This is a genomic window from Limosilactobacillus portuensis (genome assembly GCF_014838735.1).
In the GTDB taxonomy this organism is placed as follows: Bacteria; Bacillota; Bacilli; order Lactobacillales; family Lactobacillaceae; genus Limosilactobacillus; species Limosilactobacillus portuensis.
Map to the genome: position 1 here is coordinate 1 of NZ_JABUXQ010000020.1, position 44,252 is coordinate 44,252.

Annotated in this window: 40 protein-coding genes, 6 tRNA genes, 1 rRNA gene, 1 pseudogene and 1 other annotated feature; of the genes and pseudogenes, 7 read left to right on the forward strand and 41 right to left on the reverse strand. The window is 40.4% G+C overall.

All coding sequences use genetic code 11. The annotated features are described in order from the left end of the window. Positions 1–95 precede the first annotated feature (95 nt). Entirely contained in the window at positions 96–491 is a 396-nt protein-coding gene (locus HUK49_RS07395) for a TetR/AcrR family transcriptional regulator (protein WP_191913236.1), read from the reverse strand. Positions 492–669: 178 nt separating this feature from the next. Here HUK49_RS07395 and HUK49_RS07400 point away from each other — a divergent pair, with 178 nt between their 5' ends. Then, complete coding sequence (locus HUK49_RS07400) at positions 670–918, forward strand: hypothetical protein (RefSeq protein WP_102168610.1); 249 nt, start codon at positions 670–672, stop codon at positions 916–918. 6 nt (positions 919–924) lie between these two features. Continuing rightward, complete coding sequence (locus HUK49_RS07405) at positions 925–1,629, forward strand: sortase (protein WP_191913237.1); 705 nt, start codon at positions 925–927, stop codon at positions 1,627–1,629. Positions 1,630–1,674: 45 nt separating this feature from the next. Here HUK49_RS07405 and rlmB read toward each other — a convergent pair whose 3' ends face one another. The 7 genes from rlmB to HUK49_RS07440 form a co-directional block, all read right to left on the reverse strand. Next, on the reverse strand, positions 1,675–2,421 hold the full coding sequence (gene rlmB / locus HUK49_RS07410; RefSeq protein WP_191913238.1) for a 23S rRNA (guanosine(2251)-2'-O)-methyltransferase RlmB: 747 nt from the start codon (positions 2,419–2,421) through the stop codon (positions 1,675–1,677). Continuing rightward, positions 2,411–2,824 (reverse strand): Mini-ribonuclease 3, encoded by a 414-nt coding sequence (locus HUK49_RS07415; RefSeq protein WP_003717520.1) that lies wholly within the window; start codon positions 2,822–2,824, stop codon positions 2,411–2,413. Before HUK49_RS07415 ends, rlmB begins: the two co-directional genes overlap by 11 nt. Before the next feature lie 15 nt (positions 2,825–2,839). Next, positions 2,840–4,258: a cysteine--tRNA ligase gene (cysS, locus tag HUK49_RS07420; RefSeq protein WP_191913239.1), complete on the reverse strand. Its 1,419-nt coding sequence runs from the start codon at positions 4,256–4,258 to the stop codon at positions 2,840–2,842. Positions 4,259–4,854: 596 nt separating this feature from the next. Next, on the reverse strand, positions 4,855–6,513 hold the full coding sequence (locus HUK49_RS07425; protein ID WP_191913240.1) for a formate--tetrahydrofolate ligase: 1,659 nt from the start codon (positions 6,511–6,513) through the stop codon (positions 4,855–4,857). A gap of 111 nt (positions 6,514–6,624) precedes the next feature. Next, positions 6,625–7,785, reverse strand: a complete 1,161-nt coding sequence (locus HUK49_RS07430) for a PIN/TRAM domain-containing protein (RefSeq protein ID WP_191913241.1) — start codon at positions 7,783–7,785, stop codon at positions 6,625–6,627. 21 nt (positions 7,786–7,806) lie between these two features. Then, positions 7,807–9,186, reverse strand: a complete 1,380-nt coding sequence (radA, locus tag HUK49_RS07435; RefSeq protein WP_191913242.1) for a DNA repair protein RadA — start codon at positions 9,184–9,186, stop codon at positions 7,807–7,809. A gap of 172 nt (positions 9,187–9,358) precedes the next feature. Continuing rightward, positions 9,359–9,895, reverse strand: a complete 537-nt coding sequence (locus HUK49_RS07440; RefSeq protein WP_102168603.1) for a dCTP deaminase/dUTPase family protein — start codon at positions 9,893–9,895, stop codon at positions 9,359–9,361. Between the two features lie 104 nt (positions 9,896–9,999). On the opposite strand from HUK49_RS07440, the gene HUK49_RS07445 reads away from it, so the two are divergent. Both HUK49_RS07445 and rpiA read left to right on the forward strand, forming a co-directional pair. Further along, positions 10,000–10,293, forward strand: coding sequence for a GNAT family N-acetyltransferase (locus HUK49_RS07445; RefSeq protein WP_191913243.1), 294 nt, complete (start codon positions 10,000–10,002; stop codon positions 10,291–10,293). A gap of 11 nt (positions 10,294–10,304) precedes the next feature. After that, a complete protein-coding gene (rpiA, locus tag HUK49_RS07450) occupies positions 10,305–10,997 on the forward strand; it encodes a ribose-5-phosphate isomerase RpiA (RefSeq protein ID WP_191913244.1) in 693 nt (230 codons plus the stop codon). Between the two features lie 157 nt (positions 10,998–11,154). On the opposite strand, the gene HUK49_RS07455 is transcribed toward rpiA, so the two are convergent. Next, on the reverse strand, positions 11,155–12,045 hold the full coding sequence (locus HUK49_RS07455) for a LysR family transcriptional regulator (protein WP_191913245.1): 891 nt from the start codon (positions 12,043–12,045) through the stop codon (positions 11,155–11,157). A 131-nt stretch (positions 12,046–12,176) separates the two neighbouring features. Here HUK49_RS07455 and HUK49_RS07460 point away from each other — a divergent pair, with 131 nt between their 5' ends. Continuing rightward, a complete protein-coding gene (locus tag HUK49_RS07460; protein WP_191913246.1) occupies positions 12,177–13,796 on the forward strand; it encodes a malolactic enzyme in 1,620 nt (539 codons plus the stop codon). Positions 13,797–13,891: 95 nt separating this feature from the next. Further along, positions 13,892–15,232, forward strand: coding sequence for a C1 family peptidase (locus HUK49_RS07465; RefSeq protein ID WP_191913247.1), 1,341 nt, complete (start codon positions 13,892–13,894; stop codon positions 15,230–15,232). A gap of 352 nt (positions 15,233–15,584) precedes the next feature. On the opposite strand, the gene HUK49_RS07470 is transcribed toward HUK49_RS07465, so the two are convergent. From HUK49_RS07470 to HUK49_RS07575, 22 genes and pseudogenes are all read right to left on the reverse strand, one after another. Next, complete coding sequence (locus HUK49_RS07470) at positions 15,585–16,376, reverse strand: transporter substrate-binding domain-containing protein (RefSeq protein WP_191913248.1); 792 nt, start codon at positions 16,374–16,376, stop codon at positions 15,585–15,587. A gap of 15 nt (positions 16,377–16,391) precedes the next feature. After that, positions 16,392–17,141: an amino acid ABC transporter ATP-binding protein gene (locus tag HUK49_RS07475; protein WP_191913249.1), complete on the reverse strand. Its 750-nt coding sequence runs from the start codon at positions 17,139–17,141 to the stop codon at positions 16,392–16,394. A 14-nt stretch (positions 17,142–17,155) separates the two neighbouring features. Further along, on the reverse strand, positions 17,156–17,851 hold the full coding sequence (locus HUK49_RS07480; RefSeq protein ID WP_191913250.1) for an amino acid ABC transporter permease: 696 nt from the start codon (positions 17,849–17,851) through the stop codon (positions 17,156–17,158). A gap of 21 nt (positions 17,852–17,872) precedes the next feature. Continuing rightward, positions 17,873–19,015 carry a trans-sulfuration enzyme family protein gene (locus tag HUK49_RS07485; protein WP_191913251.1) on the reverse strand — a complete coding sequence of 381 codons (1,143 nt, stop codon included), beginning with the start codon at positions 19,013–19,015 and terminating at the stop codon, positions 17,873–17,875. Between the two features lie 538 nt (positions 19,016–19,553). Further along, positions 19,554–20,424, reverse strand: a pseudogene (locus HUK49_RS07490) (prolyl oligopeptidase family serine peptidase). Next, positions 20,411–21,109, reverse strand: a complete 699-nt coding sequence (locus HUK49_RS07495; protein ID WP_191913252.1) for a 2,3-bisphosphoglycerate-dependent phosphoglycerate mutase — start codon at positions 21,107–21,109, stop codon at positions 20,411–20,413. The pseudogene HUK49_RS07490 and the gene HUK49_RS07495 overlap by 14 nt, the downstream one beginning before the upstream one ends. Positions 21,110–21,276: 167 nt before the next feature. Further along, positions 21,277–22,236, reverse strand: a complete 960-nt coding sequence (locus tag HUK49_RS07500) for a beta-galactosidase small subunit (RefSeq protein ID WP_191913253.1) — start codon at positions 22,234–22,236, stop codon at positions 21,277–21,279. Beyond that, positions 22,220–24,199 (reverse strand): glycoside hydrolase family 2 TIM barrel-domain containing protein, encoded by a 1,980-nt coding sequence (locus HUK49_RS07505; RefSeq protein ID WP_191913254.1) that lies wholly within the window; start codon positions 24,197–24,199, stop codon positions 22,220–22,222. The genes HUK49_RS07500 and HUK49_RS07505 overlap by 17 nt, the downstream gene beginning before the upstream one ends. A gap of 200 nt (positions 24,200–24,399) precedes the next feature. Then, positions 24,400–24,485: transfer RNA gene (locus HUK49_RS07510), tRNA-Leu, on the reverse strand. Positions 24,486–24,542: 57 nt separating this feature from the next. Further along, positions 24,543–25,001 (reverse strand): SprT family protein, encoded by a 459-nt coding sequence (locus HUK49_RS07515; RefSeq protein WP_191913255.1) that lies wholly within the window; start codon positions 24,999–25,001, stop codon positions 24,543–24,545. Then, positions 24,994–27,171 carry a Tex family protein gene (locus HUK49_RS07520; RefSeq protein ID WP_191913256.1) on the reverse strand — a complete coding sequence of 726 codons (2,178 nt, stop codon included), beginning with the start codon at positions 27,169–27,171 and terminating at the stop codon, positions 24,994–24,996. The genes HUK49_RS07515 and HUK49_RS07520 overlap by 8 nt, the downstream gene beginning before the upstream one ends. Before the next feature lie 20 nt (positions 27,172–27,191). Further along, complete coding sequence (nadE, locus tag HUK49_RS07525; RefSeq protein ID WP_191913257.1) at positions 27,192–28,019, reverse strand: ammonia-dependent NAD(+) synthetase; 828 nt, start codon at positions 28,017–28,019, stop codon at positions 27,192–27,194. 2 nt (positions 28,020–28,021) lie between these two features. Continuing rightward, positions 28,022–29,497 (reverse strand): nicotinate phosphoribosyltransferase, encoded by a 1,476-nt coding sequence (locus HUK49_RS07530; RefSeq protein WP_191913258.1) that lies wholly within the window; start codon positions 29,495–29,497, stop codon positions 28,022–28,024. A 50-nt stretch (positions 29,498–29,547) separates the two neighbouring features. After that, a complete protein-coding gene (locus HUK49_RS07535) occupies positions 29,548–30,249 on the reverse strand; it encodes a GntR family transcriptional regulator (protein WP_102168585.1) in 702 nt (233 codons plus the stop codon). A gap of 149 nt (positions 30,250–30,398) precedes the next feature. Continuing rightward, positions 30,399–31,112, reverse strand: coding sequence for an aspartate/glutamate racemase family protein (locus tag HUK49_RS07540; RefSeq protein ID WP_102168584.1), 714 nt, complete (start codon positions 31,110–31,112; stop codon positions 30,399–30,401). Between the two features lie 37 nt (positions 31,113–31,149). Then, on the reverse strand, positions 31,150–32,799 hold the full coding sequence (locus HUK49_RS07545; protein ID WP_191913259.1) for an aspartate-alanine antiporter-like transporter: 1,650 nt from the start codon (positions 32,797–32,799) through the stop codon (positions 31,150–31,152). A 90-nt stretch (positions 32,800–32,889) separates the two neighbouring features. After that, positions 32,890–34,290, reverse strand: a complete 1,401-nt coding sequence (locus HUK49_RS07550; protein WP_191913260.1) for an MFS transporter — start codon at positions 34,288–34,290, stop codon at positions 32,890–32,892. Positions 34,291–34,368: 78 nt separating this feature from the next. Further along, positions 34,369–35,010 (reverse strand): hypothetical protein, encoded by a 642-nt coding sequence (locus tag HUK49_RS07555; RefSeq protein ID WP_102168581.1) that lies wholly within the window; start codon positions 35,008–35,010, stop codon positions 34,369–34,371. A gap of 76 nt (positions 35,011–35,086) precedes the next feature. After that, positions 35,087–35,158: transfer RNA gene (locus HUK49_RS07560), tRNA-Gln, on the reverse strand. A gap of 10 nt (positions 35,159–35,168) precedes the next feature. Next, positions 35,169–35,251: transfer RNA gene (locus HUK49_RS07565), tRNA-Tyr, on the reverse strand. Positions 35,252–35,530: 279 nt separating this feature from the next. After that, complete coding sequence (locus tag HUK49_RS07570; protein ID WP_102168580.1) at positions 35,531–37,027, reverse strand: peptide MFS transporter; 1,497 nt, start codon at positions 37,025–37,027, stop codon at positions 35,531–35,533. A 340-nt stretch (positions 37,028–37,367) separates the two neighbouring features. Beyond that, positions 37,368–37,440 (reverse strand) — tRNA-Asn (locus HUK49_RS07575). A 178-nt stretch (positions 37,441–37,618) separates the two neighbouring features. Between HUK49_RS07575 and HUK49_RS07580 the strand changes: the two genes are divergently transcribed. Then, positions 37,619–38,110 (forward strand): flavodoxin, encoded by a 492-nt coding sequence (locus tag HUK49_RS07580; protein WP_191913261.1) that lies wholly within the window; start codon positions 37,619–37,621, stop codon positions 38,108–38,110. Between the two features lie 148 nt (positions 38,111–38,258). Here the strand turns inward: HUK49_RS07580 and HUK49_RS07585 are convergent. The 10 genes from HUK49_RS07585 to rrf all read right to left on the reverse strand — a co-directional run bounded on the left by HUK49_RS07585 (position 38,259) and on the right by rrf (position 44,252). After that, a tRNA-Thr gene (locus HUK49_RS07585) sits at positions 38,259–38,331 on the reverse strand. Between the two features lie 235 nt (positions 38,332–38,566). Beyond that, a complete protein-coding gene (locus HUK49_RS07590) occupies positions 38,567–39,556 on the reverse strand; it encodes an SIS domain-containing protein (protein ID WP_191913262.1) in 990 nt (329 codons plus the stop codon). Between the two features lie 2 nt (positions 39,557–39,558). Then, positions 39,559–40,419 carry a PfkB family carbohydrate kinase gene (locus tag HUK49_RS07595; protein WP_191913263.1) on the reverse strand — a complete coding sequence of 287 codons (861 nt, stop codon included), beginning with the start codon at positions 40,417–40,419 and terminating at the stop codon, positions 39,559–39,561. Between the two features lie 4 nt (positions 40,420–40,423). Further along, positions 40,424–41,155 carry a GntR family transcriptional regulator gene (locus HUK49_RS07600; RefSeq protein ID WP_191913264.1) on the reverse strand — a complete coding sequence of 244 codons (732 nt, stop codon included), beginning with the start codon at positions 41,153–41,155 and terminating at the stop codon, positions 40,424–40,426. 20 nt (positions 41,156–41,175) lie between these two features. Further along, positions 41,176–41,910 carry an amino acid ABC transporter ATP-binding protein gene (locus HUK49_RS07605; RefSeq protein WP_191913265.1) on the reverse strand — a complete coding sequence of 245 codons (735 nt, stop codon included), beginning with the start codon at positions 41,908–41,910 and terminating at the stop codon, positions 41,176–41,178. Next, positions 41,903–42,562 (reverse strand): amino acid ABC transporter permease, encoded by a 660-nt coding sequence (locus HUK49_RS07610; protein WP_235981052.1) that lies wholly within the window; start codon positions 42,560–42,562, stop codon positions 41,903–41,905. Before HUK49_RS07610 ends, HUK49_RS07605 begins: the two co-directional genes overlap by 8 nt. 23 nt (positions 42,563–42,585) lie before the next feature. Next, positions 42,586–43,125 carry a transporter substrate-binding domain-containing protein gene (locus tag HUK49_RS07615; protein WP_235981054.1) on the reverse strand — a complete coding sequence of 180 codons (540 nt, stop codon included), beginning with the start codon at positions 43,123–43,125 and terminating at the stop codon, positions 42,586–42,588. Continuing rightward, positions 43,116–43,388, reverse strand: a complete 273-nt coding sequence (locus tag HUK49_RS11300) for a transporter substrate-binding domain-containing protein (protein WP_235981056.1) — start codon at positions 43,386–43,388, stop codon at positions 43,116–43,118. The genes HUK49_RS07615 and HUK49_RS11300 overlap by 10 nt, the downstream gene beginning before the upstream one ends. 220 nt (positions 43,389–43,608) lie before the next feature. Next, positions 43,609–43,843: a binding site (T-box leader), on the reverse strand. Between the two features lie 213 nt (positions 43,844–44,056). Then, positions 44,057–44,129 (reverse strand) — tRNA-Asn (locus HUK49_RS07620). Between the two features lie 6 nt (positions 44,130–44,135). Continuing rightward, positions 44,136–44,252 (reverse strand): 5S ribosomal RNA (gene rrf / locus HUK49_RS07625).

The window sequence follows — 44,252 nt, forward strand, 5'->3', positions numbered from 1 at the left end:
AAATCAATTGGTATCTGAATTCACGGCCACTTAAATGTCTTAATTGGCATACACCAATCGAGATCTTCTTGCTTAATCTACGTCACTAAATTCGTTCAAGTTATTTCTTGCAATCTGCCATAAAAATAAATATCGCCATTTTGGGATAGTAACCCAGAGAAAGCCGTCTTATTTCGGTTACAGTACGCAATTGTATTATTAAAAGCAATGTCAGCTAACTTATTAATTTCTTCAGCGCTAGGAATATGCTTAATTTGTGTAAGTTTTTCACGATCAATTGCCAAATTTTCTTTTAATCCCTTAAGCAATTGAGTCTCAATTGTATTTAGTAGATCATGCTTTCCTTTATAGTATGCATAAAAAGTTCTTTTGCTAATTTCAGCATACTCAACAATCTCGTTAACATTGCATTTCGTAAATTCTCTAACCTTAAGAAGATTGAACAATCCTTCTTGAATTCTTCTCTTTGTCGTTATTGTTCTTATATCCATGTCTCCCAACCCTTTCATTACAAAAAAGTATTATATCTCATGTCGTAAGGGAGCTTAATTTTTTTTACACTAATTGTGCATTTACTAAACACAACGGATATTTACGCTTAATTTTCTATTGCGCAATTCAGTCGCTTGATATATTTAAGATAAATCAATTATTAAGTGGTGAAAATCAATGAATAAGAATAAGATTATTAAGCGATTTGAAATGCTATTAATAATACTGACCTTTTTAGGAAATTTCGGTACCGTTATTTATGATGGAATCATCGACAGTCATCAAGCTTCTAATAATTCGCAAAAGGTATTATTCCAGACGCGCCACTACTACAATCTGGATGCGAGGTTACGCAATCTAGGATACGCATTGCTAATTGTTTCATTAACCGAAGCTGGTCAATTAATCTTAGAGAATAAGAAGTAATCACCTATGAAAAAGGTTCAATATCTTATTCTGATAATAATTAGTGTATTTTTAACTGTTTTTTCGATTCCGCTGCTATTTCCGCAATTATCACTATTGCTTCAATCAGCAATCATCAATTACCATAGTCCTAAAATTGTTAGTGAAAGTCCACTTCCTAAGGCAATAAAAAAATGTGATTGGGAATCCGTAAAGTTACTTAGTTTAAACTCAATAATTATAGGTTCGATTAGAGATTCTCCGGAATACGTTGGTGCAATCTTAGTTCCCTCACTTAATATGAATGTTCCGCTCGCTAATTATACAGATAACGGAACTTATACATTTGGTGCGGGGATGCTTAAACCGCATTATATAAGCAGTAATAGTCATTTAGTTATTGGCGCCCATAATCTCGGTCATAAAAACTGCTCTGCATTATTCACTCCACTAGCTTTTCATTCTTTAACGGGACGAAAAGTTATAATTACAAATTTCAAAATTGCTAAAGAATATAAAATCGAAAGCAAACAGGTTATTTCACCATCGGATGTGGAGAAACCATTTGAAGGCTCCAGTGATTCAATATCATTAATAACCTGTACCTCCAATAATAAAAAAAGGATCCTCATTAACGCTAAACTTATTAAACGATTACCAGTAAATAAATTAAATAGCCAAGTCCAAAACGCTATCCGGCAAAAATATCAAATTAACGTTATTGATAGTTAAATCCTCCTTTCTGCTCTAAGCAAGCAGAAAGGAGGATTTATTTTTCTATAATGGGTGGCGTGAATTAAATCCTTGGTAGATTAACAGACTCGCTGCCACACTTGCATTAAGGCTTTGAACGTGACCAATCATTGGAATAGTAAGCATCTCATCACAGTTCTTCTTCAATAATGAAGAAATTCCCTTTCCTTCATTACCGATAACTAATGCTACCGCTCCCTTTGCATTCCAGCGTCGGTAATCAGTCCCCTTCATATCGGTTCCAAATAACCAAACTCCCCGGTCCTTCAATTCTTGAGCTGTTTGAACCAGGTTAGTAACTCGGGCAACCGGAACGTGTTCAATTGCTCCAGTAGATGTTTTAGCAACAACCGAAGTTAACCCAACAGCGCGACGCCGGGGAATAATAATTCCATGAACTCCGGCTGCATCGGCTGTCCGAATAATTGAGCCAAGATTATGCGGATCCTCTAATTCATCAAGAATTAGGAAAAATGGATCTTCATCATGTTTAGCAGCATTTTCAAACAGGTCATCAATCGTTGCATAGTGGTAAGCAGCAACCGCCAAGGCCACGCCCTGGTGATTTTGGTGTTCACTCATCTGATCGAGCTTTGTCTTGGGGACGTTTGAAATTACTAACCGCTTTTCCTTTGCTAATTTAATAATTTGTGAAATGGCATCAGACTTTAATCCTGATTGGATAAAGACCTTATTAATTTCTTGATCGGACTTCAGTGCCATCACTGCCGGGTGGCGACCAATAATAAAATCATTGCTTTCAGTTTTCATGCTTCGTTCTCCCTGCTTCAACTTGCTGAATGCACCATTCTGCTAACTCTTCGATTCGGTCTTGTTTCCCCGCCAATTGCAGGTAACCCATCATTGCTTCAAAACCAGTCGATATCCGATAAGTTAGAACAGAAGTATGTTTTGCGTGCGTGTGACTGTTGGCGTTTCGCCCCCGTTTAAAGTAACTCCACTCATCCTCAGTTAGAATGTCATCCTGCTTCATCAGATCAATCAATGCCGCTTGCGCTTTTGCAGAGACATAATGAGTTGCAATGTGCTGAAGCTTAGTCGGCTTTGCTAGCCCCTGACTTAAAAGATGTTGACGAATAAATACTTCGTAAACAGCATCCCCCAAGTAAGCAAGGGCAATCCCGTTTAATTGTTGATAATCTGCTTGTTCCATTAATTTCCTTCCTGTCTACTTCTTTACTCGCTTGAACCGCGTTCCTTGTGGCGTATCTTCAAGAATAATTCCCTGGGCCTTTAATTCATCACGAATTTGGTCACTCCGGGCAAAGTCCTTATTCTTCCGCGCCTCATTTCGTTCATCAATCAACGCTTGGATATGTTCATCGTTAAGCTCATTATCACTTGATGATAACTTCACCCCAAAAATACTAACTAATTCAGAAATTAGATCCTTCATTTCGGTTAGCGCATCCGCCTTAACCTCTTCTTGTTGGGCATAAACGTTTGCGTACTTAACTAGTTCGTAAACAACGGTAATCCCATTTTGAACATTGATATCATCATCCATTGCTTCTGTGAATGATTGCTTAAAATCAGCCAATTTTTGGGTAACTACTGGATCAGCGCCAGCTTGGGCATCCTTTTGGCGATAGGTTAAATTATCAAATGCTGTTTGGATATGTTCCAAATTATTCTTAGCGTCAATCAGATTGTCCTCGCTGTATTGAATTGGTCGCCGATATTGAGTAGTTGCCATAAAGAACCGCAATACTTGAGGATCGACCTGCTTAATAATGTCATGAACAGTGATAAAGTTATGCAGCGACTTGCTCATCTTCTCATTGTCCTTGCCGATAGTAACAAAGCCATTATGCATCCAGTAACGGACAAATTTCTGCCCAGTTTCTGCTTCACTTTGAGCAATTTCATTTTCATGGTGGGGGAATTCTAGATCTTGACCACCACCATGAATATCAATCGTCTTTCCCAAGTACTTAGTCGACATTACTGAGCATTCAATATGCCAGCCTGGTCGTCCCTTTCCCCATGGTGAATCCCAGTTAATTTCTCCCGGCTTAGCAGCTTTCCAAAGGGCGAAATCCATTGGATCCTCTTTTTTATTAACTTCATCAGCACTAACATGTTCACTCGCCCCAACTTCAAGATCATCAATTGATTGACCTGATAATTGACCATAGTCCTTGAATTTCCGGGCACGATAATAAACATCCCCATCTTTTTCGTATGCATAGCCCTTATCAATCAATCCCTGAACAAATTTGATGATTTCAGGAATGTTTTCGGTTGCTCGCGGGTGCATTGTCGCTGGTTCGATATTAATTGCCTTAGTATCTTCCATAAATGCTTGAATGTATTTATCTGCTAATTGGGGAACTGTAATTCCTTGCTCATGAGCGGCCTTGATCATCTTATCATCAACGTCAGTAAAATTAGAAACATAGTTCACCTTGTACCCCTTAAATTCAAGGTAGCGCCGCACTGTATCAAAGGCAATCGCTGAACGCGCGTTACCGATATGAATATAGTTATACACCGTTGGGCCACAGACATACATGTTAACAACTCCTGGGGTTTGCGGTTTAAATTCTTCTTGTTTACGAGTCAATGTATTATAAATTGTTAGCATGACTGTCTGCTCCTTTCATATCTATACCCATAATACTAACATATCTAGTTAAATGAACATATTACTGGATCTTTTTTCGAGAAAAAAGTTTTTTTACTTAATAGTCACAATTTCTTCACATTCTCCTGGTAGTATATAAAGCATAGTAAAGATATAATCTTTACTACTAATGAAACCTATTATTTTTCAATTACTCCTCCCAATAGTAACCGAAAAAATAATTAATATGAGGATACCCCAAGTCCTCGTAATACTCCTCAAGAGATAGCTATTTCTTAAGCTATCTCTTTTTGGATCATAAAAAAGCGGGAACGGCTAAGATTTAGCTGTTCTCGCTTTTTATTTTTAAGATGATTAACAACTTCTAATGCAACAGAGCAAAACACGTTCAGCCTAAGCTCCCTCAAGATAATGACCTCTCTCCTAGGCGCTAGTCGCCTTCGTCAGGAGAAATTGCTGCTCTTAATGCAGCATAGCTAAGATCTGCTCGCCCTAACCTTCCTCGAGCTAACGACCTCCGACTTCGACGACAAGACGTCGTTCGTCGGAGAAATCGTTAGCCACCGGAAGGTTTTAACGGGCTCGCACTCTATTTACTAAAACAACCCCTTTATCCTACCCTGAGCGTCGATGGACATGTTGACGGCAGCGGGAGTTTTGGAAAGGCCAGGCATGGTCATCATGTTACCTGAAAGGGCAACGATAAAGCCAGCACCGAGCTTAGGAACGAATTCCCGAATATGGAAAGTAAAGTCTGTTGGTGCCCCAAGCTGAGTTTGGTCATCAGTAAAGGAGTACTGGGTCTTGGCAATGCAGACGGGAAGATCATTCCAGCCTAACTTTGCAAACTGCTTCAATTGCTTCTTCGCCTTTTTGCTAAACGAAACTTCTTTAGCTCCGTAAATTGTTTTGGCAATTGTATTGACTTTTTCTTCAATCGAATCACTAGAATCGTAAAGGGGCTTGAAATCACTCTTTTGGTCAGCTAAGCGAACAACTTCCTTAGCAAGATCTTGGGTTCCCTTGCCGCCCTTAGCCCAACTATCAGCGACCACAACGTTAACCCCGAGCCGCTTGCAATTGTCTTCAATAAACTTGACCTCAGCATCAGTATCATTAATGAAGTGGTTAATGGCAACTACTACTGGTAAGCCATAACGTTGCATATTCTTAATATGACGATTCAGGTTAACGATTCCCTTTTCTAGTGCTGGTAATTGTTCTTCCTTAATTTCGTCTAAACTAGCGCCACCATTGTATTCAAGGGCCCGAACCGTAGCGACAATAACAATTGCATCTGGGTTCTTTCCTAAGACCGGTCGTTTAATGTCAAGGAACTTTTCGGCCCCCAAGTCAGCCCCAAATCCAGCTTCTGTAACGGTGTAATCTGCCAATTTTAATGCTGTTTGAGTAGCTAAAATACTGTTGCATCCATGAGCAATATTAGCAAACGGGCCACCATGAACAATCGCTGGAGTATGGTCAAGGGTTTGCACAAGGTTAGGCTTAATAGCGTCCTTTAAAAGAATTGTAATCGCATCTTCAAAGCCGAGTTGGCCAACAGTTACTGGTTCCCGGTCGTAGGTGTAACCAACAACAATTCGGCTGATCCGCTTCTTGAGGTCCATCAAGTCAGTGGAAAGACACAAGATCGCCATTAATTCTGAAGCAGCAGTAATATCGAAGCCGGTTTGCCGCGGAACCCCCTGCATAATTCCACCAAGGCCAGTAATAACATTCCGTAATGCCCGGTCATTAACGTCTTCTACCCGTTTCCAAATAATCCGGCGCGGGTCGAGGTTTAATTCGTTTCCCCGCATTACATAGTTATCAATTAAAGCAGCTAATGTGTTGTTAGCGCTAGTTAGTGCATGAAGGTCACCAGTAAAGTGCAAGTTAATGTCTTCCATCGGAATTACTTGGCTATAACCTCCACCGGTTGCCCCACCTTTGATTCCGAACACAGGCCCCATCGAAGGTTCCCGCATTGCAATGATTGTTTGGTGGTTTAATTGGTTTAAGGCATCCCCTAAGCCAACCAAGACAGTTGACTTTCCTTCACCGGCTGGAGTCGGATTGATTGAAGTCACAAGAACTAGCTTATGCTTCTTCCCTGGTTTTTCGGCAACTGGCAATGAAATTTTAGCCTTGTACTTCCCGTATTGTTCAATCTGGTCATCATCAAGACCAATTGATTCAGCAATCTTATTAATCGGTTCGAGTGTGGCTTGGTCAGCAATTTCTATATCTGTCATTTCAATCCGCTCCAATCTTAAATACGAACTTTAACTAAAAAAACACCGTTAAAGTTAAGAATTAACTTCTACGGTGTCTAGGATAAAAGATTCTCAGTCATTTGTAAACAACTATTTAGACTCTTTATCAGATTTTGCTGATTTTTTATTGTCCTTTGTGGATTCGCTATTTTTTTCGTTGATCCCCCGACGTGAATGGAGTGGTCGAGCAAAGATCATCCGACCAGCATCAGTTTGCAATGCGCTAGTGACCTCTACTTCAATTCGTTCATTCATAAAGTAACGACCATCCTCAACGACAACCATGGTTCCATCATCAAGGTACGCAACCCCTTGCTGACGTTCAGTCCCGTTCTTCACAACAACAACCTTGAGCGTTTCACCAGGAATTACCCGTGGGCGCAACGATTTAGCAAGATTATTAATATTCAGAACTTGGACATTTTGGAATTGAATAACCTTATTCAAATTATAGTCGTTAGTGACAATGACCCCGTTAACCTTCTTAGCTAACGCAATCAATTTACTATCAACTTCCGGAATATCTTCAAAGTCGCCATCGTACATTTCAATTGGCACGATCTTTTCTTTCCGTAACTTATTTAGGATGTCTAATCCTCGTCGTCCCCGAACTCGCTTAATACTTTCACCAGAATCGGCAATGTATTGAAGTTCATAAAGAACAAAATTAGGCACGAGTAATGTCCCTTCCAGAAAACCAGTCTTTACCAAATCATAAATTCGACCATCAATTAAGATGTTCGTATCTAGGATTTTGTAATGATGATAGTTCTCATCCTTTTGGTCAATCACTTCGGTATTCGGATTTTTCGGCCGAATTCGGTTACCAGAAAGTAAATTTTTCCAATCATCGAGTCGGGTTGTCCCAATCCGGTAGCCAAAATAACTAAAGATGATCATTAACAAGATCGGTAAAACATTATTAACAACTGGGATTCCCGTTCGCCATAGCGGAATCGAAATTAACACCGCGAGAACTAAGCCAACAATTGTCAGTAGCGTCCCAAAAAACAGGTAAACTGGGCTTAAGCTTGTCAGACTCTTTTCAATCCGTGCAACTAACTGTTCAGTTGGTTTGGCAAGTGGTAGTGAAAGGAGAAAGAAAATCAAAGCACCAATAACGATATCCATAAAGACTAATAAGGCACTATTTAAATGAAAATTAACTAAGTCCCAAAATAATGGCAAATAATAGAAACCAGTTGCGGCACCAACAATAACGTATATCAACCGAATAATTCGTTTTCGCATATTACATCCCTCCTTTATAAATTAACCTAATGCAAGACGCAATGCTTGGCGGAGGGTGGTTACCCCGACAACCTCGATCCCGGTTGGTGCTTGCCACCCTTTCAAATTATTCTTTGGAACAAAGATTCGTTTAAACCCAAGCTTCTGTGCCTCGGCGACACGCTGTTCAATCCGGTTAACCCGCCGAATTTCACCAGTTAACCCGACTTCCCCAACGAATGCATCCGTGGCTTGCGTTCCCTTGTCCCGATAACTCGATGCAATACTAATCGCAATTGCCAGATCAATTGCCGGCTCATCTAATTTTACACCACCAGCAGCCTTCAGGTAGGCATCCTGATTTTGGAGCATCAAGTTAGCACGCTTTTCAAGAACCGCCATGATCAATGATACCCGATTTCTGTTCAAACCAGTAGCAGTTCGCTGAGCATTTCCATAAACAGTTGGCGTCACCAAAGCTTGAATTTCAACAAGAATTGGTCGCGTCCCTTCTAATGATACAACGACAGCCGAGCCAGTGGCATCTTTTAACCGTTCTTCAAGAAAGATTTCTGAAGGATTTTTTACCTCTGACAAACCATTCGTATGCATTTCAAAAATTCCCAGCTCATTGGTTGACCCAAAACGGTTTTTAACTGACCTGAGGATCCGGTATGTGTGGTGAAGATCCCCTTCAAAGTAAAGGACAGTGTCAACCATGTGCTCTAAAATCTTTGGCCCAGCAATTGCCCCACCTTTAGTAACATGTCCAACAACAAAGATCGTAATATTATTACTCTTCGCAATTTGCATTAACTGAGCGGTTACTTCACGGATCTGCGAAACACTCCCGATCGCTGAAGTGACATCTGTTGCCTGCATCGTCTGAACAGAATCAATTACCACGTATTCTGGTTTTAGTTCACGAATCGTGTCCTTGATGCTGTCCATATTGGTTTCTGGGTAAATATAAAAATCATCTGCTGCCACATCAAGCCGCTCTGCCCGCATTTTGATTTGAGTAGCACTTTCTTCTCCAGAAACGTAAAGGACCCGGTGATGTTCACTTGATAATTGTCCAGAAACTTGCAGGAGCAACGTTGATTTCCCAATACCAGGATCCCCACCAATTAAAATTAACGACCCCGGAACAAATCCGCCACCAAGGACCCGGTTTAACTCGTTCAATTTGGTTTTTACCCGGGGCGTCTCGTGACTATTAATTTCACCAATTTTCTGTGGCTTGGCAACCAAACCAGTTAACGTCGTGGTTGGCCGTTTTGTGGCTGCACTAGAACTTGAAGACTGGATTTGTTCTTCAACTAACGTATTCCATTCACCACAGTTAGGACACCTTCCTAAATACCGTGGTGAATTATAGCCACAATTTTGACAAACATATTGTGTTTTTACTTTGGCCATTCATGCCATCCTTTCATTACCTAAACTTACTTACTAACAACGATCCTGAAATAAAAGTGCGCCCTACCAATCCTTTTAAAAAAAACTATTGGACCGTTCCACCAACGAAAATCTGGGCATTTTGAGAAAAATTTGCCTAAAATTATTCCGATTTTATTCAAGATTTGCTATATTACTTTTTGGTTGAACCGAAGCCACCAGTCCGCCGTGCGATTGGTTGTTTCTCGTCATCAGCGACAAGGAATGGCATAAAGATTCCTTGACCAATTCGTTCACCTTTCTTAATCTGATAATCCGTTAATCCATAGTTAATGAGTTGGAAGAAGATTTCGCCTTCATTACTATCATTATCATAATAATCAGCATCCACAATGCCGACACCATTTGGAAGGATTAACCGACGCTTTAGCGGACCACTAGAACGATTAGCTAATAGCAAGAATTCATTATCCTGCATGTAAGCCTTAATTCCAGTTGGGACTAGATATGGTTTAAGGCATTGATCAGCGTGTTTAAGTTCATCAGGGCTTAGCTTTGATTGCTGATGAATTTTCCAAAGGGTCTTTAAGAAGTTCCCTTTCCAAATTGATGGAAGAACAAAATCTTCCGCAGCTTCAAAGTCATAACCAGCTGCATTGGCAGTTTGCCGACTTGGTAAATGAAGCCCCTGATCCTGCTTGCTTGAAACAATCTTAAATCCGCGTTTCATTTATATCACCTAATCCTTTTTATAAACTATCTACTTATTATAAAATAGATATAGGATTTATGGTATTGCTTTACACTGAATAGATTTGGAATGGATGTGATCAAATGGATTACAAGGTTGAAGAAAACCGAATTGTCGCTAGTGATGATCAACAACCCTTCGTGGGCGAAATAAGCTTTCCAAAAATAACAGGGGTGCCTGATCGGGTCGTTGTTGAGCGGGTCTTCGTTCACCCTGATTACCGTGGCAAAGGGATTGCGGCAGAGTTGGTTCGCCAATTCGTTAAGTACGCCACTACCCATCAACTAACCGTAAAATTAATGTGTCCTTATGCTGTCAAACAGTTTAAGATACATCCCGAATACCAACAATTATTATTACCTGAAGATCGTTTCTAAGGAGGAAACTCATGAATCAAGATGAGCTAAAACAACAAGTTGGCCGTGAAGCAGTTAAGTACATCCGTCCAGGGATGGTTGTCGGCCTAGGAACAGGGACAACCGTTCACTGCTTGGTGGAAGCACTCGGTGAGCATGTTAAGAATGGTGATTTATCTGATATTGTTTGTGTTACAACCTCAAACAGAACTACTCGCCAAGCTCAAAGTCTTGGGATTAAGGTTGAAGAAATTGATGATGTTGATCATATTGACCTTACTATTGATGGGGCTGATGAAATCAGTGATAATTTCCAAGGAATCAAGGGTGGCGGTGGCGCTCTCCTCTGGGAAAAGATTGTCTCCAACTATTCTGACCACGTAATGTGGATTGTTGATGAATCAAAATTAGTTCACCACTTAGGAGCATTTCCACTACCAGTTGAGGTTACTCCATACGGAAGTCAGCACCTCTTTACTAAGTTGGCTCGACGTGGTTACAACCCAACATGGCGAATGCTTCCTGATAACAGTGACAAGTTCCGGACACACCAACGAAACTTCATTATTGATCTCCACCTGGAAGACATTAATGACCCATTCGCTCTTCATGAAGAATTGATCGGGATGGTTGGTCTAATTGAAGATGGGTTGTTCCTAAACCAAGTTAATGACATTCTTGTTGGTACCCAAGATGGGCCAAAATTCTTTCATGCCCGTCCATAATGTAAGAACGTAAAATTTAATAAATGATCTTAATGAAGCTGAGAAAAACGTTTGGTTCTTTCTCAGCTTTTTACTATTACCAGCAATTTCCGAATTTACTGAGTCTAATTGCGGGAATCCAAATAGGCTCTTAAATGGGTTAATTCCCAGCTTCTCACTAATTTTCCCTACCACTATAATCAAGAATTAGCTCCCATAACTTTTCTTTAGCAGGTGAAAGGATCTCATTACGGCGCGCGACTAGTGAAAGATGAAATACTGGTTGCTGCGGATCGGCCAAGGCTACATTAACCAACCGATCGTTAGGCGTAATCGCTAATTTAGTTAAAAATGAAACTCCTAAATTCTCAGCTACCATATTCTTGATAATATGGATATCATTCGTTCGGTAAATAACTTTGGGACGGATATGGGCAAGCCGACACATTTTACGAAAGGCTTTTTCATGAATAAAATCGGTATCTGGCAAAATAAACGATTGTCCCTTCAGATCAGCAAATTGTAAATTCTGCTTCTCTGCCAATTGATGCTTCCGACTCATAATAATGTGAAATGGGTACTGAGCAAACTCCTTAACCGACAGTTCTGGTTGCTGAAGATGACTGGCAGATCCAAGAAGAACAATATCTAATTCTCCTCTCAGTAACATTTGCAGTAAATTCTCTGATCCTTCTTCGGTAACCTCCAACTTACCAATTAAATTTGTGCGAAGCAGCCGTGGAGTAAGCGGTGGGAAATAGTAGTTACCGATAATTGGTGGCAAGCCAAAGCGAATCTTATTTAGCTTAGCGTGGTCAATCTCCCGGCGTGCAATTGCTAGTTCACGTAAAATCATGCGGACATGTTGAGCGTACTGCTGGCCGACCTTAGTGACTGTTATCTGGTGGTGGACGTGATCACGAATAAAAAAGGTTGTCCCGTACTCTTCTTCTAACCGGTTAATTGCCATTGTAATTGTCGGTTGACTGACCTGAAAATGATCGGCAACTACCGAAAAATTTTTATCTTTAACAAGTTCAATAAAATATTCTAAATCCCTAATTTTCATTTTTACCCTTGAGAATGGATGATCGTCTTTAGTATATCAATTTTATTTATAGGATAGCACAAATTTGACTATACGCTAATTTGCTTCATATCATTGCAATATCAATAATAAATTAAAGGAGATCCTTTGCAATGACAGACGCAATGTCAATTCTTAATAATCCCTTTAAAAACAAGGGGACTGCATTTACATTAGATGAACGGAAGAAGTTAGGGCTAGTCGGTACTTTGCCACCTCGGGTAAAGACAATTGAAGAACAAGAAGCTGATACCTATGCCCTCTACCAAAGCAAGACTTCCCGAATTGAAAAGCGTCACTTTTTAATGGAAGTGTTCAACGCTAACCGAACACTCTTCTTCTACTTAATGAAAAAGCACATTACCGAAATGATGCCAATCGTTTATGATCCAGTAATTGCTGAATCAATTGAAAAGTACAACGAACGATACCTTCGCCCCCAAGACGCCGTTTACCTCTCCGTTAAGCACCCTGAAGACATTGAGCAAAGCCTTCAAAATGTTAGTGCTGATCGCGACATTCGCCTAATCGTTGTTACCGATTCTCAAGGGATTTTAGGGATTGGTGACTGGGGTGTTGATGGTGTTGACATTGCTGTCGGTAAGTTAATGGTTTATACCGCTGCCGCTGGGGTTGATCCTTCTCAAGTCCTCCCAATTTCAATTGATGCGGGAACCGATAACGAAACATTACTCAATGATCCAAACTATCTTGGTGAACGGCACCACCGGATTACTGGTCAAGAATACTTTGACTTCATTGACCGGTTTGTTGAAACGGTTGAAAAACTGTACCCAAAGAGCCTGCTCCATTTTGAAGACTTTGGTCGGGGAACGGCAGCCCGAATTCTGGATAAGTACCATGACAAAATTTTAACCTTCAACGATGATATTCAAGGAACCGGGATCATTGCCTTAGCAGGTGTCCTTGGTGCATTGAACATTTCTAAGGAAAAATTAGCTGACCAGAAGTTTTTAACATTCGGTGCCGGAAGTGCCGGGATGGGAATTGCCAAGATGCTGTTTGATGAACTGGTCCGTCAGGGGATGGATCCGGCTGAAGCTAAGAAGCACTTCTACCTTGTTGATAAGCAAGGCTTGTTATTTGACGATACGGAAGGGCTCACGCCAAAGCAAAAACCATTTACCCGGAAGCGGAGTGAATTTAAGAATGCCGATGAACTAACTAACTTAGCTGCCGTTGTCGAAGCTATTCACCCGACTGTCATGATCGGAACTTCTACTCAACCAGGAACATTTACCGAAGAGATTGTTAAAGAAATGGCTGCGCATACCGAACGACCAATCATTTTCCCCCTTTCCAACCCAACTAAACTTGCGGAAGCACGGGCAGAAGATTTATTGAAGTGGACTGATGGTCGTGCTTTAGTTGCCACTGGAATTCCAGTTAATGATATTGAATACAACGGAACTACTTATAACATTGGTCAAGCAAACAATGCCTTGATCTATCCTGGAGTTGGTTTTGGTGCAATCGCAACCGAATCAAAGAAGATCAATAATGCCATGCTAGCTGCCGCTGCCCACTCACTTGTTGGGTTAGTTGATCCGGATAAGCCCGGGGCTGCCGTTCTTCCACCAGTTAGAGATATGGCAAAGTTCTCCAAGACAGTTGCCATTGCGGTTGCCCAATCTGCCATTGACCAAGGCTTCTCTTCGGCAAAGGACGCTCAAAAAGCGGTCGAAAAGATGACCTGGGAAGCAAAATATTAATATTATTAACGACGATCAAGTAAAGTTACTTGGTCGCCTTTTTCTTGAGGAACCACTATAATAGTAAGTAACTATTTTAAGGAGTGTGACCAATTGTGAGTTTTGAAATTGATAATTCCGCAATTAATTATTTCCACGAAGATTATGATCAACGAAAAGAATCCGCTGTCCTCGAAAATGCCGTTACTAAGAATGGGGTTAATGCCGCAAGTTTTAACTGGCACTCAATTGCTGATAACGCGCCCCACTTTTCAATTGATTTAAAAACTGGTGATGTTGCTGACCAAAAGCAATCAGGACGTTGCTGGATGTTTGCTGCCCTGAACACAATGCGTCACGACATGCAACATAAGTTTAACTTACCTGATAACTTTGAACTTTCTCAATCCTACCAATTCTTCTGGGATAAGTTTGAAAAGGCTAATTACTTCTATGAAAATGTGATTAAGACTGCTAAGTTACCCACTGACGACCGCAAAGTCGCATGGCTAATGGCTGCACCACAATCTGATGGTGGTCAATGGGATATGCTTTGCGCCCTCATTGAAAAGTATGGTGTTATGCCTAAATCAGCAATGCCTGAATCATTTAACTCCAATCGTTCTAACGGGATTAATAACCTCTTAAACAATAAGCTGCGTCATGACGCTGTAATCTTGCGGAAGATGGTTAATGATGAACACGCTAATGAAGATGCGCTTAACACTAAACGGAAAGAAATGTTAAATGACGTTTACCGGATGCTTTCATATGCCTTTGGCGAACCAGCAAGTCACTTTGACTTTGAATACCGGACAAAGAAGGATAACGAATTCCACCGGGATGAAAACATTACCCCACAAGAATTCTTCAAGAAGTATGTCGGCTGGAACCTTGACGACTACATTTCGGTTATTCAAGCACCGACTGCTGATAAGGAATACTACAAGACTTACACAATCGACATGTTAGGTAACGTTGTTGGTGGTCGGCAAATTAAGCACTTAAACTTACCAATGGATGAATTCAAGAAGCTGGCGATCGACCAACTTAAGGCTGGTGAAAGTGTTTGGTTCGGTTCTGACGTTGTTAAATATTCAGAGACCAAGCTTGGGATTATGGCGTTAAACACTTATGACTATGCCAAGTTATTTAATACCGACCTAGAAATGACAAAGGCCCAAGCACTTGACTATGGTCAAAGCATGATGGACCACGCAATGGTTCTTACCGGTGTTGATCTGGTCAACGATCAGCCAACCAAGTGGAAGGTCGAAAACTCCTGGGGACCAAAAGTTGGTACTAAGGGTTACTTCGTTATGAGTGACGACTGGATGGATAAGTACTGCTACCAAATTGTCGTTAACAAAAAGTACCTTAGTGATAAGCTTAAGCAAGCTCAAGCCCAAGAACCAATCGTCCTCAAGCCTTGGGATCCAATGGGAACATTGGCGTAGGAAGAGAGTGTCTTCGTCCCAAAGAGTTTCCGGAAAGCTAGCAATTTCTCCTGACGAAGAAGTGAACCAGAAAATTTATTTTCGTCTGTGAACCCTCGCAAGGCTGATTAGACTTCTTGCTATCAACTTGTTGATGAAAGAGGTCAATCAGCTACTGCGCAGATCTTGACTTAGCTGCCTAGAACATCAGTATAGGAAAGATTAGAGTAATTATATAAAACGAAAATTCCCCTAATACTCAGGTAAATTCCTGAATACTAGGGGATTTGTTAGTTAATAGGATGGGATGTCTACTGCAACCGAGCCTAGATCTGCTCGCCCTAACCTTCCGGTGGCTAACGGGCTCACACTCTTATTCTGTAATATCCGCGCCGAAGTACTTTTGGGAAAGCTTCTTGACGGTGCCGTCTTTTTGAAGCTTCTTTAGAGCCTCGTTATATGAAGATTGGATTGCTGAATCCTTTTTATTGAAAAGTGCCGAGATTTTAGTTGGTTTAGCTTCGCTGGAAACGTCAATCATCTTCAATCCCTTTGTACTGTTCTTCTTGCTGTAAGCATACCAAGCTTCACGGGAATTAACTGTCCCTTCAGCACGACCTTGTTTTACCATTGCCACTGAATTGCTAAATTCGCCATTAGGAACAAGGGTACCGTGGTACTTCTTAACAACATCAGCATTGTTTGTCCCTGTACCAGCAACAATCTTCTTGCCGCTGATTTGCTTCAAGTTCTTAATCTTACTATCTTTAGGAACAATTAAAACATACCGAGACTTGATATATGGTGTCGAGAAATTGTACTTTTTAGCTCGTTCTGGAGTCTGTGTAATGTCATTCATCACTACGTCATACTTTCCCGAGCCTAATCCCGCTACTAAAGAATCCCACTTACTCGGGACAAACTTAGCTTTCAAGCCCATTTCCTTAGCTACAGCTTTCCCCAGCTCCACTTCAAAACCAGTTAGCTTATTGTTCTTCCGGTAAGAATAAGGGGAGTACGTTCCTTCAAGCCCAATCGTCAGCTCACCTTTTTGCTTTAATTCTGAGTTTACCTGTGATGATGCTGCGTGGATACTACCGATTCCCGCAGTTGTGCCGACCGTGAGTGCCGCTAATGTTACCAATACCTTTTTCCAAATCTTCATCTTATCTTTCTCCTTTTATTTTAAATTCTCCATGGTCATTGAAGCGATAAAGTTTCTAATCCGTTCATTGGGATTTTCCGCAGAGAAGAATTTTTCTGGTGCCCCATCGTAAATAACTTCCCCATTTTCTACAAAAACAATCTTGTCAGCAATTTGTTTAGCAAATGCCATGTTGTGAGTTACAAGAACCATTGACTGTTTCTCCCGCGCCAACTGTAAAAGAACTTTTAACACACTCAATTCTAATTCCGGATCGAGCGCTGAAGTTGGTTCGTCTAAAAGAACATACTGTGGCTTCATTGCTAGTGCCCGGGCGATTGCGACCCGCTGTGCTTGTCCACCCGACAATTCGCTAGGATAAGCGTCACCGTAATCAGCCATCCCCACTTTTGCCAACAATTCTTTAGCCAACTCATTAGCTTGTTGCCGGCTACTTTTCAGAACTTGAGTTGGTCCTTCAGTAACGTTATTAAGGACTGTCTTATGGGGGAACAGATTATAATTTTGAAAGACCATCCCCGTTTCTCGCCGGATTGCTAACTTTTCCTTACTGCTAACGGGCTGACTAAAATCAATCTGGTGACCATTAAAGTCATACTGACCACTCTCAGGCGTAACAAAAAGGTTTAGCGAACGTAAAATTGTCGACTTCCCTGAACCTGATGGCCCAACAAGAACCGTAATCTGACCTGCAGGAAACTCTAATGTAATATCTCTCAAGACATGTTTGTTACCGTACGTTTTATTAATTTGGGTCAATTTCATTAATCTTCACCTACTTAACTAATTTCTAGCTGACTGCCCAGCCGCTTTTCGAGATAGTGCTGGAGAACTGAAAGAACTGTTGTAAATACCGCATAGATTAAGGCAACTAACGTATACATTAATAGCGGTTGATAATTAGCCGCTGCTATCTGTTGACTAACTTCAAACATTTCCATAATGGTAATTGAGGCAGCCAGTGAAGTATCTTTCACTAAGCTAATGAAACTGTTTGAAAGTGGTGGCAAGGCAACCCGAAGAGCTTGAGGAATAATAATCCGCCATAAAATTTTGAGGCGAGTCATCCCAATCGCCGCCCCAGCTTCCCACTGACCATGATCAACAGAGCTAATTGCTGCCCGAATCGTTTCCGAAGCATACGCTCCAGTATTAAGCGAAAAGGTAATTATTCCCGCTGTAAATGGCTCAAGCTTAATTCCGTGAGGCAATATTCCGCGAATCCTTAAATATGGCAGTCCAAAGAAAACAATAAATAATTGGACCAACAATGGTGTCGACCGGAAAAGCCAAACGTAAAATTGGACAAACCACTTGAAAATCATGAATAGTCCTCGTTGGTGTGACAGCCGAATCAATGCAGTTATCAAAGCAATGATTAAGCCAAAGAAAAATGAAATTAACGCTAAGGGGATTGTATATTTAAATCCCGCTGCTAGAAGTTGCGGTAACGATGTCCTGATTATTTCCCACATGGTTCACTAATCCTTTCTCAGTTAATCTAATTGATCTAACGCTTGTTTTAAGTCAGCAATAATATCTTCAGGGTCTTCAATTCCTACAGATAGCCGAATTAGTTCATCCTTAATTACATTCTTTAACCTAATTTCTCGTGGAATTGAACCATGAGTCATTACTGCAGGCACTTCAATCAAACTCTCAATTCCGCCAAGACTTTCTGCTAAATCAATCAATTGGAGACCTTCAACAAACTTCTTAACATCAAGTTCAGCCTTTAATTCAAAACTAATCATTGCCCCAAAGTTTCTCATTTGCTTTGCCGCAACTGAATGTCCTGGGAAATCGGTTAACCCTGGGTAGTAGATTTTTCCAATCCGTGGATCCTGTTGTAAGAACTTAACTACCGCGGTTGCATTTTCCTGGTGAACCCGCATTCGTGCACCAAGAGTCTTAATTCCCCGTTGTAATAGCCAACTGTCATCTGGACCTAAAGTGCTACCGATTGAGTTCTGCAAAAAGGCCAACTGTTCGGCAACTTGTGGATCCGTTGTTACCGCTAACCCAGCAACCACATCACTATGACCACCAAGGTACTTGGTTGCAGAATGCACAACAATATCCGCTCCCAAAGTTAATGGCTGCTGGTTGTACGGTGTAGCAAATGTGTTATCAACAATTGTTCTTACGCCGTGTCTCTTGGCAATTTTGGCGATTGCTTCAATATCGGCAATTTGAAGGAGCGGATTAGTCGGTGTCTCAAAGTAAACGGCAACCGTATTATCTTGAATGGCATTCTCTACCGCATTCAAATCTTGCATGTCAACGACCGTAAATTCAAAACCGAACCGCTTCAGAACTTTATTGATCAACCGAAATGTCCCGCCATAGACATCACTGCCAACAACAAAGTGATCTCCCTGGGAATAAAGTGAAAAGACAGCGTGAATGGCAGCCGAACCGGATGAAAAGGCAAAGCCAGCAACCCCATGTTCCAATTCAGCAATCAACTTTTCTAATGAGGCTCGGGTAGGATTTCCCGTCCGTGAATATTCCCATTTTGGCTGTCCGCCAAGTTGATGTTGATGGAAAGTGGATGACCGATAAATTGGTGTTGATACGGCTCCGGTTGTTTGATCTTCGCTATTACCGCCGTGAATTAATTGAGTATTGAATTTCATGAGATGTTTTTCCTTTCTTAAACGCAATGATTATTTCAAATAAATGATCTAAAAAAGGCGCAACCTCAAGTTAAACTTGAAATTGCGCCTTATGTACTTACCCCGACAATATTAGCAGGCCAAATTAAATTTGGGTACGCCAAAACGTGGGTCGCATAAGACGCGATCCACAACAACATACAACTGCATTAACAAATTGAATGTTTTTCATGACGTGTTCCTCCTAATAAAGTATGGATAAAATATAACTTATTTATTGTAAGTTGTCAACATAAAAAATTAAAGTAATGGATCATAGCGGACTGAATCGGGATTCTGCGTATCGTTAAGGTAAGTTCTCCAGTCGGTTTATTCTCTTTTACATTCTTTTACATTTCGTTTTTCTTTTACATTTTTTTACATTTTCACGCAAACGATAATAAATAAAAATAGCACCCGACCTGCTCAGTCAAGTACTATCACAATTATCATAGTAGCTTTTTCTCTAGAATATAATCACTGGTAATAGATTTAACTTTTTAACATAACCTATTAATTATTAAAGTTTCAGCTTCTTATCCAAGAATGTCAGCACACGATCATAGATTGCTTGGCTCCAGAAGTCGCGCTCGTGATTGGCATTAGTAACCCGGTAAGCCTCAACCTCGGCACCAACTGATTCCAGTTTTTGCGCCATCTCTTCCATTTGGTGATATGGAACCACCTTATCTGCATCCCCATGGAACAAGTTGGAATGGCGGATATTGCCTTCCCTCAACCACCCGGTAAAGTGGACTCATTTCATGCATAATCTCCGGCCACTTCTTTTTATCCATCCCAAAGAGGCAGTATTTCAAAATATCATTCCCCGGAACCTTATCGGTATACTTAAACGTCTCTTCAACGTCCATTGGCGCGAAACAAGAAACAACTGCCGAAACCGCATCTGACTGATCATCGTAATCGGCCGTCTTATACTTCGGATCATCCCCCGTAAGGCCAACCAACATTGCCGCATTGGCTCCTGACGAAGTCCCCCAGATTGCCACTCGTGAAGGATCAATTGCATACTTCTTGGCATTTGCCCGTAAAAAGCGGATTGCTGTTTTAACGTCTTCAAGAAATGCGGGGAACGGGTGTCCATCCAAAGAATTACGGTGTTGTACCGTTGCGACGATATAGCCGTTCTTTACAAACTGAACCAATTGAGGAATCTTCTCCCCAAACGTTGGTAACCGCCATGAGCTCCCCTGAACAAACACAATCAGTGGTCGTGGCTCAGTAGTGTATTCTTGAGGGTAACGCTGTGTCCATGGAGTTAGAACTTCAAGTTTTAATGCTTGACCATCTGCCGCAGCATAAACGACATTTTCAATTAAGCGAACCTGTCCACTAAGAGTCGGATTGTTCTTAATCTCATGAATTGCCATTCTCTTCACCATCCATTGTAATAAAAGTTTTCTTAGTAATATTTAATGCTGGATCAAATTCATACAGGATCGGCTTCCCGTTTGGAACTTCCACCTGGTCAATTTGATCGTCTGGAATTTGATCAAGATACTTAATTAATGCCCGTAATGAGCTCCCGTGCGCAACAATTAGTTGGTTCTTGCCGTCCATTAATCGTGGCGCAATCTGGTCTTCCCAGTATGGCAACAAGCGTTTTTGGGTCATTGCTAGACTTTCGCTGTATGGCATCTTAACACCAAGACGATCATAGCGCCGTTCGTGTTGCCGCTGCTTCAACTTTGGCGGAACCTCACTGTATCCCCGACGCCACCGATGCAATTGCTCTGCGCCGACTTCTTCCTTAACCTTGGCCTTATTTAAACCACTAAGGGCCCCATAATGACGTTCATTTAGTCGCCAGGTTTTATAAACTGGAATATAAAGCTGATCAATTCTTTCCAAAATAATATCCATTGTCTTGATGGCTCGTGACATATAGGAGGTATGGGCATCATCAAATTGAATCCCCATTTTTGCTAATTCATCACCAACCATCTGTCCCTGTTCAATTCCCTTTTCGGTTAGCGGGACATCGGTCCACCCTGTGAAAATATTATCGCGATTGGCCTGACTTTGACCATGACGAACTATTACTAACTTTGCCATTCTTAGCCACTCCTTTGCCTCTATCTATGATACAGCAATTGTGTACAATTGAACAGGATTGGGTAATGGCGTTTTTTAATTTAAGCCAGGAATAAATAAAAATAAGGGAAAGTGCCTTTTTAGCCGTTAATTCAACGTTGCAGCGCACTTTTCCTTATTTTTTGTTGTTAATTCAAACTAAACGAAAATTCAATATCACGGTCAGCTGGAATATGATATTGTTCTTCAACATCAGCGCCCCAACTATCAATTCCGCCGACACCACGAACTGCTCCGGCAACTACCAGAACTGTCCGTCGAGCCAATGGTAATTCTTCAATATGGGTTGCCGATTCAAGCTCTTCCGCAGTATATGGTAAGCAACTGAAGTTAAATGGCTTACCTGACTGACCGACCTTCAAGGAGAACGGTTCTGTTGAATGGTCAGCATTATTTTCAGTTATTTCCCGGGTAATTTTAAGCTGCTCGGTTTCCATATGCATCCCATTTTCCTGAGGAACTAGGTACTTAGTTACCGGAAGACCATCAACATGGTATTTCCCATGCTCAGCACCAGCCATTCGGTCAGGATAGGTCTCACCAGATAAGCCCTCATAATCGAAGCCAGTTGCCGTGGTTGGCATGATCAATCGAAGACCAAAGACAGGTAAACTAGGAAGGTCCTGATGACCAAAGTAATGAGCGGTAATCCGGATTTGACCATCAGCAGTTACCGTATAAGCCACGGTAACCTTGGTTGCAGGAACAGTTAACGTTTCGTAAGTGAATGTAATCGTTACTTCACTAGCGGTTTCGTTATCCGTAAACTGATTTGTCTCGGGAGCAATTGGCAAATGATTAAACTGCTGGCCGTCAACGGTTAACTGAGTTTGATCGCTAAGACACTTCGTAAAGGTATCCGCGGCTAACCATTGTGCTGACTTAATATTAAAGCCGCTTCCCCGATCATTATCAGTAGTTGCTCGCCAGAATGTTGGGGTCGGTACCCGGTAGAGCCACTCCTTACCATTCAACTTTAGTGATTCCAAACCGCACTTTTCGTAACTAAAGATATAGTGGAAGTCTTCGCCACCAAGTCCCAGCGTTCCGTCACCGTAGATCACGTGTAATTTATTTGTGTAAGCCATAGTAATAACGTACCTCCTGCATTGCTGGTTTTGGTGTCCGGTCAGCAAACATTAGACCATCACCAGAGAACTCATAATCTGAATGACGATCATCAAAATCGCCACCATACCGCATAACCATTTGTCCACTAATTGGATCCTTTACCTGGAGTGCTTGGTCAATGAAGTCCCAAATGAAGCCGCCAAAGTATTGCGGATACTTATCGAGAAGCTTAATGTATGAACCCATTCCACCAGCAGAGTTCCCCATATCATGCATGTATTCACATTCCATAAATGGTTTGTCTGGATTGTTCTTCAAATACTCTTCAACCTGCTTTGGCGGCAAGTACATCCAACTTTCAACATCTGAGATTTGATCCCGATAATCCTTAGTACCACCCTTTGGCAAGTAATTAGCCGGATCCAAGCTTGGAATTTGTTCACTATAATCATGCGTATGACAAACGCCCTCATAGTGAACTAGACGGCTATCATCATGGTCCTTGTAGAATTGTTGCATTGCTACCAAATTATCCCCAGCAAACGATTCATTCCCAAGAGACCAGAACAGGATCGCCGTGTGGTTCTTGAAAAATTCATAGTTACTCCGTGCCCGGTCAATAACCACTTCTCGCCATTGGGGAACAGAACCCGGAACATTATCTGATGGTTCAATTGCGCCCATCTTTTGCCAAGTAGCATGTGATTCGAGGTTGTTTTCAGCCATCATGTAAATACCGTTTTGGTCACAGAGGTAATACCACGGAATTTGATCCGGATAGTGACACGTCCGCACAGCATTAATATTATTTTCCTTAAAGGTCTGAATATCACTCAGCATGTCCTTCATCGTTACTGAACGACCACGGTGATCATCCCACTCGTGACGGTTAACCCCATTAATAATGAGCCGCTTCCCATTTAGCAGGACAACATGTTCAGGACTAATTTCAATCCGCCGGAAACCAAATTGATACGGAACCAACTCGATTAGGTTCCCTGCTTCATCCTTAACCTCAATGATTAATTGATAAAGGTATGGATCATGATTATCCCAAAGGTGAACGTTCTTAAACTCGTGCGGTTCAATCGCAACCAACTCGTCAATCGACTTAGTTTCATCTAGTAAAGTGCTTCCATCATGGTTCTTAACCATAACATGAACGCTTCCAGCCTGTTGACCAGCAAAATTAAGGTCCATTGATAATTCACCATCACGGTAATTATCAGCAACCCGTGGCTTCAACGTGAAGTCTTCCAGGTGAGTTACCGGTTGAGCCAATAATTCAACACTCCTAAAAATACCAGAGAAGCGGAACATATCCTGATCCTCAATCCAGGAAGCGGTGCTGTGCTTAAATACCTCGACCGCGATTACATTATCTTCGTCCTGAATATATGGGGTGAGATCAAATTCAGACGGCGTAAAACTGTCTTCAGCGTAGCCAATGAAATGACCATTCAGCCACAAGTACATTGACCGTTCGACCCCTTCAAAGCGAACCCGAATTTGTTTGCCCCGTAATTCATCATTTAGGTCAAACCGCTTCAAGTAAAGGCCGACAGTGTTATCTGCACCCTCGCTAAATGAGCCTTCTTCAGGATCGTCCTGACTTAATGCATAGGCTGGGCGACGATAAATCTTCCCCTCCCATGGAATTAAGGTATTAATGTAATTATTCTGTGCATAGTCGCTTAGCTCAATTTCACTTGGAACTTCAATCTGATCAAAGTTGCTAGCGTCAAAATCAACCTGATAAAAGTTGCTAGCGTCAAAATCAACCTGATAAAAGTCCTTAATCCTTTTCTGAGGTGTTTGGGCAAACTTAAATTGCCACTGACCATCAAGGCTCTGTTCAAAACTACTCTTGTGTCGTTGCCATTCCGCATAATTGCGGTAAAAGTGGTGGTCACTATGTGCTGGCAATTGATTAACCCGAAATGTCTCCGGATCATCCAACCATTTTATCTCTGCTTCCATCGACAAAATGCCTCCTCAAAAAATCATTACAGTTTAAGTATAGCGCTTTCATCGGTGTAAAGATAGGCTTTACTAGACAAGAGCAGCTGATAATGACCAATTTCTATGATGAAAAAAGCATTAACTAGCCATTTTCAAGAATGCTTAAAATTTTTAAAAACAAAAAAGCACTTAACCAAACAGTTAAGTGCTTTTAGCAGTGCGGCCGAGAGGACTTGAACCTCCACGGTCATAATCGACCATAAGATCCTTAATCTTACGCGTCTGCCAGTTCCGCCACGGCCGCATATCAACCAACGAATATTATTATAGCAAGATCCCTATTCGTTGGCAACAACTTTTTTTAATTTTTTAGGATAAAATGGTGGCCACACCGTCTGCAGACATAACGGGCAGTGTTAAAACGGCGTTGACGCGCGATCCTAATCCCACATCCGGTACATTGGTAATACCAATAATGACGGGAAGTTCGTCTGGTTTTCGCTTTACTCGTCGCTGGTGCAAAACGTGAACCACCAACCCTAGCTAACAATCGACGAAAATCTGTACTCCGGTGGCGATAGTCACGTCCGGTTAAGTGAAGGTGGTAGTGACAAAGCTCATGAAGCACTACTCGTTTCAAGTTAGCCAAATTAAATTCGGTGTACATTAGTGGGTTAATGTCAATATGATGATCATTTAAGTGATAACGACCACCAGTAGTTCGTAAACGCGAATTAAAGAAGATTTGATGTTTAAATGGTCGGTGGAAACTTTCCATCGACCATTTTTCAGTTAACTCTTGTAATTGTTGATTATTCATTTGTCCCATCTTGAGGTGCAATCATTGTTAGTTGGATCCGTTGACGCTTAAGATCAACATCATCAATCCAAACATCAACAATATCACCAACTGAAACGGCTGCTCGTGGATCCTTAATGAATTGTTTACTCATTTTGGAAACGTGAACCAGGCCATCATGTTTTACACCAATATCAACAAACGCACCAAAGTCGACAACGTTTCTCACTGTTCCCTGGAGTTTCATCCCCGGCTTTAGATCGTCAATCTTCATTACATCTTGGCGAAGTAGCGGTGCGGGCATCGAATCACGTAAGTCACGACCCGGCTTTTGAAGCGATGCAATAATGTCCTTAACCGTTTCTTCACCAGCATTTTCCGTAGTAAAGTCATCAACAGCAATCTTCTTTAACTGCTTTTCGGCAGCGTCAGAGCCGAGATTATCAACATTAATCTCAGCGGTCTCCATAATCTTCTCTGCAATTGGATAGCTTTCCGGGTGAACATCGGTATTATCAAGCGGATTATCACCATTAACAATCCGTAAGAACCCAACCGATTGCTGATAAGCCTTAGGACCCAATCTTGGAACATCCTTCAACTGCTTTCGGTTAGTGTATTTTCCATGCTCATCACGGTATTTAACAATGTTCTTCGCGGTGGTCTTGTTTAATCCAGAAATCTGGGTTAACAGTTGGTAACTCGCAGTGTTCAGGTTAACTCCCACGCGGTTAACTGCCCGCTCAACAACTGCATCAAGCTCACCAGCTAGTTCCTTCTTTGGCAAGTCATGTTGGTACTGACCGACACCAATTGCTTGTGGTTCAATTTTCACTAGTTCAGCAAGTGGATCTTGAAGTCGCCGACCGATGCTAATTGCACTCCGTTGTTCAACATGAAGATCAGGGAATTCATCCCGAGCTTCCTTACTTGCGGAATAAACGGAGGCCCCTGCTTCATTCACAATCACGTAGTAGACCGGCCGCTTTATTTTCTTCAGAGTGTTCACAACAAACTGTTCAGATTCACGACTAGCAGTCCCATTACCAATTGCGATCATTTCAACATGGTATTTTTCAATTAAATCAATTAATTGTCCTTCAGCCTTTGCCCGCTCTTCTTCTGGGGCCGGTTTATGGGGATAGATAACCGCCTTAGTGAGGAACTTCCCGTTTTCGTCCAGTACAGCTAACTTACAACCAGTCCGGTAAGCAGGATCAAAGCCCAAAACGACTTTTCCCTTAATCGGTGCCTGCATTAATAAATGATAAAGATTTTCACCGAAGACCTTGATTGCTTGCTGATCTGCAGTTTCTGTTAATTGACGACGAATTTCCCGTTCAATTGCTGGTCCCAAGAAGCGCTTGTAAGAGTCTGTATAGGCATCCTCGATCAATTTAACCGCGGCATTCTCCTTGCTCGTCCGAATCAACCGGAAATGGAGGTAATTCAGAACTGCATCATCATCAACGTTAACCTTAACGTTCAAAATGCCTTCCTTTTCTCCCCGATTAATTGCTAGTACTTGGTAAGAACTTAAATCCTTCACCGGACTTGTAAAGTCGTAGTATTGTTCATACGTCTTTAGCTCGTCCTTTTCCTTACCATTACGCTTGACGGTAGTAACTAATTGACCATGTTGACTCATAAAATTCCGCAACCAGCTCCGCACAGTTGACATCTCACTAATTGCTTCTGCCAGAATTTCGTGTGCACCATTCAATGCATCTTCAACAGTCTTAACGTCATCGTTTAGGTACTTTGCTGCTTCAGTTTGTGGATCAGTGTCGGGATAAGTTAATAACCAATTAGCAAATGGTGCCAGACCATGCTCACGAGCAACTTGCGCCTTTGTTTGCCGTTTTTGCTTATATGGCAAGTAAAGATCTTCAACGGTCTGTAGCTCAGTTGCCGCTAAAATTTGCTTTTCCAGAGCAGGAGTCAGCTTACCAGCTTCCTTGATTTTATTAATAACGGTTTGCTGCCGATCAAGCAGTGTCGTCGCGTGCCGATATTGGTCATGAATTTCTTGAAGTTGCACTTCATCCAACGTCCCAGTCGCTTCTTTTCGGTACCGGGCGATGAATGGAATGGTATCTCCCTCATCCATTAACTTCAAAGCTGCTTTAATTTGTGATTCATGCAGTTTTGGAAGTTGCTTGTTTACTAATTTAATCGATTTTTCGTCCATACAATCCTCCGTCAGTAATTTTACCGCCACCAAGTATCAGCGGGATTAATTGGCTGATGACGCTTGTGTTGTGTTCGCTTGTACCAGTTTTCAATTGTCTTGGCTGCTTTTGAATCAACATCCTTACCTTCGAGATAATCATCAATTTCCTGGTATGAGACTCCCAGTGCTTTTTCATCAGGCAACATTGGCTTGTCGTCTTCCAGATCAGCAGTCGGTACTTTTTCATACAAGTGTGCTGGCGCATTTAAGTATTCTAATAACGCTTTCCCTTGACGCTTATCTAATCCGGATAACGGTGTAACGTCAGCACCACCATCCCCAAATTTAGTATAAAAACCGGTAACTGCTTCAGCCGCGTGATCTGTGCCGACAACCGCACCACCGTATTCACCAGCAATTGCATACTGAACAATCATCCGTTCACGAGCCTTAATATTGCCCTTATTAAAATCACTGATATTGGCGCCTGCCATAGTTAATGATTCAAGTAATGCATCGGTTCCCGGTTTAATGTTAACCCGCATCATCTTATCAGGATGAATAAATTGGTCAATTGCCATCATCGCATCAGATTCATCCGCTTGTTCACCATATGGCAGTCGGACCGCAATAAATTGGTATCCTTGATCGTTAGTTTCTTGACGAAGCTTTTCCACCGCTAATTGCGATAAACGACCAGCCAGTGATGAGTCTTGACCACCAGAAATTCCCAGAACGAGTGTCTTCATCCCAGTCTTCTTGAGGAAACTAGCTAAAAAGGCAACCCGCCGTTCTACCTCAGTTGCTGGATCAATTTCCGGCTGGACATGAAGAGTTTTAATGATTGTTTCTTGTAAACCAGTCATCGCTATGCCTCCCCATTATCAAGCGTCTTTACATATTCGTGAATCCGGTGAATCATGTTGAGCTTATTGTCGTAACACTTCTGTGAAAGATCTACCGGATATACTTCTGGATTAAGATCCCGCTTGTATTCATCCCAAAGTGCATCTAGGTTTTGCTTTCGCCGTTTTCGTGTCTCCTCTAGGCTTGGTTCATCATAAACAAATTGCCCATCTTTCCAAATATCCTTCAGCATTGGCCGGGCCTTAAAGTCATCCACATCCTTTTGCTGAAGAGGGAAATCAGGATTGAACATATTTAGTGAGCGTTGGTCGCGCGGATCTTCATCAGCTAAGGTAATGTAGTCACCTTCACTCTTGTTATCCGCACAGTCATTAATCCGCCAAACCTGCTTTTTCCCAGGAGTCGACATTTTGCTAATATTATTCGATAGCTTAATCGTATCAACCATCTTGCCATTATCATCTTCAATCGCAACGAGCTTATAAACTGCTCCCAACGTTGGTTGATCATAAGCGGTAATTAGCTTTGTTCCAATTCCCCAAACATCGATCTTTGCACCCTGCATTTGAAGATTTTGAATTGTCTTTTCATCAAGACCATTTGAGGCAAAAATTTTAGCATCCTTAAAGCCGGCATCATCAAGAAGTTGCCGAACCTGCTTTGAGAGGTAGGCCATATCGCCACTATCAATTCGTACTCCAAGGAAGTTGATTTTATCACCGAATTCCTTTGCAACCTTAATTGCAGCTGGAACCCCACTCTTCAACGTATCAAAAGTATCCACAAGGAATACACAATTATGGTGAGTTTCAGCATAGGCCTTAAATGCATCATAATCATTACGGTAAGCTTGAACGAGCGCGTGGGCATGGGTCCCAGAGATTGGAATTCCAAATAGCTTACCGGCACGAACGTTACTGGTTGCGTCAAACCCACCAATATAAGCAGCCCGGGTTCCCCATAAGGCCGCATCAAATTCCTGTGCCCGACGTGTTCCAAATTCCATTACCGGTTGATCTCCAACAATCGATTTGATCCGCGAAGCTTTGGTTGCAACCATAATTTGATAATTAATAATATTTAACAGTGCTGTTTCAACTAATTGAGCCTCTATCATCGGTGCATCAACTTGCAGAATTGGCTCATGGTTAAATACCAAGTTGCCTTCTTCAAAGCTCCTAATTGAACCAGTGAACTTAAAGTCTTTCAAGTAATCTAAGAAGTCATCAGCAAATTGACCAGTTGACCGGAGATAATCAATGTCACTTGCCGTAAAATGAAGACTTTTAATATAACGAATAATATGATCCAGACCAGCAAAGACTGCATAACCATTTTGAAATGGCATTTTGCGGAAAAAGGCCTCAAAAACGGCCCGGCGGTTTCCTTGCCCTTGCTTCCAATATGTTTGCATCATGCTAAGTTCATACGCATCGGTATGAAGAGCTGTACTATCATCTGGATAATTAAATTTCATTGTTCAGTATCCTCTCACTTATGTTAATAACCAACATTGTAGCACGATTTTTACTTTTCCAAAACGAACTCAAATCGTGAGCCAACGTATTGAGTATGGACGTATTCAAATGGTGTTCCATCCTGCAAATAAGATAATTGTGTCATTCGTAATAATGGATCGCCACGCTTAACATTTAAATAGGTCGCAATTCGTTCATTCGCTTTAGTCGCGGAAATATGCTGAACTGCATGCCCAGGATAAAGGTGCGCCTTGTGTTCAAGAGTTTCCCAAAATGAAGTTGTTACTTCTTCTTTGCTTAACCCCTTTACTAGGTTAGCTGGGATGGTTGCTACCTCAAAACAAATCGGAACGTCATTCCCTGACCGAATTCGTTCCATCCGGACAACCTGATCCCCTTCTTTGAGATCTAATTTTTCAATTTCAACTTGAGAAGGGATCGTTAAATGGTACGAAATAGTGGTACTGGAGGGAACCTTTCCCAAGGACTTCATCAGGTCCGTAAAGCTTGTTACTCCAGACATCCGTTCCTGAACTTTCCGGTTAGCAACAAATGTTCCGGACCCAACCCGGCGTTCAAGAATTCCTTCATCGACAAGTTCTTGAATTGCTTGCCGTAATGTCATCCGGCTAACATTAAATTGACCAGCCAGTTCCCGTTCAGCAGGAATCTTTTCGCCAACTTTCCATTTACCATCCTCAATGTTCTCCCGTAATTGATTATGGATTTTAATATATATTGGTGAACTCATGCTGCTCGTCCTCCTTACACCATTTAGAACAATAATTAGCTATTTACAATTGTAACATCAATTAATAGGATTAGACCAATTTCAAAACAATTATTAAAAAAAGGTTCTAACGTTTTTTAGTAACTGCCAGAACCTTTTCAGTAAATTTATTAATTTTCGTTACGAATTTTCATTGCCCGTTCAAGAGTCCGGTCAACGATAATTGATTGTGAATCAGCAACCGGATACTTAGTTTCAGGATCCATCTCTTCAGCATAGGAAAGCTCCGTGCAGCCAAGGATAACAATGTCACAGTGCTCTTCCTCAATCATCTTTCTAACAAGCTCATGGTATTTTTCACCGTTGGAATGACCACTTTCTTTAATATCATGGTAGATTAAGTCCTCAGTCATTTCCTGAATCTCAGGAGTAGCCTTGACTTCCTCATAACCCGCGTTTTGGATATAAGAATCGTAAATCCCAGATACCATTGTTCCATCGGTTCCTAAAAGACCAACTCGTTTTGCATCAGGCTTTAACCGCTTAATTTCGTTAACTGTTTCTTGAAGCATGTTAAGAATCGGAATATCAGTAGCTGCTTGTAGCTCATCAAAGGAATAGTGGGCCGTATTGCAAATTAAAACAAAGAACTCTGGCTTAAGGAGACTCTGCTGTTTAATATCCTCAATTAAAGCCTTAGTTGGACTTGGCTTACTGTGATCAAGGATCCAGCTTGTCCGGTCAGGAACCGTTGCGTGGTTAACCACGATGTAATCTAAATAATCCTGATCACGCTTCGTTGGTGTTCGTTGATCTAAAATCCGCATATAACTTTCAGTGGCTAATGTTCCCATTCCACCAAGAACTGTAAAAAATTTTTTCATGATTATAACCTCACTTTATGGTTTCTGATTTCTTCTCTTAAGCTAATAAAGCAACAAAAATTGGTCCTAGTAAGGTAATCCCGACATTTCCCATAATGTAGGCCGGTGTTAATGCAGCGGCAAAATATGCCCCACCTTCTGAGCCGGCTTGATCAGCAATCTCTGTCATTGCTGCTGCACAAGTTCCTGAACCTGTTAACCCACCAATTAGTGCTAAGGGTTCCATATGGAGAATATAACGACCAAATAGCAACGTTAACAGGTGAGGAGCAATCGCAATAACCGCGCCAATAAACAACACGCCAATTCCTAATGACTTAATCGCACCAGTGAACGCTTGAGCTGACTGAAGGCCAACCGTCCCAACGAAAAGCGTTAGTCCCAAATTTTGGAAAAAGGCGGTCACTGTTGGTGGAATTGAATCGTGATCACGGTGACGGGAAATCCACGTACTCAGGGCTAATCCCATTAATAACGCGGCAACACCATTTCCTAGTTGTAACGGAATTCCATTCAATTTTAGTCCTAATATTCCTAATAAGGAAGCACCAGCAATCCCCAGTGAAAAGAGTGAATAGTTAATGGCTAACGCACTGGTATGCCACCGTCCCATTTTCTTTAAGATCGCCGATGTTCGTGATGTGTTCCCGGTTAATGAAATTACATCTCCGGGACGCAGTTGATTAAATAACTGTTCATTTCCCGTGTCCGGATCCTGAATATTAATGAAAACTCCATGTTGCCGTAAATGAGCTAACTGGGTCGGCTTGAAGTTCTTTCCTAAGACAAATTTCCGTTCTCGTGGTGCCTTTGTTGGCGTTAGAACTTCGGCAATTCCCTTAATACCGTGCATTCGGTCAAAGTGAATCGCATACCCAATTACCGTTATCAGATCGCCAGGCTGCAATTGATATTCCAAGTGGTCAGTCATTTCATCGCCATGAAAGGCAACCAACGCAATTAGCCGATAGTGACTCCACTTGTTAAAACCACCAATTGTTTTACCGACCAATGGCGAATCGTCATTCAAGCGATACGTCCGTCGCCAAGTTGGGTTAGGGTTCTTGGCATGGAAATGATACTTCCGTGCCATAAGCGGTCCCCGTGTATTTACCTTAATTCCAAGGAGCTTGGGAGCAATATCCCGAAGAAAAATAATAACCCCTAGCGTCCCAAAAACATAGGTTAATGCATACGCAACGGGCAATTGCGCCTCATAAGTTGAACGAACAGCACTGCTTACCGGTAGAGCGCCGATTGTTCGCAACGAACTAGCAACGGTTGAAGACTGAGTCAATGAACCAGCAATAATCCCCGAAGCAACCCCTGGTCCAATATGAAATGCTACAAACAATCCCCATGAAACAAGAAAAGCCGCTACCAACCAAAAAATACTAATAATCAAAATCCGTGACCCGAAGATCTTCAGGCTCGTCATCATCTGTGGTCCTATGCGATAACCAACAGAAAACATAAAGGCCCCGAAGAAGATTGTGCCAAGCATCTCATCACGCGGGAAGGCACCAATTTGACCAACAATCAACGTCACAACCAATGTTGCCACCGTTGCGCCAATGCTAAACCGACCCCCAATTTTATAATCCCCAATTGCAAAGCCTAAAGCCATGCAGATAAACAAGGTAAAAACCTGGTTATGAACCATAAAGTGAATAATTGTATCAACCATAAGAATTTCTTTTTTATCCCTCAAACAATTCCTTGAATCTGTTCATTACAGTCATTCATTTTAACATTATCCACGGCTTAAGGCTATCTACTAGTTAAGCTTATTCTTTTCTTGAATTCGATAATTCAAAATAACGGTAATAAGGGTCACAAAAGCCAAGCAGGTTACGATTAAGTAATCAATACGGCCCCCGATCATTGTCCGGTTAATTAACGAACCGGTTGATTGATTCTGGAAATAGGCAACCAAAGATGCCAGCAATCCGGTCCCCATTGATCCAGCAAATTGCTGAACCATGTTAAATACCGAATTAACATCAGAACTATTTTCCTGCTTAACCAGCATTGAAGCATTTGAAATTGTACAAGAAAACGAAAGATTAAAACCAACTCGTAAAATCAAGAAAAAGGTAGCGACGGTTAACGCATTCAGGCTAGATTGAAAAAGAATAAAGCATGACGCTCCAATAACCAGTAAGACACTCCCGGTAATAACCGGCTTAGCATATCCCTGCTGATCGGCCCACCGACCGCCAAGTGGCGCGATGATTGCCCCAATTGCGGAACCAGGGAGTAATACTAAGCCGGCAACCATTGCGGACGAATGAAGAACATATTGCATGTAGACCGGAATAACCAACGAGATTCCAATATTAATAAATTGGAGATTAAAGTACGTAATGGTCGAGAGCCGAATTGGTACTACTCGAAAAATTGAAAGATTCAATAATTGAGAGTGTCCTGAATTATTAACGTAAATAAATAGCAAGGAGAAAATTATCCCTAAACATAAACTAAACCAGAATCGACCCGTTAAGCCACCATTACCGATCAATGACACTGAATACACAACCAGAACTAATGCCAACCCTAATAAGAATAAGCTCAAGTAACTAAAATGCTTGGAATTGCCAATTGGCTGAGTATTAATTGTTAGTTGACCAATAACTAAACTGATTAAGGCTAACGGTAAGATTAACCAAAAAATCATCAGCCAAGACATTGTTTCTGAAACAATTCCACCGTATGTCGGCCCAATTGCGGGAGCAAACGAAATTACCATTCCTGCAAATCCAGTCATAATTCCCTTCCGATTAGCTGAAATTTCCGTAAAAATCAAATGGAAGAGGATTGGTGTTGACAGCCCCGTAGCCATTGCTTGAATTAACCTTGCAACTAGCAATACCGGAAAGTTAGTTGCGCAAGCGCCAATTACATCCCCCACAACAAACACTCCAACAGCAACAAGCGCTAGTTTTTGTGCAGGAAATTGGCGCAAAAGATATGCCGTTGTTCCCATAACAATTGTCACCATCAACAAATATCCAGTAGTAATCCACTGGATAACGTCAAGAGAAACGCCAAAAAACTTTACTAGTTCCGGATAAGTAACGTTCATTGCGGTTTCGTTTAAAATTCCGACAAAGGTTAATAATGCCATGGAAAAAATTGCCGCATAGGTATGATTACCCTGTTTTATCTTCTCTATCATCTTTTCACCTCAATTTAGATCAAAAAAAGCCATGGCGATAAGCTCCGCCACAGCATCTCTTATTATTCTAACAGCTGATTATTCTTTTTCCAATGCCATTAACCATTCTTTCGTTCCCTGATCTAATTGAGGGTCAATTGTTAACGGAAATGGCTTGAACAAAGTTGCGATCTGCTGCCAGTTAATTTTATTCCCTTGATAAACTGCCTGGAGAAGACGACTTTTCGTCATTTCTTGAATTTGCTTGCTGACTGGACGATTTAAAAACGTCATTGCAGTCGCCTTAGTCGCTAATTCTTCTGCCACCATTTTAGTTAAATCTTCTTTAGTAACCGTTCCTGAAACAAGGATTTGCTTTTTTAGCGGTACTCCTGGAAGTTCACGACGAATAAACTGCTGAAGGACTTCCCATCCCGCAATGATCTGGCGATAAAATTGCCAAGGAACTCGACTATTTAATTTTTTCAATAGTTCTGGAATAGTGGCATTCAAATCTAGGTTCCGTTTTTGACAAGCATCGAGGATTTCAATTAGGAACCGCTGATTACTTTCTTGGATGTCCTTTTCCAACCTTTTCTTACTTGTCAAATTGAATCTTAAGACTACATAGTCCACAAATTGTTCATCATCAATTACGTTTTGCTGAGAATGCTGCTTTACCCTAAATTGATTCAGCTGTTTTAGACGACTAGACTTGGCAAACTGCCCTTGCTTAGGCATTGTAATTTCCCCTTTACATTAACCAGTTAAATATAAACAAAAAAGCCACCAACCAAACAGTTGGTGACTTTGGCAGTTGGGCTAGCTGGATTCGAACCAGCGCATGACGGTACCAAAAACCGTTGCCTTACCGCTTGGCTATAGCCCAATAATAAAAGTGGAGGAGGGTGGATTCGAACCGCCGAACCCGAAGGAACGGTTTTACAGACCGTCGCGTTTAGCCAGACTTCGCTACTCCTCCATAACAACGTGATAGTTAAGTAGTAACAATCAACGTTTATTATAATATCGAACTTTGCTGAAAATTGCAAGGATTTTTTGAGAAAAATTAAAAAGAGCTTGTGGCATAAATACTTTTACTAAGTTCAAATACAAACAGCGCGGTACGCAAATGGGTTCCAGTGTCCGGTATAACCGAACTCTGGAACCCTATTTGCGCTCGCGGGGGCGTGAAAACGAAGTCATAAATGACTTCTGTCACGCTCCCTTTCATCTTTAACAATTGTAATTTATAAATGGTTTAATTTACACCATCCATCAAACTGTGAATCTTCTTAACGAAGAACATCAGAATGATACCAAAGACGATACTTACGATTCCGACAATCATGAAGTAAGGTACTTCAGTTGCGGATGAGTAGTACTTAACGATTTGGGCATTCACAGCTTGACCAGCTGAATCGGCCAAGAACCACATACTCATCATCTGAGACTTAAAGGCCTTTGGCGCAAGTTTAGTCGTTACTGACAAACCAATTGGTGAGATTAACATTTCACCAATTTCAACAATAAACCATGAACCAACTAACCAGAATGGACTAACCCGACCTGCTGTTCCGTACATCATTCCTGGAAAAGCCATTAAGATGTATGATAATCCAGCAAAGACAAGCCCTGCAGAGAACTTACCAGGAGCACTTGGTTGACCCTTCCAGTGATCCCACAGAGCAACGAATACTGGTGTCAGAATCATAATGAATAATGGGTTCAAGGTCTGGAAGTTAGCAGCTGCAAAGTGCCAGCTACCAATGTGAAGAACTGTCCGTTGTTCAGCAAATAATGCTAAAACAACTGAACCTGACTCTTCAATTGCCCAGAAGATTGCCGCTGCAATAAAAAGTGGGATATAAGCAATAACCCGTGACTTTTCAGGCTTGGTAACCTTCTTGGAATTTAACATCATAATGAAGTAGTAAATTGGCAGTGCAATTGCAATAAACGTAATGATGTTAATGATATTCGTGATATTAAGCTGACCCATAGCAGCTAATAACCCAAGGACAACGACCAAGACAGCAACACCAACAAGTGTCCAGATAATAATTGGCCGTAAATCGTCCTTTTCAATTGGGTCATTAGGATAAAGACTATCCTTAGAAAGGTACTTCCGACCATCAAGAGTATATTGCAGTAACCCAAAGAACATTCCGATTGCAGCTAGTGAGAAACCAGCATGGAAGTTCATTTCATTACCGAATAAGTGGAAGCCGAAACCATTAGCAGCCCACGGAACAGCCCATGGCGCAACAGCCGCACCCAAGTTAATCCCGAAAACAAACATACTAAAACCAGAATCACGCCGTTCGTCATCTGGACTGTACAAGCCACCAACCATTTCAGAAACGTTTGGTTTTAATAAACCAGTACCAATAACAATCAACGCAATTGAAACGTACAATGCAGTAACGCCAGCTGGCAATGACAAGGCAATGTGCCCAAACATAATCAGCACACCACCAATGAAGACAGTCTTCCGAGAGCCCCATACACGGTCAGAAAGCCACCCACCAACAACACTTGATAGGTAAACTAATGAACCATAGATCGCCATAATTGAAGCAGCTGTGGCTTGGTCCATGCCCAAACCACCCTTAGTTACGGCATAGTACATGTAGAATAGCAGGATGGCACGCATCCCGTAGTAACTAAACCGTTCCCACATTTCAGTGAAGAACAGAGTAGACAGCCCTCTTGGTTGTCCAAAGAAGGCTGTATCTAAGTTTTTCTCTTTACTCATACAATTCCTCCAAATAATATCTTCAGGAGATAAAATAAGATGTGAAGGTTAATTATTTTTTAAAAACTTTCACATTAAAAATTCAGAATATAATTATTATAGGCGTCTAATTTGAAAGCGTCAATTCAAAAATAAATTTTTAATGAGAATAAACAGCAATAGGTAGCCATTTATAGTACAATTATTTAAATTTAAAGATCAGGTTATTAACAGTCTCACTACCATTTAATTAATTATTTTAAGTTAGTCGTTATTAATTGACTAACTTTATAAAGTTCCTCTCATTTTTACTGTACAAAAAAACTGGAAAGAAATTTATTCTTTCCAGTTGATTCATGAACTCCGGCAGTCAGACTCGAACTGACGACAACCTGATTAACAGTCAGGTGCTCTACCAACTGAGCTATGCCGGAATAATATGTTATTACTATCTCAACAACGAAATTAATTATACAGGAAAATAACGGAAGTAGCAAGCAGAGATTTCAATTTACTAATTAACTTTTTCATAATGATGAATTATTTGCTGGTGAGCGCTCTATCAACTATAATACTTATGAAAAGTAAGAGAACTTTGAGGAGGCTTTTAATATGGCTAATACACTTGTCCTTTATTTCTCCGCTACGGGAACAACAAAGAAAGTGGCAGAAGAAGTAGCAGAAAAGCTTAATGCTGATATTGCAGAAATTCATCCAGTAACTCCATATACTGATGAGGATCTTAATTGGCATGATGAGTCAACCCGAGCTACAGTTGAACAAAAGCAAGAACATGATGGTCGGGTTCCAATCAAGAGTGACTTGCCAGCACTTGATAGTTATGACAATGTGGTAATTGGTCACCCAATCTGGTGGGGAATTCCGCCACGCTTAATTGCTGCTACCATTGATGCCCTTAATCTTAACGGCAAGCATTTGGCAACCTTTGGAACATCGAGTAGTACAGGCTACACTCGAGCACAATCCAATATTGAGCGGACAATTAAAGAAAATAATTATGACGTTAAACTGAATAAGGGTAACGTCTTAAATTCACAATCAGCAATCGATAGCTGGTTAAACTCGCTATCCTTAGCTCATTAATCATCATTAAAAGATCCGAGATGCTAGTTCATAGCGCTTCGGATTTTTTAGTTATTAATTTAGTCTCCACCAGCTCTTAATTAAGATCAAAAAAGCTTTCAACAACGTTCATAAGACTCGCTGTTGAAAGCTTTTATAATGATTCAAATGCTAACTAGAGGAGTCGAACCTCCGACCTTCTCTTTACGAGGGAGATGCTCTACCAGCTGAGCTAAGTTAGCAAAACCAATCAACGAATACTATTGTATCATGCTAATTAGTTAGTGAAAACACTTAATTTAAATTAAACTATATTCTCCTATATCAAAATCTAGCTACTTAGAAAAAATATTTATTCAATTTTTCCCATTTCTCTTTTTGACTAAGTAGATTAATTCATCTCCTCTTTTGTAACTCAGCAAAGTACCACATAATAGTTAGAAAATAATCTAACTATTATGTGGTACTTCTTTTACTTTAATAATTTTCTAGTTTCCACATATAGCGACGCTTTGATAATGGATGTTTTCGAGCTTTTCCCAGATACTCTGCAAACTTTCTCATTACTGAGGTAAGCACCAGTGGATCAAAGTAATCAACAACTGAAGCATCCATTTTACTATCAAGCCAATAGTCTTTAGCATCAATAACCGTATACTTAGTGCCAAAACGTTGCAAGAATTCTAGTGCTCGAGAGTCTAGATGACGTGTTCTTCCATCTGACATAAATAGCAGGAATGGTGCTTCTTCCACTGCTAATTCAAAAGGCCCATGAAATAGTTCTGCACTATCAAGATTAACTCCTGTAATCCATTGCATTTCCATAAAGATAAAGTTAGCAGTTGAATACCCTACTCCTCTATTAGAACCTGATGATAATGTAAATACCTTGTCTTCGTCCTTATATCTTTCTGCAAATTTTTGTGCATCATTATCCACACTAGCAGCTGCATCATTGGCAACCTCATCAACTACTGATAATCCTTGTACCATTTCATTATAATTATTACTTTCACCTAATGCATGCAATAATTCAACCGCAAAGGTTAGAGCTACCTTCTGTTTAGAAGACTTTGTGGCATAACTTTCAAAAAACTTATGCTGTAAAACATAGTCGGTCTCTTTAGTTAGTGGTGAATCAGGAGCAAAAGTCAATGCTAGAACTGTTGCGCCTTTTTCCTTAGCATTATGTACTGCTTTTAAAGTTTCTTTAGTTGTACCACCTAGGGACGCTATGACAGCTACTGTATTTTCTCCAAAATAATTAGGAACATCATAATTAAATTCGTTTGCTTCAAGCAAATAACTACCAAGTTCCTTTGAGTTTTGTAATGCATAATAATATGCGCCAAATAATTCTGAATAAGATGCTCCACATCCCATAAACACTAAAGACTTAACATCTTTAGTATCAACAATTTTTTTTACTAATTCTTGTACTTCTTGACGAGTTGTTTCTTTTTCCATAATTACCTCTCCTTACATAATTCTTTTAGTTGCAAATCAGGAATCTTAAAACTTACTCCTAGTGATCCATCTATTTTTAATTGCTTAGCACTAAATAAACTAGCTGATTTCAAAATATTAGGAATAGAGCTTATATCCCAATTTTCTCTTAGCAAGCCTGTACTAAAGTAAGTAATAAAAGAATCTCCAGCACCCATGGTGTCTTTGATATGATTAGTCAGTTGAGCCGACTGGTAATAGCAACGATTTCCTGTAAAAACCATTGCCCCTTGTTTTCCCATAGTAAATAGTAGAATAGTATGATAATTCCCCATTCTTTGAAGCTGCCTTGCTCGTTCAACTACCCTATCTTTACTTACATTCCCCACTGAGAAACAAGCAAGATCTACATTATCAATAGTCAAAGTTATTTCATTCTCATTAGAGAAATCGGAATAGTCATAGACAATTTTAGGTTTACTAATGTAATTAATTATTTCTTTTCCATTACCATTAACACTTAAATGAATTAAATCCATTGCATTAATATAGTCCTTGTCATCTGAAATCTTAATTCCTTGATTCAGAACGCCGCCTCTATTGCTAGCTAGAAATTTTCTATCGCCATTAACAACTTTAACCAGCGAATATCCGGATTCACCTTTCAAATTTTTACAATGATCAATGTTGACATTAAATGTTTTTAATGTACTTTTCATTAATTCAGCCAAATTATCATTGCCAAAATTACCAAGATACCCACTGGTAACTTCTGGTATTCGAGTAGCCATAACACTGAAGTTAACCGCATTGCCACCAGGAAACATTCTCTTACTATCGAGATAAATGTCCATTACATTATCGCCAATGGCTAAGACCCTCATAGAATCATTCCTTTCTTTGATTTCCAGATGTAATGGCAAAGTTGGTAGTAGATGCGTCGTAATAGTTAAAAGTCACATAAATAACTTCCTTATCCATTACTTGACGACGTAATTTGAATAGAGGTTCTCCCGGAATCTTATTCATATATTGAGCTAACTCACTAGTAGCTGGCACATAGCTCAATAGCTGATTACTACCCTGTTCCTTATATCCATATTGAGTAGATAATAGGTTAGCCATTGAAATATCTGGGGTGATTTTTTCTCTTAATTTTGGGAATTTATTTGAAGAATAGTAAGCACTTTCTAAGCCACTTACTTCCTTATTAAACTTAACTAGTCGCTTCAAATTTATAACTGGTTCTCCAGGGAAAATATTTAGTAATTCTGCTATTTTATCTGTACTTGCTATTTCTTGTAGCTTAACTATTTGTACAGAAGGATGCTTACCACTGTTTTTCATAAAATTTGAATAGCTTCCTAGATGTAATAAATTACGTTCAACCATATTTGCTTGGACAAAAGTTCCTTTTCCCTGTTTTTTAACCAGATAACCTTGATCAACCAAATCACTAACAGCCCGTCTAATAGTGATTCGACTAGCTCCAAACTCTCTGCCAAGTTCTGATTCAGAAGCAATTAAAGTACCTTGTTTATATTTACCATCATTGATTAAGCGTTTTAATTCAATCTCAATTTGCTCATATAATGGTGTCTTAATATTTTTTTCTAACATAATTAGATACACTCTCTATTCTAGGTATATAGAATTTTAGAAATAAAGTTCTTTGTTCGTTCGTGCTTTGCGTGATGAAAAATCTCATCCGGTGTGCCTTGTTCCAAAATGTGACCTCTATCTACAAAAACTACGCGACTGCCAACTTCCTGTGCAAATCCCATTTCGTGTGTAACAACAACCATGGTCATGCCACTCTTAGCTAGCTTTTTCATTGATTTCAGAACTTCTTCTACCATTTCAGGATCTAAAGCAGATGTCGGTTCATCAAAAAGCATTACCTTAGGGTTCATTGCTAAAGATCGAATAATTGCAATTCTTTGCTGTTGTCCACCACTAAGTTGATCAGGATAGGCATCAGCCTTATTTTCCAGATCCATTTCCTTTAGTAATTCCGTCGATTGTCGATCAGTCTGAGATTTTGATAAATGCTTTACCACTCTTGGAGCATACGAAATATTTTGTCTAACAGTAAAATGAGGAAATAAGTCAAAATGTTGAAAGACCATTCCAATATTTTCGTGGACCCTTTGTTGAGCTTTTTTAGAAATACTCCCTGAAATAATTTCATCCTGGAAAAGTACTTTACCGCTAGTTGGCTGTTCCAAGAGATTCATATGTCTAATCAACGTACTTTTCCCTGATCCAGAAGGACCAATGATCACTACAACCTCTCCATTATGGACTTTAAGATTAATGTCATGTAAGACAGTGTTATTTCCAAACTTTTTTGTGACGTGACGTAATTCAAGCATCGTGACGCATCCTCCTTTCAAACAAAGCAAGAATCTGATTCAGAATCAGACAAATTACCAGGTAAAGAGCAGAAGCAATAATCATGGGTTCCAATCCTAAGGCTGTTGAACCACGAACTGTTTGAGCGGCAAACATAATATCGGTGATGCCTAATACTGATACCAATGATGAATCTTTAACATTACCGATAAGTTGATTTCCTAGTGCTGGAAGAATATTTTTGAATGCTTGTGGTAAGATGATATTCAATAAAATACGATATGATGGAATACCAAGGCTTTCTGCTGCCTCTGTTTGCCCTACCGGTAAAGATTGGATACCAGATCGAATAATTTCCGCAATATAAGCACCAGAATACAAGGTTAGCGCCACTATACCTGTTACAAAGTCATTTACGGAGAATCCCAGTAACTGTGGAAGACCAATATAAACGATATATATTTGAACCAATAAAGGAGTATTACGAATGAAGCCAATGTACGTTTTTGCTATTAAGCTTAGTAAGTTTTCCTTTGACATTTTCATCACAGCCAAGGCAATACCTAATAGTAGACCCAAGACAATTGAGATAATTGCAAGTTCAATTGTCGTTACAAGACCATGCATAAATAATGGCCAATATTCTGTAATAAATGAGTAATTTGAAAACATAAAATCACTCCTTCTAATCCTTGTTAGTTGGTTCCTTTCTGTGCATATTGATCAACCCACTTGCTATATTGTGCCTTGTTTTGGTGAATTACTTCATTTAAGCGATTTACAAGGTCATCCGAAGTCCCCTTAGGAAGAGCAATAGCAGCACCTTTTGATCCATCGTTGTGTCGCCATGAAGTCATAGTTAATTCTGGATTCTTCTTCAGCAGGATAGTTGCAGTCGGTTTGTCAATACAGAAGGCATCAGCTTTTCCATTATTTACTGCTAAAGCTAAATCGGTAACCTTTGATAGATCCTTAGTGGTAGCTTTAGGGAATACCTTATGAATCATTGGTTGTTGAGATGAATTGTTAACTACAGCAATGGTAGCATGCTTGAAATTATTGGCATTTTTGTATTGAGCTAGTTTAGCTTTTGGAACAACCAAGACATTGGTACTCTTGTAATACGTGTCAGTAAACTTAGCCGCTTTTTGTCTTTCTGGCGTTGGAGCCATTGATGTAACTAACATATCAACTTTCTTAGCTTGTAAAGCAGGCAAAAGTCCATCTAAATCCATTGTCTTTCATATTTAACACCTAAGTTCTTGGCAATTTTCTTTACTAGTAGAACATCAGCGCCCTGCATTTGCGTTTTGCCATTTTTTTGAACCTGTGATTCGTATGGTGGATTAGCAGAGACCATTCCCACTCTAAGAGTACCCCGCTCTTTAATTTGTTGAAGTGATGATTTATTTGACTTTCCACATCCAGTTAAAAGAAGCAAAAGTGTTCCTAAAAGAGTTAATACATAAAATAGACGGTGTGCTTTAAGCTTTTTCATAGGTAAGTCCTCCAATTTTTATTAAATAAGACGTTATATAACGCCATAAATTAAACAACGAATTAAATATTAATCAAAAAAGGGCATACCTTTCTATGATTAATAGAGTTTCTTAGTATACTTTCTTTCTTTAATATTAATAATGTCGCTATCTGACATTTACACCACCACCTTTAAAATTTTAAATAAAAAAAGCCTTACCAACCCCAAAGCTGAGATTGAAAAGGACGTTTTCACGTGGTACCACCTTTTTTCGTAGTGAAATCACTACCTTCACCAACAGTTGCAAAGCAACAATTAGCTGGCACGATAATGGGCGCCTACCAGTACATTCTACTTAAGTTTCGATATACGACTCACAAGCGATAGATTTTTATAATACTGTCCACCAATTTACACCAAACATTGGCTCTCTTAAGTAAGTATTACTAATCTTTCTTGATCAACATCTTTTTGTTAAATTGATTACCAAAAGATTAACACCCTAAAATTAGAAAGTCAACATTTTTCTTTAATTTAATTTTAATTAACGTTAAATTAACAATACTTTTACTATAGAAATAGTTTTCCATAATAAAATTCAGAAAAGTACTTTAAAATAAGCTATCTAAATTTTCTTCTTTTAGTACAAAAAAAGGCACTGATTACAATCAGTGCCTTTTTATCAACTCCGGCAGTCAGACTCGAACTGACGACAACCTGATTAACAGTCAGGTGCTCTACCAACTGAGCTATGCCGGAATAATCGCGTGGCAACGTCCTATCCTCGCAGGGAGCGATCCCCCAACTACTTTTGGCGTGTTGAAGCTTAACTTCTGTGTTCGGCATGGGAACAGGTGTATCCTTCAAGCCATCATCACCACA

Excerpts from the sequence above, each read along its gene's own strand:
- nadE (WP_191913257.1), bottom strand. The coding sequence starts at position 28,019 with ATGACTGGTTTACAAGAAACAATCATTAAAACTCTTCATGTCCAGCCG.
- HUK49_RS07445 (WP_191913243.1), top strand. The coding sequence starts at position 10,000 with ATGGATTACAAGGTTGAAGAAAACCGAATTGTCGCTAGTGATGATCAA.
- HUK49_RS07555 (WP_102168581.1), bottom strand. The coding sequence starts at position 35,010 with ATGCCTAAGCAAGGGCAGTTTGCCAAGTCTAGTCGTCTAAAACAGCTG.
- HUK49_RS11300 (WP_235981056.1), bottom strand. The coding sequence starts at position 43,388 with ATGAAAAAGCTTAAAGCACACCGTCTATTTTATGTATTAACTCTTTTA.
- rlmB (WP_191913238.1), bottom strand. The coding sequence starts at position 2,421 with ATGAAAACTGAAAGCAATGATTTTATTATTGGTCGCCACCCGGCAGTG.
- HUK49_RS07535 (WP_102168585.1), bottom strand. The coding sequence starts at position 30,249 with ATGAGTTCACCAATATATATTAAAATCCATAATCAATTACGGGAGAAC.
- HUK49_RS07545 (WP_191913259.1), bottom strand. The coding sequence starts at position 32,799 with ATGGTTGATACAATTATTCACTTTATGGTTCATAACCAGGTTTTTACC.
- HUK49_RS07530 (WP_191913258.1), bottom strand. The coding sequence starts at position 29,497 with ATGAAATTTAATTATCCAGATGATAGTACAGCTCTTCATACCGATGCG.
- HUK49_RS07505 (WP_191913254.1), bottom strand. The coding sequence starts at position 24,199 with ATGGAAGCAGAGATAAAATGGTTGGATGATCCGGAGACATTTCGGGTT.
- HUK49_RS07610 (WP_235981052.1), bottom strand. The coding sequence starts at position 42,562 with ATGTTTTCAAATTACTCATTTATTACAGAATATTGGCCATTATTTATG.
- HUK49_RS07515 (WP_191913255.1), bottom strand. The coding sequence starts at position 25,001 with ATGAATAATCAACAATTACAAGAGTTAACTGAAAAATGGTCGATGGAA.
- HUK49_RS07600 (WP_191913264.1), bottom strand. The coding sequence starts at position 41,155 with ATGTTAGAAAAAAATATTAAGACACCATTATATGAGCAAATTGAGATT.
- HUK49_RS07520 (WP_191913256.1), bottom strand. The coding sequence starts at position 27,171 with ATGGACGAAAAATCGATTAAATTAGTAAACAAGCAACTTCCAAAACTG.
- HUK49_RS07580 (WP_191913261.1), top strand. The coding sequence starts at position 37,619 with ATGGCTAATACACTTGTCCTTTATTTCTCCGCTACGGGAACAACAAAG.
- HUK49_RS07460 (WP_191913246.1), top strand. The coding sequence starts at position 12,177 with ATGACAGACGCAATGTCAATTCTTAATAATCCCTTTAAAAACAAGGGG.
- HUK49_RS07395 (WP_191913236.1), bottom strand. The coding sequence starts at position 491 with ATGGATATAAGAACAATAACGACAAAGAGAAGAATTCAAGAAGGATTG.
- HUK49_RS07400 (WP_102168610.1), top strand. The coding sequence starts at position 670 with ATGAATAAGAATAAGATTATTAAGCGATTTGAAATGCTATTAATAATA.
- HUK49_RS07475 (WP_191913249.1), bottom strand. The coding sequence starts at position 17,141 with ATGAAATTGACCCAAATTAATAAAACGTACGGTAACAAACATGTCTTG.
- HUK49_RS07415 (WP_003717520.1), bottom strand. The coding sequence starts at position 2,824 with ATGGAACAAGCAGATTATCAACAATTAAACGGGATTGCCCTTGCTTAC.
- HUK49_RS07615 (WP_235981054.1), bottom strand. The coding sequence starts at position 43,125 with ATGGATTTAGATGGACTTTTGCCTGCTTTACAAGCTAAGAAAGTTGAT.
- HUK49_RS07500 (WP_191913253.1), bottom strand. The coding sequence starts at position 22,236 with ATGGCTTACACAAATAAATTACACGTGATCTACGGTGACGGAACGCTG.
- HUK49_RS07440 (WP_102168603.1), bottom strand. The coding sequence starts at position 9,895 with ATGAAACGCGGATTTAAGATTGTTTCAAGCAAGCAGGATCAGGGGCTT.
- HUK49_RS07595 (WP_191913263.1), bottom strand. The coding sequence starts at position 40,419 with ATGAGGGTCTTAGCCATTGGCGATAATGTAATGGACATTTATCTCGAT.
- HUK49_RS07605 (WP_191913265.1), bottom strand. The coding sequence starts at position 41,910 with ATGCTTGAATTACGTCACGTCACAAAAAAGTTTGGAAATAACACTGTC.
- HUK49_RS07485 (WP_191913251.1), bottom strand. The coding sequence starts at position 19,015 with ATGAAATTCAATACTCAATTAATTCACGGCGGTAATAGCGAAGATCAA.
- rpiA (WP_191913244.1), top strand. The coding sequence starts at position 10,305 with ATGAATCAAGATGAGCTAAAACAACAAGTTGGCCGTGAAGCAGTTAAG.
- HUK49_RS07405 (WP_191913237.1), top strand. The coding sequence starts at position 925 with ATGAAAAAGGTTCAATATCTTATTCTGATAATAATTAGTGTATTTTTA.
- HUK49_RS07455 (WP_191913245.1), bottom strand. The coding sequence starts at position 12,045 with ATGAAAATTAGGGATTTAGAATATTTTATTGAACTTGTTAAAGATAAA.
- HUK49_RS07495 (WP_191913252.1), bottom strand. The coding sequence starts at position 21,109 with ATGGCAAAGTTAGTAATAGTTCGTCATGGTCAAAGTCAGGCCAATCGC.
- HUK49_RS07540 (WP_102168584.1), bottom strand. The coding sequence starts at position 31,112 with ATGAAAAAATTTTTTACAGTTCTTGGTGGAATGGGAACATTAGCCACT.
- HUK49_RS07480 (WP_191913250.1), bottom strand. The coding sequence starts at position 17,851 with ATGTGGGAAATAATCAGGACATCGTTACCGCAACTTCTAGCAGCGGGA.
- radA (WP_191913242.1), bottom strand. The coding sequence starts at position 9,186 with ATGGCCAAAGTAAAAACACAATATGTTTGTCAAAATTGTGGCTATAAT.
- cysS (WP_191913239.1), bottom strand. The coding sequence starts at position 4,258 with ATGCTAACAATTTATAATACATTGACTCGTAAACAAGAAGAATTTAAA.
- HUK49_RS07425 (WP_191913240.1), bottom strand. The coding sequence starts at position 6,513 with ATGACAGATATAGAAATTGCTGACCAAGCCACACTCGAACCGATTAAT.
- HUK49_RS07570 (WP_102168580.1), bottom strand. The coding sequence starts at position 37,027 with ATGAGTAAAGAGAAAAACTTAGATACAGCCTTCTTTGGACAACCAAGA.
- HUK49_RS07430 (WP_191913241.1), bottom strand. The coding sequence starts at position 7,785 with ATGCGAAAACGAATTATTCGGTTGATATACGTTATTGTTGGTGCCGCA.
- HUK49_RS07550 (WP_191913260.1), bottom strand. The coding sequence starts at position 34,290 with ATGATAGAGAAGATAAAACAGGGTAATCATACCTATGCGGCAATTTTT.
- HUK49_RS07590 (WP_191913262.1), bottom strand. The coding sequence starts at position 39,556 with ATGGAAAAAGAAACAACTCGTCAAGAAGTACAAGAATTAGTAAAAAAA.
- HUK49_RS07470 (WP_191913248.1), bottom strand. The coding sequence starts at position 16,376 with ATGAAGATTTGGAAAAAGGTATTGGTAACATTAGCGGCACTCACGGTC.